Origin of the sequence: Mesorhizobium sp. WSM4989 (genome assembly GCF_029625795.1) — a bacterium.
Classification (GTDB): Bacteria; Pseudomonadota; Alphaproteobacteria; order Rhizobiales; family Rhizobiaceae; genus Mesorhizobium.
Window position 1 is genome coordinate 898541 of the sequence record NZ_JARTVN010000001.1, and the last position, 57671, is coordinate 956211.

At 62.4% G+C, this 57671-nt stretch carries 44 protein-coding genes and 1 pseudogene (2 of these 45 running past the window's edge); 11 read left to right on the forward strand and 34 right to left on the reverse strand.

The window, feature by feature from the left end; all coding sequences use genetic code 11:
• A protein-coding gene (locus P9217_RS04565; protein WP_278056167.1) for a peptide ABC transporter substrate-binding protein crosses the window boundary here: on the reverse strand, window positions 1-594 show its beginning. The gene continues 999 nt to the left of window position 1, outside the view; 594 of the gene's 1593 nt are visible here — the first part of the coding sequence; the start codon lies at window positions 592-594; the stop codon falls past the left edge of the window.
• A 292-nt stretch (window positions 595-886) separates the two neighbouring features.
• On the opposite strand from P9217_RS04565, the gene P9217_RS04570 reads away from it, so the two are divergent.
• Window positions 887-1333 (forward strand): TadE/TadG family type IV pilus assembly protein, encoded by a 447-nt coding sequence (locus P9217_RS04570; RefSeq protein WP_082980554.1) that lies wholly within the window; start codon window positions 887-889, stop codon window positions 1331-1333.
• 23 nt (window positions 1334-1356) lie between these two features.
• Window positions 1357-3150, forward strand: coding sequence for a pilus assembly protein TadG-related protein (locus P9217_RS04575; protein ID WP_278086536.1), 1794 nt, complete (start codon window positions 1357-1359; stop codon window positions 3148-3150).
• A 6-nt stretch (window positions 3151-3156) separates the two neighbouring features.
• On the opposite strand, the gene P9217_RS04580 is transcribed toward P9217_RS04575, so the two are convergent.
• The 10 genes from P9217_RS04580 to P9217_RS04625 all read right to left on the reverse strand — a co-directional run bounded on the left by P9217_RS04580 (window position 3157) and on the right by P9217_RS04625 (window position 19429).
• On the reverse strand, window positions 3157-4800 hold the full coding sequence (locus P9217_RS04580; protein WP_278086535.1) for an alpha-glucosidase family protein: 1644 nt from the start codon (window positions 4798-4800) through the stop codon (window positions 3157-3159).
• Window positions 4800-6800: a glycogen debranching protein GlgX gene (gene glgX, locus P9217_RS04585; protein ID WP_278086534.1), complete on the reverse strand. Its 2001-nt coding sequence runs from the start codon at window positions 6798-6800 to the stop codon at window positions 4800-4802. Before glgX ends, P9217_RS04580 begins: the two co-directional genes overlap by 1 nt.
• 196 nt (window positions 6801-6996) lie before the next feature.
• Window positions 6997-8625: an alpha-D-glucose phosphate-specific phosphoglucomutase gene (locus P9217_RS04590; protein ID WP_278086533.1), complete on the reverse strand. Its 1629-nt coding sequence runs from the start codon at window positions 8623-8625 to the stop codon at window positions 6997-6999.
• Between the two features lie 3 nt (window positions 8626-8628).
• Window positions 8629-10074: a glycogen synthase GlgA gene (gene glgA, locus P9217_RS04595; protein WP_127241980.1), complete on the reverse strand. Its 1446-nt coding sequence runs from the start codon at window positions 10072-10074 to the stop codon at window positions 8629-8631.
• Between the two features lie 67 nt (window positions 10075-10141).
• A complete protein-coding gene (gene glgC, locus P9217_RS04600) occupies window positions 10142-11407 on the reverse strand; it encodes a glucose-1-phosphate adenylyltransferase (RefSeq protein ID WP_066997781.1) in 1266 nt (421 codons plus the stop codon).
• A 14-nt stretch (window positions 11408-11421) separates the two neighbouring features.
• Window positions 11422-13656, reverse strand: coding sequence for a 1,4-alpha-glucan branching protein GlgB (gene glgB / locus P9217_RS04605; protein ID WP_278086532.1), 2235 nt, complete (start codon window positions 13654-13656; stop codon window positions 11422-11424).
• A 115-nt stretch (window positions 13657-13771) separates the two neighbouring features.
• Window positions 13772-16234: a glycogen/starch/alpha-glucan phosphorylase gene (locus P9217_RS04610; RefSeq protein WP_278086531.1), complete on the reverse strand. Its 2463-nt coding sequence runs from the start codon at window positions 16232-16234 to the stop codon at window positions 13772-13774.
• Between the two features lie 149 nt (window positions 16235-16383).
• Window positions 16384-17166 (reverse strand): ATP-binding cassette domain-containing protein, encoded by a 783-nt coding sequence (locus tag P9217_RS04615; protein WP_066997791.1) that lies wholly within the window; start codon window positions 17164-17166, stop codon window positions 16384-16386.
• A 2-nt stretch (window positions 17167-17168) separates the two neighbouring features.
• Complete coding sequence (locus tag P9217_RS04620) at window positions 17169-18233, reverse strand: ABC transporter permease (protein ID WP_278086530.1); 1065 nt, start codon at window positions 18231-18233, stop codon at window positions 17169-17171.
• A gap of 161 nt (window positions 18234-18394) precedes the next feature.
• Window positions 18395-19429, reverse strand: a complete 1035-nt coding sequence (locus P9217_RS04625; protein ID WP_278086529.1) for a sugar ABC transporter substrate-binding protein — start codon at window positions 19427-19429, stop codon at window positions 18395-18397.
• Between the two features lie 212 nt (window positions 19430-19641).
• On the opposite strand from P9217_RS04625, the gene P9217_RS04630 reads away from it, so the two are divergent.
• The 4 genes from P9217_RS04630 to P9217_RS04645 all read left to right on the forward strand — a co-directional run bounded on the left by P9217_RS04630 (window position 19642) and on the right by P9217_RS04645 (window position 23632).
• Window positions 19642-20868, forward strand: a complete 1227-nt coding sequence (locus tag P9217_RS04630) for an ROK family transcriptional regulator (RefSeq protein ID WP_095781659.1) — start codon at window positions 19642-19644, stop codon at window positions 20866-20868.
• A 2-nt stretch (window positions 20869-20870) separates the two neighbouring features.
• The gene (locus P9217_RS04635; protein WP_067327918.1) at window positions 20871-21317 is read left to right on the forward strand and encodes an RbsD/FucU domain-containing protein; all 447 of its coding nucleotides are present in this window, start codon (window positions 20871-20873) and stop codon (window positions 21315-21317) included.
• Complete coding sequence (locus P9217_RS04640) at window positions 21314-22237, forward strand: carbohydrate kinase (protein WP_278086528.1); 924 nt, start codon at window positions 21314-21316, stop codon at window positions 22235-22237. The genes P9217_RS04635 and P9217_RS04640 overlap by 4 nt, the downstream gene beginning before the upstream one ends.
• 252 nt (window positions 22238-22489) lie before the next feature.
• A complete protein-coding gene (locus tag P9217_RS04645) occupies window positions 22490-23632 on the forward strand; it encodes a DegT/DnrJ/EryC1/StrS aminotransferase family protein (RefSeq protein WP_095823761.1) in 1143 nt (380 codons plus the stop codon).
• Between the two features lie 21 nt (window positions 23633-23653).
• On the opposite strand, the gene cysQ is transcribed toward P9217_RS04645, so the two are convergent.
• Genes cysQ through cysD form a run of 3 tightly spaced genes read right to left on the reverse strand, consistent with a single transcriptional unit; the run spans window position 23654 to window position 27295 of the window.
• A complete protein-coding gene (gene cysQ / locus P9217_RS04650) occupies window positions 23654-24439 on the reverse strand; it encodes a 3'(2'),5'-bisphosphate nucleotidase CysQ (protein ID WP_164748290.1) in 786 nt (261 codons plus the stop codon).
• 10 nt (window positions 24440-24449) lie between these two features.
• Entirely contained in the window at window positions 24450-26387 is a 1938-nt protein-coding gene (gene cysN / locus P9217_RS04655) for a sulfate adenylyltransferase subunit CysN (protein WP_278086527.1), read from the reverse strand.
• Window positions 26388-26389: 2 nt separating this feature from the next.
• Window positions 26390-27295 carry a sulfate adenylyltransferase subunit CysD gene (gene cysD / locus P9217_RS04660; RefSeq protein WP_066997810.1) on the reverse strand — a complete coding sequence of 302 codons (906 nt, stop codon included), beginning with the start codon at window positions 27293-27295 and terminating at the stop codon, window positions 26390-26392.
• A gap of 454 nt (window positions 27296-27749) precedes the next feature.
• Here cysD and P9217_RS04665 point away from each other — a divergent pair, with 454 nt between their 5' ends.
• Together P9217_RS04665 and P9217_RS04670 are read left to right on the forward strand one after the other, a co-directional pair.
• Window positions 27750-29039: an O-antigen ligase gene (locus tag P9217_RS04665; RefSeq protein ID WP_278086526.1), complete on the forward strand. Its 1290-nt coding sequence runs from the start codon at window positions 27750-27752 to the stop codon at window positions 29037-29039.
• Window positions 29036-29971, forward strand: a complete 936-nt coding sequence (locus P9217_RS04670) for an NAD-dependent epimerase/dehydratase family protein (RefSeq protein ID WP_278086525.1) — start codon at window positions 29036-29038, stop codon at window positions 29969-29971. Before P9217_RS04665 ends, P9217_RS04670 begins: the two co-directional genes overlap by 4 nt.
• On the opposite strand, the gene P9217_RS04675 is transcribed toward P9217_RS04670, so the two are convergent.
• The 15 genes from P9217_RS04675 to P9217_RS04745 all read right to left on the reverse strand — a co-directional run bounded on the left by P9217_RS04675 (window position 29959) and on the right by P9217_RS04745 (window position 48314).
• Window positions 29959-30453, reverse strand: a complete 495-nt coding sequence (locus P9217_RS04675) for a sugar transferase (protein ID WP_278086953.1) — start codon at window positions 30451-30453, stop codon at window positions 29959-29961. The genes P9217_RS04670 and P9217_RS04675 overlap by 13 nt on opposite strands.
• Before the next feature lie 92 nt (window positions 30454-30545).
• Window positions 30546-31406, reverse strand: coding sequence for a glycosyltransferase family 2 protein (locus tag P9217_RS04680; protein WP_278086524.1), 861 nt, complete (start codon window positions 31404-31406; stop codon window positions 30546-30548).
• 86 nt (window positions 31407-31492) lie between these two features.
• Entirely contained in the window at window positions 31493-33529 is a 2037-nt protein-coding gene (locus tag P9217_RS04685) for a nucleoside-diphosphate sugar epimerase/dehydratase (RefSeq protein ID WP_278086523.1), read from the reverse strand.
• A gap of 245 nt (window positions 33530-33774) precedes the next feature.
• Window positions 33775-34893: a glycosyltransferase gene (locus P9217_RS04690; RefSeq protein ID WP_127243226.1), complete on the reverse strand. Its 1119-nt coding sequence runs from the start codon at window positions 34891-34893 to the stop codon at window positions 33775-33777.
• Complete coding sequence (locus tag P9217_RS04695) at window positions 34890-36014, reverse strand: glycosyltransferase family 1 protein (protein WP_278086522.1); 1125 nt, start codon at window positions 36012-36014, stop codon at window positions 34890-34892. The genes P9217_RS04690 and P9217_RS04695 overlap by 4 nt, the downstream gene beginning before the upstream one ends.
• Before the next feature lie 81 nt (window positions 36015-36095).
• Window positions 36096-37262: a glycosyltransferase gene (locus tag P9217_RS04700; RefSeq protein ID WP_278086521.1), complete on the reverse strand. Its 1167-nt coding sequence runs from the start codon at window positions 37260-37262 to the stop codon at window positions 36096-36098.
• A gap of 29 nt (window positions 37263-37291) precedes the next feature.
• Window positions 37292-38857 carry a glycosyltransferase gene (locus P9217_RS04705; protein WP_278088273.1) on the reverse strand — a complete coding sequence of 522 codons (1566 nt, stop codon included), beginning with the start codon at window positions 38855-38857 and terminating at the stop codon, window positions 37292-37294.
• A 108-nt stretch (window positions 38858-38965) separates the two neighbouring features.
• Complete coding sequence (locus P9217_RS04710; RefSeq protein WP_278086519.1) at window positions 38966-40375, reverse strand: hypothetical protein; 1410 nt, start codon at window positions 40373-40375, stop codon at window positions 38966-38968.
• On the reverse strand, window positions 40372-41607 hold the full coding sequence (locus P9217_RS04715; RefSeq protein ID WP_278086518.1) for an ABC transporter ATP-binding protein: 1236 nt from the start codon (window positions 41605-41607) through the stop codon (window positions 40372-40374). Before P9217_RS04715 ends, P9217_RS04710 begins: the two co-directional genes overlap by 4 nt.
• The gene (locus P9217_RS04720) at window positions 41607-42392 is read right to left on the reverse strand and encodes an ABC transporter permease (RefSeq protein WP_278086517.1); all 786 of its coding nucleotides are present in this window, start codon (window positions 42390-42392) and stop codon (window positions 41607-41609) included. Before P9217_RS04720 ends, P9217_RS04715 begins: the two co-directional genes overlap by 1 nt.
• Before the next feature lie 24 nt (window positions 42393-42416).
• Window positions 42417-43361, reverse strand: a complete 945-nt coding sequence (locus P9217_RS04725) for a GDP-mannose 4,6-dehydratase (protein WP_278086516.1) — start codon at window positions 43359-43361, stop codon at window positions 42417-42419.
• A 38-nt stretch (window positions 43362-43399) separates the two neighbouring features.
• Window positions 43400-44386, reverse strand: coding sequence for a GDP-mannose 4,6-dehydratase (gene gmd, locus P9217_RS04730; RefSeq protein WP_278086515.1), 987 nt, complete (start codon window positions 44384-44386; stop codon window positions 43400-43402).
• Between the two features lie 49 nt (window positions 44387-44435).
• Window positions 44436-45851 (reverse strand): mannose-1-phosphate guanylyltransferase/mannose-6-phosphate isomerase, encoded by a 1416-nt coding sequence (locus P9217_RS04735; protein WP_278086514.1) that lies wholly within the window; start codon window positions 45849-45851, stop codon window positions 44436-44438.
• 2 nt (window positions 45852-45853) lie between these two features.
• Window positions 45854-47281: a phosphomannomutase gene (locus tag P9217_RS04740; protein WP_127404006.1), complete on the reverse strand. Its 1428-nt coding sequence runs from the start codon at window positions 47279-47281 to the stop codon at window positions 45854-45856.
• A gap of 439 nt (window positions 47282-47720) precedes the next feature.
• Window positions 47721-48314, reverse strand: a complete 594-nt coding sequence (locus P9217_RS04745) for a biotin transporter BioY (protein WP_278086513.1) — start codon at window positions 48312-48314, stop codon at window positions 47721-47723.
• Between the two features lie 201 nt (window positions 48315-48515).
• Here P9217_RS04745 and P9217_RS04750 point away from each other — a divergent pair, with 201 nt between their 5' ends.
• The gene (locus P9217_RS04750) at window positions 48516-49424 is read left to right on the forward strand and encodes an MBL fold metallo-hydrolase (RefSeq protein ID WP_278086512.1); all 909 of its coding nucleotides are present in this window, start codon (window positions 48516-48518) and stop codon (window positions 49422-49424) included.
• A 1-nt stretch (window position 49425) separates the two neighbouring features.
• Here the strand turns inward: P9217_RS04750 and P9217_RS04755 are convergent, their stop codons facing one another.
• Both P9217_RS04755 and P9217_RS04760 read right to left on the reverse strand, forming a co-directional pair.
• Window positions 49426-50211: a DUF1499 domain-containing protein gene (locus P9217_RS04755; protein ID WP_278086511.1), complete on the reverse strand. Its 786-nt coding sequence runs from the start codon at window positions 50209-50211 to the stop codon at window positions 49426-49428.
• A 79-nt stretch (window positions 50212-50290) separates the two neighbouring features.
• Window positions 50291-51919, reverse strand: coding sequence for a fatty-acid--CoA ligase (locus P9217_RS04760; protein WP_067327903.1), 1629 nt, complete (start codon window positions 51917-51919; stop codon window positions 50291-50293).
• Window positions 51920-52115: 196 nt separating this feature from the next.
• On the opposite strand from P9217_RS04760, the gene P9217_RS04765 reads away from it, so the two are divergent.
• Both P9217_RS04765 and P9217_RS04770 read left to right on the forward strand, forming a co-directional pair.
• Window positions 52116-52472, forward strand: a complete 357-nt coding sequence (locus tag P9217_RS04765; RefSeq protein WP_067327902.1) for a hypothetical protein — start codon at window positions 52116-52118, stop codon at window positions 52470-52472.
• Window positions 52473-52631: 159 nt separating this feature from the next.
• Window positions 52632-53022 (forward strand): annotated as a pseudogene (locus P9217_RS04770) (DUF427 domain-containing protein).
• Between the two features lie 77 nt (window positions 53023-53099).
• Here the strand turns inward: P9217_RS04770 and P9217_RS04775 are convergent.
• From P9217_RS04775 to ppdK, 3 genes are all read right to left on the reverse strand, one after another.
• On the reverse strand, window positions 53100-53846 hold the full coding sequence (locus P9217_RS04775) for a polysaccharide deacetylase family protein (protein WP_206519879.1): 747 nt from the start codon (window positions 53844-53846) through the stop codon (window positions 53100-53102).
• Between the two features lie 152 nt (window positions 53847-53998).
• A complete protein-coding gene (locus tag P9217_RS04780; RefSeq protein ID WP_127243565.1) occupies window positions 53999-55102 on the reverse strand; it encodes a glycosyltransferase family 9 protein in 1104 nt (367 codons plus the stop codon).
• 121 nt (window positions 55103-55223) lie between these two features.
• Window positions 55224-57671, reverse strand: the 3' portion of a protein-coding gene (gene ppdK, locus P9217_RS04785) for a pyruvate, phosphate dikinase (RefSeq protein ID WP_278086509.1). Its footprint extends 237 nt past the window's final position; the window shows 2448 of its 2685 coding nt (coding positions 238-2685); the start codon falls outside the window, past its right edge; its stop codon occupies window positions 55224-55226.

Sequence of the window (57671 nt, forward strand, 5' to 3'; positions counted from 1 at the left end):
CGGTTTGATCCAGTCCGCGCCGAGCTTGTCGATCGAAGCCTTGTTGACCGGATAGGTCGCCTGGTGGGTCAGCATCTCCAGGAAGTAGGGCGTCGGAGCCTTCAGTGTGACTTGCAGGGTGTTGGCGTCGATCGCCTTCACGCCCATATCCTCGGCCTTGCCTTTCTTGGTATTGAAGTCCTCGGCGCCTTTCACCGGATACAGCATTGAGGCGTATTCTGCAGCGGTGGCCGGGTCTTCCAGCCGATGGAACGAATAGACGAAGTCGTCCGCCGTCACCGGGCTGCCATCCGACCAGAGGCCGTCCTTGCGCAGCTTGAAGGTGTAGACAGTGCCGTCGTCGGACACCGTCCAGCTTTCGGCGGCGCCCGGAATGAGGTTCGTCTTCGGGTCATGCATGACGAGGCCCTGGAACAGGTCGCGTATAATATCGGCCTCGTAGACCGTCGACGTCTTGTGCGGATCGACCGTCTCCGCCTCGGCAGCGGATCCGCGATTGTAGACGGTCTCGGCAAAGGCGGGCGTGTAGAAAGCACCGGTCGCCAAAACCATCGTGGTGGCGAACACGGTCGCCTTCAGCAGGTTTTTGAGCATGAAGTCTCTCCCTTGTTGGCGCGGCCCCTCAACCACGCCTTGAGTGTTGACGCCCCGGAACCGTCAACGGGTCCCTTTTGAGCGCGCCGCCGGTTCCCTTCCGGCGGCTGGTGGCGGGAGACTAGACAGAGGAATATCTTATTTCAACTGCCCGCTGCTTGACGTTGAGTGAGCAGCGTTTCGCTAAAACAGCGAACTCTAAAGCTTAGGCGTCCCCGTTCAACTGTGTGCACCTTTCGGTTGTTCCAGCCGTTTTCTGTTTTTGCAAGCAGGTTTTGGCATTCTCCGGCCCATGCTGAAGAACCGAAATTTCCTTGCTCCTTGGTTCCGTTTCCGGGCTGACGCCGCGGGCACGTCGGCGGTCGAGTTCGCCATGCTGGCGCCGATCTTCATCCTGTTGTTGCTAGGAATGGTTGCATACGGAATCTATTTCGGCGCCAGCCATTCGGTCCAGCAGATCGCCGCGGACGCGGCGCGAACGGCGATCGCCGGCCTCAACCAGACGGAGCGCCAGGCGCTGGTCACCGATTTCATCAGCCATGACGTCGCGGGCTATGCTTTTGTCGACCCGAAAAAGCTGACGGTCGACGCCAAGGACAGTACCGTCGACGGCAGCCAGTTCATCGTCTCAGTCAGCTATGACGCGCGCGACCTGCCGATCTGGAGCCTGTTCCGGACGCTGCCGTTGCCGGGCACCACGATCCAGCGCCAGTCGACGATCCGGGTCGGAGGCATATGATGCGCTACTCCGCGGGGAGAGTGATGGACGCTGCGCGACGGCTGATCGCCGACCGGCGCGCCAATTTCGCGGTTATGACCGCGCTCTGCACGCCAGTGGCGCTGACGCTGACCGCGTTCGCGATCGATGAGGGCTCGCTCTATAACGAACGCCGCGCCGCGCAGTCGATCGTCGACCTCGCCGCGATCACCGCCGCCGCCAACATCAACAAAGCCCAGCAAGCCGTGCTGACGACGCTGAGGGACAACGGAATCACGTCCGTCGCCGTGCAGCAGCAGGGCACCAAAATCGAGCCGACCGGCAGCAAGGCGGTCGTCGAGGTCGTGCCCGGACGCTATTCGGGGGTCAGTTCCATCGCGGCCGGCAGCCGCTTCGAAGCGGGCAAGCTGCCCTACAATGCCGTCCAGGTGTCGATGAAGAAGCTCGGCACGCTCTATTTCGCCGCTTCGGTGATGGCTCCGCCGGTGATCGGCACGACAGCCACCGCAAGCGCCCAGCCCGCAGCAGCATTCTCGGTCGGATCGCGCCTCGCCAGCGTCAATGGCGGCGTCCTCAACGCGCTGCTCGGCGCGCTTCTGGGCGGCAACCTCTCGCTCAGCGTGATGGACTACAATTCGCTGATCTCGGCCGATGTCGACGTGCTCTCCTTCACCGATGCGCTGGCGACGCAGCTGCGTCTGACCGGTGTTACCTATTCGGACGTGCTCGGCTCGAAGGCAACGGTCGGCCAGATCGCCACCGCGATGGCCAACGTGCCCGGGCTCGACCGCACCGCCAAGCTCGCGCTGCAGACTATGGCCTCGAGCGCCACCAACTCGGTCAAGGTCCCGCTTGGCCATCTCGTCGACCTCGGCTCGGTAGGCAGTCTGGCGCTCGGACAGAAGCCCGCCGGGCTTTCGGTCAGCGCCAGCGCCATGAGCATGCTGAGCGCAGCCGCGGGGCTCGCCAACGGCACGAACAAGGTTACGGTCGACCTCGGGGCGACGATACCGGGACTGACATCGACGACGCTCCAGGTCGCCGTCGGCGAACCCATGCAATCGTCGCCATGGCTGGCGGTGGGAGAATTGGGCACGGTGGTGCGCACGGCGCAGACGCGCATCAAGCTCAATGCCAGCGTCGGGATTGGGAACGGGAACAACGGCAATGGCTTTGGCAACGGCACCGGAAATGGCACAGCCGGAATGAATTTGGGGGGCGGCGTCAAGCTGCTTGCCGTCAACCTGCCGCTCAATATCGAGGTCGCCTATGCCGAAGCCAAGCTGACCGACATCAGCTGCCCGACAGGGCCCTCCAGCATCAAGGTCTCCATCGCCGCGCAGCCGGGCGTCGTCGCGGCCCATCTCGCCGACAGCAACGCCAGCGGCTTCGCGGATTTCGGCAAGCCGCAATCCTTCAGCGACGCCGACATCGCCGACGTCAGCCTCAAGATGCTGCTGGTCAACGTCAATCTGCTGCAGATCAAGGGATCGTCGGGCTTCTCGGTCACCAGCATGGCGCCGACGAACCTGACCTTCAGCGCCACCGAGATCGCCAACAAGGCGATCAAGACAGTGTCGACCAAGAACCTGACGCAGTCGCTCACCACCTCGCTGGTGAACAACCTGTCGCTGACGGTCAACGCGCTCGGCCTCGGTCTCGACGCGACCACCCTGCTCGGCACGGTGAAGCTGGCAGTGACGACGCTGCTCAACGGCGTCACCGCGCCGGTCGACAACCTCGTCTACAATGTGCTTGCGGTGCTTGGCGTGCATGTCGGCGAGGCCGATGTGCGGGTCACCGGCGCGACTTGCGGACGCTCGGTGCTGGTGCAGTAGCGACCGTCAGCCAATTCTCCCGACGAAGCACCCTACAGGCGGCAGCGCCAGCGCAATTTCTCCGAGAGCACCGCCAAGCACGCCGGCGACGTCTACGGCAAGAACCGTTATCTCGACATCGCTGATCTCGGCCGGCAGCGTCCAGTTCGCCGGCTCACCAGCGAAGTTGAAGACGCATAGCAAGTTCTCGTTTTCGTGCTGACGGATGAAAGCAAGCACATCGCCCTCAGCCTCTAGGAACCGGATCGAGCCGGCGATCAGCGCCGGATGGCGCTTGCGCAAGGCCAGCATCGAGCGATAGGCGGCAAGGACAGAACCGTCCTCGCCCTCCTGCACATCGACCGCGCGGGCGCGATGCGACGGCGGTACCGGCAGCCAGGGCTTGGCCGCGGAGAAGCCACCATTTTCGGCCCCGGCCTCCCAAACCATCGGAGTGCGGCAGCCGTCCCTGCCCTTCACGCCCGGCCAAAAACGGACGCCCAGCGGATCGCGCAGGTCCTCATAGGCAAGCTCGGCTTCCTCCAGCCCAAGCTCCTCGCCCTGGTAGAGGCAGATCGAGCCGCGCAGGCAGGACAGCAGCGCGATCGCGAATTTCGCTACCGCATCAGGATTTTCGCCCGGCTGCGTCCAGCGGCTGACATGGCGCATGACGTCGTGGTTGGAGAAGGCCCAGCAGACCCAGCCGTCGGCAACCGCGTTCTCGAACGCCTCGACGCAGCCGCGCACATGGGCGGCCGAGAATTGCGGGCCGAGCAGGTCGAAGGTGTAGCACATCTGCAATTTGTCGCCGCCGGAGGTGTAGGCGGCGAGCGTCTGCAGCGAGCGCTCCTCATCGCCCACTTCGCCGACGGCGGCACGGTCCGGATATTCGTCGAGCAACGCGCGGAAGCGCTTCAGGAAATCGAGATTCTCGGGGCGCGTCTTGTCGAAGAGATGCTCCTGGAAGGCGTAGGTGGTGGTGGCGACGTTGGTGCCGGCGACGCTTGAAGCCAGCGGCGGGTTGTCGCGCAGCCAGCGGTCGTGGACATAGTAGTTCACGGTATCCAGCCGGAACCCGTCAACGCCGCGCTCCAGCCAGAAGCGCAGGGTGTCAAGCACCGCATCCTGCACCTCCGGATTGTGGAAATTCAGATCCGGCTGCGCGGCCAGAAAATTGTGCATGTAGTATTGCCGGCGGGTGGCGTCCCACTCCCAGGCCGGCCCGCCGAACAGCGACTGCCAGTTGTTGGGCGCACTGCCATCCGGCTTGGCGTCGGCCCAGACATACCAGTCCGCCTTGGCGTTGTCACGGCTGGCGCGGCTCTCGACAAACCATTCGTGCTTGTCGGACGAATGCGAGATCACCTGGTCGATGATGAGCTTGAGGCCGAGCCGGTGCGCCTCGGCGACCAGCGCGTCGAAATCCTCCAGTGTGCCGAACATCGGATCGACATCGCGATAGTCCGACACGTCATAGCCCATGTCGGCCATCGGCGACTTGAAGAAGGGCGAGAGCCAGACGGCGTCGACGCCGAGCGAAGCGACATGGGCAAGACGCGACGTTACCCCCTTGAGATCGCCGCTGCCGTCGCCGTTCGTATCCTGGAAGGAGCGCGGATAGATCTGGTAGACCACGCAGCCGCGCCACCATTCGGCATTCCCACCAGCCATTACGAACCCTTCCCGGCGTGGGCGTTTCCGGCCGCCCTGCGCTCGATCATAAAATTGATGGTGCGGCCGGGCAGCGGCTGCGCAAGGTCGATCGCCTGCGTCTCGATCGCCGAACGCCACTCGTAGCCATCTCGCGGCGGCAAGGTGAAGACGCATTGGCGGCGGTCGCCATTGACCATGACGGCAAGGCGACCGCGCTGGCTATCGCCGAGGATCATGACGAGGCGGTGACGGCCGGGATCGTTCCAGTCGGCCTCGCCGAGCGGTGCGCCGGTTTCGGTCAACCACTCGACGTCCGGGATTTCCATTCCGTCTGCAGCTTTGCCGGTCAGGAAATTCGTGTCGGATAACGGCGGAAAGGCACGGCGCAGTTGCGCAAGCGCTGCTGTGTACCGCTCCAGCGCCCGGTCGCGGCCGGCCCAGTCGAGCCAGGTGATGGCGTTGTCCTGCGCATAGGCGTTGTTGTTGCCCTTCTGTGTGCGGCCGAACTCGTCGCCGGCGGTCAGCATGATGGTGCCGCGCGAGGCAAAGAGCGTCGCAAGCAGCGCGCGCTGGTCACCGAAGCGGGCCTTGGCGATTTCGGCGTCATCGGTCTCGCCCTCGACACCGTTGTTCCACGACAGATTGTCATTGTGGCCGTCGCGATTGTGCTCGCCATTGGCCGCATTGTGCTTCTTCTCATAGGCAACGATGTCGGCCAGCGTCATGCCGTCATGCGCGGCGATGAAATTGACGCTGCGGCTCACCGGCTGGCCCGCCCTGCCGAAGACATCGGAGGAGCCGGCAAGCCGCGTGGCTAAAGCGCCGATCGCGCCCGTGTCGCCGCGCCAAAAACGCCGGACGTCATCGCGATAGCGGTCGTTCCATTCAAGGTATGGCGGCCGGAAATTGCCGAGCTGGTAGCCGGTCGCGCCAATATCCCATGGCTCGGCGATCAGCACGCGGTCGGCGAGCACGGGGTCGCCGGCGATGGCTTCGAGAAGCGGCGCCTCCGGATCGAACGTGCCGTCAACGCGGCCGAGCACCGGCGCCAGATCGAAGCGGAAGCCGTCGACGCCGGCATGGCGGACGAAATGGCGCAGCGTGTCGAGCACCATCCTCTGCACGACCGGGTGGTCGCAGGCGACGGTGTTGCCGGTGCCGGTGTCATTGGCCAGTCGGCCGTCCGGCATGTGCCGGTAATAGGTCCGGGCGTCGAGGCCGCGCAGCGACAGTGTCGGCCCGAGCCGGTCGCTTTCGCCGGTGTGGTTGAAGACGAGGTCGAGGATCGTGCCGATACCCGCTTCACTCAGCGCCGCGACGGTATCGCGCAATTCGCTCAGGCCGCCCGGTGCCAGGCGGGGATCGAGCGCCATGAAGGTGACGGGGTTGTAGCCCCAGGCATTGTTCAGCCCCAGCGGCGGCAAATGGCGCTCGTCGATCGAGGCCGTGATCGGCATCAACTCGACGGCGGAAACGCCGAGACGCTTCAGATGCTCGACGACAGCCGGATGGGCAAGCGCCGCGATGGTGCCGCGCTGCACGTCAGGGACGTCCGGATGCAGCCTGGTGAAGGAGCGGACGTTGAGTTCGTAAATCAGGCCGCCGGGCCGGAACAGCGGCGGCTGGGGCGGCTGCGGTTTGGGCAGGGAATGAGCAATTGCCTTCGGCATGAGCGGCGCAGTGTCGGCGCCTTCATTGCGTTTGGCGGCCAGCCTCCAGTGATATTGGTATGGACGATCGACCTCGACGGCATACGGATCGATGAGAAGCTTGTTCGGATCGAACCAGAGGCCGCGCTCCGGCGCATAGTCGCCGTCGGCGCGAAAACCGTAACGCGTGCCGTTCCCAAGGCCGGGGACAAGGAGTGCATGCACGCCCTCGCCTTCCGGGTTGAGTTCCAGCCGGTCGATCTCGCGCGCGCCGCTGTCGTCGAAGAGCGAGACCCAAAGACGTCTGGCCGATGAGGAGCAAACGGCAAAGCGGATGCCTTCGGGAGTGATGCTGGCGCCGAGGGTCATGCGGGCCTCTCCCCTTCTCCCCTTGTGGGAGAAGGTGGATCGGCGCGCAGCGCCGAGACGGATGAGGGGCGTTGGAAGGAATGAGGCGTCGATGTTCTGGACACGGGTTTGCGCCAAGCTGGAGCACCCCTCAACCGTCTGAACTTCGCTCGGCCACCTTCTCCCACAAGGGGAGAAGGGGAAATCCTCACCACTTTCAAGTAATCACGCTCGGCTTGTTGCGACCGGTGTGGCTCTTGATGCCGGCGATGTCGTCGGCGGCGGCGATGAGGTCGGCGAGCGCTTCCTGCGTGTCGAGGTCATGCCTCGCCTTGTCGGGCTCGTAACGCTCGATATAGACGCGCAGCGTGGCGCCGGAAGTGCCGGTGCCGGAGAGCCGGAACACGACGCGCGAGCCGCCCTCGAACAGGATCCTGATGCCCTGGTTTTTGCTCACCGAGCCGTCGACCGGGTCGTGATAGGCGAAGTCGTCGGCGCTGGCGATCTTCATGCCGCGCACGCTGGTGCCGGGCAGCGAGCCGAGCTTGGCGCGCAATACGTCGACCAGTGCGTTGGCGCGGTCTGTCTCGACCTCCTCATAGTCGTGGCGCGAATAATAGTTGCGGCCGTAGCTTTCCCAGTGCTTGGTGACGATGTCCTTGCAGCTCTCGCCCCGCACAGCGAGGATGTTGAGCCACAGAAGCACGGCCCACAGCCCGTCCTTCTCGCGCACATGGTTGGAACCGGTGCCGGCGCTTTCCTCGCCGCAGATCGTCGCCATGCCGGCGTCGAGCAGATTGCCGAAAAACTTCCAGCCGGTCGGCGTCTCGTAGATGCCGACGCCGAGCTTCTCGGCGACGCGATCGGCCGCTCCGCTGGTCGGCATCGAGCGGGCGATGCCCTTCAGGCCTTCCTTGTAGCCGGGCGCCAGATGCGCATTGGCGGCCAGCATCGCCAGAGAATCCGAGGGCGTTACGAAGATGCCCTTGCCGATGATCAGGTTGCGGTCGCCGTCACCGTCGGAAGCGGCGCCGAAATCCGGCGCGTCCGGCCCCATCATCTCGTCATAGAGATGTTTGGCATGGACCAGGTTCGGATCGGGGTGATGGCCGCCGAAATCGGGCAGCGGCTTGAAATTGCGGCAGGTCCCGGCCGGGGCGCCGAGCCTACGCTCGAGGATCTCCTTGGCATAGGGGCCGGTCACCGCGTGCATGGCGTCGAAGCGCATGCGGAAGCCATATTTGAAATTCGCGCGGATGGCGTCGAAGTCGAACAGGCTCTCCATCAGCTCGGCATAGTCCTTGACCGGGTCGAACACCTCGACCGTCATGCCGCCGGCTTGGAAGGTGCCGATCGTGTCGATGTCGACGGTGCCGATGTCGGCGATCTTGAAGCTCGAGATCGTCTTGGACTTTTCGAAGATCGCGTCGGTGATCTTCTCCGGCGCAGGGCCGCCGTTGCCGGCATTGTATTTGATGCCGAAGTCCTCGTGCGGGCCACCCGGATTGTGGCTGGCCGACAGGATGATGCCGCCAAAGGTCTTGTATTTGCGGATGATGTTGGACGCGGCCGGCGTCGACAGGATGCCGCCCTGCCCGACCATCACCTTGCCGAAGCCGTTCGCAGCGGCCATGGCGATGGCCGTCTGGATGACCTCGCGGTTGTAGAAACGGCCGTCGCCGCCGATCACCAGCGTCTTGCCCTGAAAACCTTCCAGCGCGTCGAAGATCGACTGGATGAAGTTCTCGGCATAGTGCTCCTGCTGGAAGACGGGCACCTTCTTGCGCAGGCCGGAGGTGCCGGGCTTCTGGTCGGTATAGGGTTTGGTAGGGACGGTTTTGATCATGCCTCAGGCAGCCCTTTTTGAAAGCAGCAAGCGATAGAGTTCGACATATTTCTCGGCGCTCTTGTCCCAGGAAACGTCGGCCTTCATGCCCTGGCGCTGGATCGAGGCCCAGGCGGCGGGTCTGGCATGCGCTTCGACCAGGCGGCGGATGGCGTGCAGGAGGGCGCCGCCATTGTTCGGCGCGAATTGGAAACCGGTGGCGACGCCTGCCGAAAGCGCCGCCTCGTTGGCGTCGATGATGGTGTCGGCGAGGCCGCCGGTGCGGGCGACGACCGGCACGCAGCCATAGCGCAATCCATAGAGCTGGGTCAGCCCGCAAGGCTCGAAGCGTGAAGGGATGACGATCGCGTCGCAACCGCCCTGCATGATGTGGGAGAGCGCCTCATCATAGCCGATGACGACGCCGACGCGGCCGCGATGCCGCGCGGCCCCGGCAAGCAGCGAGCCTTCGAGGCCGGCATCGCCCGAGCCCAGAACCGCCAGTCGTGCTCCGCGCTGAACGACGCCGTCGACCACGGCAGCCAAAATGTCCATGCCCTTCTGCCAGGTTAGACGGCTGACCACGCAGACGATCGGGCTGTCGTCAGGCTCGAGGCTGAAGCGGTCCTCCACGGCCTTGCGGTTCAGGGCGCGCGCTTCCAGCGTCTCGGCCGAATAGTTGGCGACCAGGTGCTTGTCGGTCGCCGGGTTCCAGATGTCGACATCGATGCCGTTGACGATGCCGTAGAGGTCGACGGCGCGCATGTTGATCAGGCCGTCGAGGCCCATGCCGAATTCCGGCGAGCGGATTTCCTGCGCGTAGGTCGGGCTCACCGTGGTGATCGCCCAGGCGGCCTGCAGGCCGGCCTTGAGGAAGCCGACGCCGCCATAATATTCGACGCCATCGAGCTGCATCGCCACGCCCGGCAGGCCGAGCTCGCCGAAAATGCCGGAGCCGAACTGTCCCTGAAAAGCAAGGTTGTGCACGGTGATCAGCGACGGCACGCCGATCGCGTTGCCGTAGCGCATATAGGCGAGCGTCATTGCCGACTGCCAGTCATGGGCATGCACGAGGTCTGGCTGGTAGCCGGAGATCGCGCCGCCGGCGATGTCGCCGCCGACCTGGCTCAGCGCCGCGAAGCGCCGCCAGTTGTCGGGCCAGTCGGAGCCGGAGGCGGTACCATAGGGCCCGCCCTGGCGGTCGAAAAGATGCGGCGCGTCGAGCACGAAGAGCTCGAGCTCGCCGATCTTGACGGCGTGAACCGAAGCCTTGCCGCCCTGCAGCAGCGGGTACTGATAGACGGCCTTCTTTTTCTTGAAAGCGTCCATCACCACCGGGTAGCCGGGGATGAGCGTGCGCATCGCCACGCCCTTGCTGGCGAGCGCGATCGGCAGGGCACCGGTCACGTCGGCAAGCCCGCCGGTCTTGATCAGCGGGAAGATTTCGGGCGTGACGGACAGAACCTGCATGCGCCTAAGATCCACGGCTAAAGTGACAGCTTTGTTGATCAGACTGACAACTTGCCGATCAACCCTATCAGGTTGACAGCTTGTTGATCATATCCTGAGTGATCAGGCAGATGCCCTTTTCCGAAACGCGGAAGCGCTTGGCGTCGAGTGCCGCATCCTCGCCGACCACCAGCCCCTCCGGGATGTGGACGCCATGGTCGATGACGACGCGCTTGAGGCGCGCGTTGCGCCCAACCTGAACGTCGGGCAGCATCACCACTTCCTCGAGCTTCGAATAGGAATTGATGCGCGCGCCGGTGAAGATCAGGCTGCGGCGCAGCGATGCGCCGGAAACGATGCAGTCGCCGGACACCAGCGAGGAGATCGCCTCGCCGCGACGGCCGTCCTCGTCATGCACGAATTTGGCCGGCGGCTTCAATTCGGCATAGGTCCAGATCGGCCAATCCCGGTCGTAGAGATCGAGTTCGGGCGTGACATCGGTCAGGTCGATATTGGCTTCCCAATAGGCGTCCACCGTCCCGACGTCGCGCCAGTAAGGCTCCGACTCGTGCGAGGAGCGGACGCAGGATTTGGCGAAGCGGTGGGCGATCGCCTTACCGTGCTGGACGATGTAGGGGATGATGTCCTTGCCGAAGTCGCGGCTGGATCCTGGCTCGGCCGCGTCGCGGCGCAACTGCTCCATCAGGAACTTGGTCTTGAAGACATAGATGCCCATCGAGGCCAGCGCATGGTCCGGCTTGTCCGGTATGCCGGGCGGGTCGGCGGGTTTCTCGATGAAGGAGATGATGGTGTCCTTCTTGTCGACATGCATGACGCCGAAGCCGGTCGCCTCCATGCGCGGCACTTCGAGGCAGCCGACGGTGACATCGGCGCCGGCATCGACGTGCTGGCGCAGCATCAGCTCGTAATCCATCTTGTAGATGTGGTCGCCGGCTAAGATGACCATGTATTCGGGGCCATAGGCCTCGATGATATCGATGTTCTGGTAGACCGCATCCGCCGTGCCCTCGTACCACTGCGTTTCCGAGACGCGCTGCGAGGCGGGCAGGATGTCGAAGCTCTCGTTTCGTTCGGGGCGCAGGAAGTTCCAGCCACGCTGCAGGTGGCGGATCAGCGAGTGCGCCTTGTATTGGGTGGCGACGCCGAGACGGCGAATGCCGGAGTTGAGCGCATTGGACAGCGCAAAATCGATGATGCGCGTCTTGCCGCCGAAATAGACGGCGGGCTTGGCGCGCCGGTCGGTCAGCTCCTTGAGGCGGCTGCCGCGGCCGCCGGCCAGCACATAGGCCATGGCATCGCGCGCCAGCGGCTGGGTTCTCTTGATCTCTGCCATCGTTTGCCTCCCTCCTAAGCTGTCCGGACCTTTGCTTCGTCCGCGACGAATTCCAGCATGATCGTCGACAGCGGCGGCAAGAGCATCGTCGCCGACGTGCCGCCCCCTTCCCCGCTCGCCACGATCATGCCGCCATTGCCCATGCCGGAGCCGCCATACTCGGCGGCGTCAGTGTTGATGATCTCGCGCCACTCGCCCGCCTTCGGCAGCGGCACGCGATAGTTCTCGCGCGGCACCGGCGTGAAGTTGGAAATGACGGCTATCGGGTTGCCGTCCGGCGCGCTGCGCAGCCAGGCAAAGACCGAATTGTCGCGATCGTCGACGATCAGCCAGGAGAAGCCTTCCGGCTCGCAGTCGCGCGCATGCAGCGCCGGGCGCGAACGATAGAGGTAGTTCAAGTCCCGCACCGCCTGCCGGACGCCGCGGTGCGGGGCGTGCTCCAGCAGATTCCAGTCGAGCGCGCGTTCCTCGCTCCACTCGCGGCGCTGGGCGAATTCCTGGCCCATGAACAGGAGCTTCTTGCCGGGATAACCCCACATGAAGGCGTAGTAAGCGCGCAGCGTGGCGAATTTCTGCCAGTCGTCGCCTGCCATCTTGTGGAGCAGCGTGCCCTTGCCGTGCACGACCTCGTCATGAGAGAGCGGCAGCACGAAATTCTCGGAAAAAGCGTAGACCAGGCCGAAGGTGATGTCGTTGTGATGGTGCTTGCGGTAGATCGGCTCCTTGGAGAAATACTCCAGCGTGTCGTGCATGAAGCCCATGTTCCATTTGAAGCCGAAGCCGAGCCCGCCTTCATGCACCGGCTGCGATACCTTCGGCCATGAGGTCGATTCTTCGGCGATCGTCATCACCCCGGGATGATGGCCGTAAAGCTCCTTGTTCATCTTCTGCAGGAAGCTGACCGCCTGCAAATTCTCGCGCCCGCCTTTCTCGTTGGGGATCCACTCGCCTGACCTGCGCGAATAATCGAGGTAGAGCATCGAGGCGACAGCGTCGACGCGCAAACCGTCGACATGGTATTTTTCGGCCCAGAACAGCGCGTTGTTGACGAGGAACGACACCACCTCGCGGCGGCCGAAATTGTAGATGGCGGTATTCCAGTCGGGGTGAAAACCCTGGCGCGGGTCGGCATGCTCGTAGAGCGCGGTGCCGTCGAACTTCACCAGCCCATGCTCGTCGACGGGGAAATGCGCCGGCACCCAGTCGAGGATGACGCCGACGCCGGCACGATGCGCACCGTCGACGAAGCGGGCGAAGCCATCGGGATCGCCGAAGCGCGCGGTCGGCGCATAAAGGCCGGTCGTCTGGTAGCCCCAGGACGGATCGTAGGGGTGCTCCGAGATCGGAAGGAACTCGATATGGGTGAAGCCGGTTTCGACCACGTAGGGGATCAGCTGCGCGGCGAGCTCGTCCCAGGTGAGGAAGGTGCCGTCATCGCGGCGCTGCCACGAGCCGGCATGGACCTCGTAGATCGAGATCGCCTCGCGCCGCGGATCGGCCTTCTGCCAGAAGCTGCGATGGGCCTCGTCGCCCCATTGATGCGCGATCGGCGGCGCCGTCACCGAAGCGGTCGCCGGGCGCAGCTCGGACTCGAAGGCGAACGGATCGGCCTTGAGGGGCAGGCGCACGCCGTCGGGACCGATGATCTCGAACTTGTAAGGCTGGCCGGCGCCGAGGTCCGGAATGAACAGCTCCCAGATGCCGGTGTCCTTGCGGTCGCGCATGGTGTGCCGGCGGCCGTCCCAGTCGTTGAAGGCGCCAACCACCGAGACGCGCCGGGCGTTGGGCGCCCATACCGCGAAATGCACGCCGGTGGCGCTTTCATGCTCGATGATATGGGCGCCGAGCTTGTCGAAGAGCCTCAGGTGCGAGCCCTCCGCCATGTAGTAGTCGTCCATCGGGCCTAGCACCGGGCCGAAGGAATAAGGGTCGGTCAGCCACCAGTCGCCGCCGGCATTCCTCGCGTGATAGCGCAACGGCTGACGCTTGCGGATCGAAAGCTTGCCCTCGAAGAAGCCGGCATCGTTGCTGCGCACGAGTTCCCCGGCTTCCTTGCCGGTGAGCGTATAGGCGGTGACGCATTCGGCATTGGGTACGAAGCAGCGGGCGACAAAGCCCTTGCCGGCCGCGTGCACACCCAGAATTGCAAAGGGATCGCCATGCGTTCCGGCGACAATGGCCGCGACATCGCCGGCTGGCGCCAGTCCGTCCGGCCCGCTTGTTGCAGCGGTCGCGCGCGGCTTCCTCATCAGGCGGCATCCCTCCCTGGGAACTATTCTGGTTTGTGCATATGTTGGGCCCAAACGGCTAGGCACTTTTGGGCGACATGCACGTCCACGTTGTCGGCGGCCTCATGCAATCACATCAGACAGGTACGTTCCAGATTTCTTTCGCGTATTGGCGAATGGTGCGATCGGACGAGAACCAGCCGACGCGGGCGACATTGCGGATGGCGCGCGCGTACCAGTCGGGACTGTTGCGCCAGACATCGTCGACCTCGCGCTGGCAGGCGGCGTAGGAGTCGAAATCGGCCGCCACCATGAACCAGTCGCTCTGATAAAGGCCGTTCATGAGGTCGCGGTAGCGGTTGGGATCGTCAGGCGAGAAGACGCCGGAGGAGATCGCCGACACCGCCTGCGACAACTCCGGCGAGGACGCGATCACGCCGCGCGGATTGTAGCCGTTGTCGCGGCGTTCGGCGACCTCGGCGGTGGTGAGGCCGAAGATGAAGATGTTGTCGTCGCCGACGCGCTCCTTGATCTCGACATTGGCGCCGTCGAGCGTGCCGATGGTCAAGGCGCCGTTGAGGGCAAACTTCATGTTGCCGGTGCCGGAAGCCTCCATGCCGGCGGTCGAGATCTGCTCGGAAAGATCGGCCGCCGGCATCATCACCTCGGCGAGGCTGACATTGTAGTTCGGGACAAACACAGCCTTGAGCAGGCCGCGCGTCGAGGGATCGCCGTTGATCACCCGGGCGACGTCGTTGGCCAGTTTGATGATGAGCTTGGCGTTGTGGTAGCTCGGCGCCGCCTTGCCGCCGAAGAATTTAACCCGCGGCATCCAGTCCCGCTCGGGATGCGAGCGGATCTGGTCGTAGAGCGCGATCGCCTCCAGAATGTTGAGCAATTGGCGCTTGTATTCGTGGATGCGCTTGACCTGGATGTCGAACAGCGCTGAAGGATCGAGCCTGATGCCGAGCCGGTCGGCGACTAGGTTTGCAAGCCTCACCTTGTTCTGGCGCTTCACGGCGGCAAACTTCTCGCGGAAAGCGGAGTCGCCGGCAAGAGGATCGAGGTCCTTGATGGCTTCGATGTCGTCCATGAAGCGGTTCCCGATCGCTTCGCGGGCAAGCGCGGTCAGGCCCGGATTGCACTGGATCAGCCAGCGCCTGGGCGTGATGCCGTTGGTCTTGTTGTTGATGCGGTCGGGATAGAGCTTGTGGAGATCGGCAAACACCGTCTCCTTCATCAGATCGGTGTGCAGCGCCGAGACGCCGTTGATCGAATGCGAGCCGACGAAAGCGAGATTGCCCATGCGCACGCGGCGGTCGCCATTTTCCTGGATCAGCGAGATGCGGGCGATCTGCTCGCCCGAGAACTTTCCGGTGGCCCGCGCCTCCAGGAGAACCTGGGCATTGATGGCGTAGACGATCTGCATGTGGCGCGGCAACAGACGCTCGAACAGCGGCACCGGCCAGCTTTCCAACGCCTCCGGCAGCAACGTGTGGTTGGTGTAGGCGAAGGTACGCTTGGTGATGTCCCAGGCAAGGTCGAAATCCATGCCGTGAACGTCCATCAGAAGCCGCATCAGCTCCGGCACGGCGACGGCCGGATGGGTGTCGTTCAGGTGGATCGCGGCCTTGTCGGGCAGCGACTTCAGGTCGCCGTACTGGCTGAGGTGGCGCTGGACGATGTCCTGCAGCGAAGCAGTCGAGAAGAAATATTCCTGGCGCAGCCGGAGCTCCTGCCCGGCCATGTGCGAGTCGGCCGGATAGAGAACGCGCGACAGCGCGTCGGCCTTGTTGCTTTCGGCGAGCGCGCCGATGTGGTCGCCGGCATTGAACTTGTCGAGCAGAATCGGGTCGATCGGCATGCCGGACCACAGCCGCAGCGTGTTGACGCGCTTGGCGCGCCAGCCCGCGACCGGCGTGTCATAAGCGACCGCCAGCACATGCTCGTTGGGCCTCCAGACATGGCGCTCCAGGCGGCCGTCCTTTGAGGTGATCGATTCCACCGAACCGCCGAAGCCGACCTCGAAGGAACGTTCGCGCCGCTCGAACTCCCATGGGTTGCCATGGTCGAGCCAGGTTTCCGGCAACTCGACCTGCCAGCCGTCATGAATCTCCTGCCGGAACATGCCGTTGGCGTAGCGGATGCCGTAGCCGTGGGCGGGGATATCGACCGTGGCCATGCTTTCCATGAAGCAGGCGGCCAGCCGGCCGAGACCGCCATTGCCGAGGGCTGCGTCCGGTTCAAGGCCGGCGATCAAGTCGAGATCCACGCCGAGCGATGCCAGCGCCTCGCGCATGTTCTCCATCAGGCCGAGATTGGAGAAGGCGTCGCGCATCAGGCGCCCGATCAGGAATTCGAGCGAGAGATAGTAGACGCGCTTTTCCTGCTGGTCGTAGGCTTCCTTGGTCGCCTGGATCCAGTGATCGACGACGCGGTCGCGCACCACCTTGATCGAGGCGGTCAGCCAGTCATAGGGCGTTGCGACGGTGGTGTCCTTGCCGACCCGGTACTTGAGCGACATCAGGACTTCCTCGGCGAGCGTCCTGGGATCGGGGTGGTCGAGAGCGGGGGCTTCGATCGTCATGGCGGGTTTCATATCGCCTCTCGTTCGGTTGGCCTGATCATAGCGGCTTTCACCGTTTCTCCTACCCCAGTTTGCCGCGCTGCAGCATATAATGTTAAATCGATTTAGGACGGAGTGTCCATCCGATGCACCTGCGGCCAATTACCATGGTGGGGCGGAGATCAGGCCGCCAGCGCGTCCTCCGGCGGCTTCTTGGCGCCGGTCATGAGCGCGACGGCATCCGACATCGAAATCTGCTTCGGATCGACGACGCATAGACGCCGTCCAAGCCGGTGGATGTGGATGCGATCGGCGACCTCGAAGACATGCGGCATGTTGTGCGAGATGAGCACGATCGGCAGGCCGCGCTTCTTGACGTCGAGGATCAGCTCGAGGACGCGGCGACTTTCCTTGACACCGAGCGCCGCCGTCGGTTCGTCCATGATCACCACCTTCGATCCGAAGGCGGCGGCGCGAGCCACGGCGACGCCTTGGCGCTGGCCGCCCGAAAGCGTCTCCACCGCCTGGCTGATGTTCTGGATGGTCATCAGGCCGAGTTCGGTCAGCTTGTCGCGGGCGCGCTTTTCCATCGCCGGACGATCCAGCATGCGGAACCAGCTGCCGAGCGGACCCGGTTTGCGGATCTCGCGGCCGAGAAACATGTTGTCGGCGATCGACAGCGCCGGCGACAATGCCAGGTTCTGGTAGACGGTCTCGATCCCCGCCTCGCGGGCCTCGATGGGCGATTTGAACTGGACCTGCTTGCCGTCCAGCTCAATCACCCCTTCATCGGGATGCACGGCGCCGGAGATCGCCTTGATGAGCGTCGACTTGCCGGCGCCGTTGTCGCCGATCACGGCCAGGATTTCACCCGGGTAGAGATCGAAGTCGCAGTTGTTGAGCGCGGTCACGCGGCCGTAGCGCTTGGTTAGACCGCGCGCGGTGAGAACAGCCTGCTGGGTCATGGTTACACCGAAACCTTTCTGATCCACTGGTCGATCGCCACGGCGCCGATAATCAGGACACCGGTGAGCAGCACTTTCCATTGCGGGTCAGCGCCCAGCATGTTGAGGCCCATCGAGACGACGCCGACGATCATGGCGCCGAACAGCGTGCCGAGGATGGAGCCGCGGCCGCCAAAGAGCGAGATGCCCCCGATCACGGTCGCGGTGATCGCTTGCAGATTGTAGTCGGTGACGGCGGCGGACGGCGAGATCGAGCCGTTGCGGCCGATCGACACCCAGGCAGCGAAGGCGGCGATCAGACCGGCAAGCGTATAGACGGCCATCAGCACAGACTTGGTCTGGATACCGGAGAGTTTCGCCGCTTCCGGGTCGTCGCCGACGGCATAGACATGGCGGCCCCACGCCGTGTGGTTGAGCACATACCACAAGAGCAGCACCAACAGGACCATGGCGATGACGCCGGCCGTCAGCACGGCGGAGCCGATCCTGAAGCTCAGCGCGAAGAGATGCAGCAGCGGCGCCTGAGCGTCGACATCGGCGTCGCGGATCGTCTCATTGGCCGAGTAGATGAAATTGGTGGCCATGACGATGTTCCAGGTGCCCAGTGTCACGATGAAGGGCGGCAATTTCATATAGGCGACCAACAAGCCGTTGAGCATGCCGCAAACCGCGCCTGCGCCAAGCCCAAGCACCACGGCCAGGATTGTCGGCATGCCATAGGTGATGGCGCAGTTGCCCATGACCACCGCCGAGATGACCATCACCACGCCGATCGAAAGATCGATGCCGGCGGTCAGGATGACCAGCGTCTGGGCAGCGCCCAGGATGCCGACGATGGCGATCTGCTGCAGGATCAGCGTCAGCGTGTAGGACGAAAAGAAGCGGCCGCCGATGGCAACGCCAAAGATGATGACCGACAGCACCAGCACGATCAGCGGCACCGCCGCCGGCGTGGAGTGCAGGAAATGCTGGGCGCGCTTGACGAACGACTTGCCGTGCTCGTCGAAGGCCGCGACGCTGCTGTCGCTGCCCGAAAGTACCTTCTCGAATTCCTGAATCTGAGACATGTATCCTCCCGTATGCGCACAGCCTTCTCATTGCTGCGCGCGCCGTCGACGCCTCTTCCGGTCTGTCGCCAGGATTGTCCGCGCTTGACGAAGGCGCATCGTCCACCCGATGCGGCCGGGGATCAAGCCCCCAGCCGCAAGCTTTGTGAACCGTCAGAGCGTCAGCCCCAGCACTTGGCGAGGCCTTCCTTGGTGTCGATCGACTTGACGCCGTTGGCCGGCTTGTCGGTGACGAGATTGACGCCGGTGTCGAAGAAGTTCTTCCCTTCGGTCGGCTTCGGCTTCGTTCCGTCCCTGGCAAATTTGGCGATCGCCTCGATGCCGAGCGCCGCCATCTGCAGCGGGTACTGCTGCGAGGTGGCGCCGATAACGCCCTCGGCAACCGACTTGACGCCCGGGCAGCCGCCGTCGACCGAAACGATCAGCACCTGCTTTTCCAGACCGACGGCCTTGAGCGCCTGGTAGGCACCGACTGCGGCCGGCTCGTTGATGGTGTGGATGACGTTGATGGTGTTGTCCTTTTGCAGGAGGTTCTCCATCGCCTTGCGGCCGCCTTCCTCGTTGCCGTTGGTCACGTCGTGGCCGACGATGCGCGGATCGTCTTCGTCGCCGATCTTGTTGGGATCCTTCACGTCGATGCCGTAGCCCATCATGAAGCCCTGGTCGCGCAGAACGTCGACGGTCGGCTGGGAGGGAGTGAGGTCGAGGAAGCCGATCTTGGCGTCCTTGGCCTTGTCGCCGAGCGTGGCGGCGGCCCAGGCGCCGATCAGCTTGCCGGCCTCCAGATTGTCGGTGGCGAAGGTCGCATCGGCAGCGTCGATCGGATCGAGCGGCGTGTCGAGGGCGATCACCAGCAGGCCGGCGTCACGCGCCTTCTTCACCGTCGGCACGATGCCCTTGGTGTCAGAGGCGGTGATCAGGATGCCCTTGGCGCCGTCGGCAATGCAGCTCTCGATCGCCGCGACCTGGCTCTCGCTGTCGCCGTCGATCTTGCCGGCATAGGTCTTCAGGTCGACGCCGAGTTCCTTGGCCTTGGCGGTGGCGCCTTCCTTCATCTTCACGAAGAAGGGATTGGTGTCGGTCTTGGTGATCAGGCAGGCGCCGACGCCCGCAGCCGATGCGGACGAGGCGAATGCGAGCAGGCCCAGCCCGGCCGCCGCGAATACGGTGGACTTCAGCAGCGATTTCTTGGTCACGATTTCCTCCCAATGGAACCATTCCGGACGCCGGCCAACCCGGCGCCTCGAGCGCATCCAACCATTTTTCCCAGCGTGGACGCCACCCCAAAAGACACCAGTCCGCATCATCTGTCAATAATTAAATCACTCTTATTTATTATTGACAGACTTGCGCTGTTCACTCATTCTGAACGAAAAGCCAGTGTGGGGAAACCGACGGGAGGAACAGGGTGGAGACCGGCATTGCGAGGCACGGTTCGCCCGAGGCTCTGGAGAGCCGGCTGCATCGCGGCACGAACCAGAGCGGCATGCGCGACCACAATGAAAGGCTGGTGCTGTCACTGGTGCGCCAGCATGGCAGCCTCGCCAAATCCGACATCGCGCGCATGACCGGGCTGTCGGCCCAGACGGTATCCGTCATCATGCGGGAGCTGGAAGAGGACAAGCTGCTCGTGCGCCAGGCGCCGCTGCGCGGCAAGATCGGCCAGCCGTCGATCCCGATGGCGCTCAATCCGGAAGGAGCTTTCTTCATCGGTCTCAAGATCGGCCGCCGCAGCGCCGAGCTGGTGCTGATCGACTTCCTCGGCAATGTGCGATCGATGCTGCAGAATTCCTATCGTTATCCGGCGCCGCGCGAGACGGTGGAGTTCGTCGGCGCTGGGATCAAACAAATGCGCGGCGAGCTGACACCGGCGCAGGACAAGCGCATCGCCGGGCTCGGGATCGCCATGCCGTTCGAGCTTTGGAGCTGGGCCGACACAGCCGGCGCGCCGCGCGAGATCATGGATGAATGGCGCCATCGCGACATCCGCGCCGACATCCAGTCCCAATGCGACTTTCCGGTCTATCTGCAGAACGATGCCACGTCCGCTTGCGGGGCAGAGCTCGTCTTCGGCCAGGCAGGCGCGGCGCGCGACTTCGTCTATTTCTATATCGGTGCCTTTGCCGGCGGCGGCATCGTGCTCAACGGCCGCCTGTTCGGCGGGCCGACCGGCAATGCCGGCGCCCTGGGTTCGATGCCGGTGCCCGGGCCGGACGGCAAGCCGACACAGCTTATCGATGTCGCCTCGATCGCCATGCTGGAAAAGGCGCTGAGCGCCAAGGGCATCGACGGCTCCTATCTGTGGACCTCGCCGCAGGAATGGGGCGAGATCGGCGCCGAGCTCGACGACTGGATCGCAAGTGCTGCACAAGCGCTGGCCTATGCGATCGTTGCCGCCTCGTCGGTCATCGATTTCGAGGCCGCGGTGATCGACGGCTGGATGCCCCTCGACGTGCGGCGGAGGCTTGTCGATGCGGTGACGGACGCGATCACCGGTATCGACGCCGAGGGGCTGAAGCTGCCGGTCGTACGCGAAGGAACGGTCGGCATCCATGCGCGGGCGCTTGGCGGCGCCAGCCTGCCGCTTTCCGAACGCTTCCTGATCGGACCGACGACGATTTCCAGGAGCGCCTGACCATGCTGATCGGCATTCCGTCGCTGCTCGGCCCGCAGCTTCTGGCGACGCTCAGGGCCATGGGCCATGGCGACGAGATCGCCATCGTCGACGGCAATTATCCGGCCGAGGAACAGGCGCGCAGGCTGATCCGCGCCGACGGCCATGCCGTCATTCCGGTGCTGGACGCCGTTTTGAGCGTGCTGCCGGTGGATGCGGCGGTGCCGGAGGCCCTGTTCCGCGCCTCGGTCAAAGGCGATCCGGCGCTCGCCGATCCCGTGCATCACGAGATGGAAGCGGTCTGCGCCAAACGCGCGCCGGGGCACAAGGTGATTGCGCTGGCGGGGGCCGACTTCTATGCACGCGTCAAGGCCGCGCATGCGATCGTCGCGACCAGCGAACCCAGGCTTTATGCCAACATCATCATCCGTAAGGGCGTGATCCATCCGCCGGAGACCGAGACACAATGATCCTCTGCTGTGGCGAAGCCCTGATCGACATGCTGCCGCGCACGACAGCGGAAGGCGAAGCGGCCTTCGCGCCTTATGTCGGCGGAGCGGTGTTCAACACGGCGGTCGCGCTCGGACGGCTGGGCGCTCCGGCAGGCTTCTTCTCAGGTCTCTCCTCCGACCTGTTCGGCGGCCAGCTCCGCGAGGCGCTGGGAGCCAGCAAGGTGAGCTCGACCTATGCGCACACCTCGCCCAAGCCGACCACGCTCGCCTTCGTGCGGCTCACCGATGGCCAGGCGAGCTATACGTTCTACGACGAGAACACCGCCGGGCGCATGCTCGCCATCGAGGACCTGCCGAAGCTCGGCGCCGAGATCGAGGCGATGCTGTTCGGCGCGATCAGCCTGATCTCGGAACCGGCGGGATCGGCCTATGAGGAGTTCATGCGGCGCGAGCACAACAGCCGGGTGATGATGCTCGACCCCAACATCCGGCCGAACTTCATTCCGGACAAGGCCAAGCATCTGAGGCGCATCCGCGAGATGATGGCGATGGCCGACATCGTCAAACTGTCGGACGAAGACCTCAACTGGTTCGACGAAGCGGGCTCGCACGAGGAGGTCGTGCGCAACTGGCTTGACCGCGGTCCCAGCCTGATCGTCGTCACCCATGGCAGCGAAGGCGCCGTCGGCTACAGCAGGGAGCACAAGGTCACGGTGGTGCCGCGGAAAGTGAAGGTGGTCGACACCGTCGGCGCGGGCGACACCTTCAATGCCGGCATCCTTGCCTCGCTGCACGAGCAGGGTCTGCTCACCAAAGCAGCGATCGGCGGCCTCTCGGAGGAAGCCATCCGCAGCGCGCTGGAGCTTGGCGCCAAGGCGGCCGCCGTGACGGTATCTCGGGCCGGCGCCAACCCGCCATGGCGGCACGAAATCGCCTGATCGGCTGACCGGTCCCGCCGGCGATCCGTGCCCGAGCGATCACTTTATGTTTCGAAGGGCCGGAACAGCGCGACAAGAGCCGCTTCGAATACGCTTGGAAGCCCGGATTTCCGGCTTCTTCTGGCAATGCGCAGGCAAAAAACGGTAACAGGCTGCGACACTTGCGCAATTCGCCCTGGCCATGGGCGGCTTTTTCAGCCGTGGCAAGTCTGGTACCAGCGGGCCGGTTTACTGGCAGCTTCTGAGGCCGACATGCAGTTCATCGATCTTGGCGCGCAGCGCGAACGAATCCGCGACCGGCTGAAGGCCGCGATCGACACGGTGGTCGAAGACGGCCGTTACATCCTCGGCCCGCAAGTCGCAGAATTCGAGAACAAGCTCGCGGCTTACATCGGCGTCAAGCATGTGGTGGCCTGCGCCAACGGCACCGATGCGCTGCTTCTGCCGCTGTTTGCGGCCGGCATCGGTCCGGGCGATGCCGTGTTCGTGCCAAGCTTCACCTTCGCCGCGACGGCCGAAGTGGTGGCGCTCGCCAAGGCCGAGCCTGTCTTCGTCGACGTCGATCCCGACACCTACAACATCGATATCGCCAGCCTCGAGGCGGCGATCGACATGATCAAGAAGCAAGGAAGGCTGAAGCCGAAGGCGATCATCCCGGTCGACCTGTTCGGACTTGCCGCCGACTACGAGGCGATCATGGCGATCGCAAAGCGCGAGAGCCTGCTGGTGATCGAGGACGCCGCCCAGTCGATGGGCGGCTCGGCCGACGGCACGATGTGCGGCGCCTTCGGCCATGTCGGCTCGACCAGCTTCTATCCGGCCAAGCCGCTCGGCTGCTACGGCGATGGCGGCGCGATGTTCACCAACGATGCTGCGCTCGCCGACAAGCTGCGCTCCTTCGCCTTCCACGGCAAGGGCGAGACGCAGTACGACAACATCCGCGTCGGCATCAATTCCCGCCTCGACACGCTGCAGGCGGCGATCCTGATCGAGAAGCTCGCCATCCTCGAGGAGGAGATGGTGGCCCGCCAGGCGGTCGCCGACCGTTACGCCAATGGGCTTGGCGACATCGTCAAGGCATCACGCAATCTCGGCCACGGCCGCTCGGCCTGGGCGCAATATGCCATCGAGACGCCGAAACGCGACGGGTTGAAGGCCCATCTCGGCGAACAAGGCATCCCGTCGGTCATCTATTACGTGAAGCCGCTGCACGAACAAATCGCCTACCGCGATTATCCGCGTACGCCGACCGGTCTTGCGGTTTCGGAGAAGCTGCCGAAGCAGATCCTCTGTCTGCCGATGCACGCCTATCTCAGCGAAGCCGACCAAGACAAGATCGTCGAGACGATCCGCAATTATATCGGCTCCAACTCGGCGCAGGTCGCGGCTGCCTAATCTCGGCCCTTGAGCGGGAGATTAAACCTCCACGCCCTTCCCCGTCGCAATGAAATACGGGTTGGCGAAATCCGTGTCAGTGGCCTGGTTGCGTTTGCCGTAGACGAGCGGCTGGCCGTCCAGCGTGCGGGTCATGCCGCCGGCGGCGCGCAGCACCGCATCGCCAGCGGCCGTGTCCCACTCCATGGTGCGGCCGAAGCGCGGATAAACGTCAGCCTCGGCGGCGGCGAGCAGGCAGAATTTCAGCGACGAGCCTATCGAGACGATTTCGGTGGCGCCGAGATCGCGGATGAAGGCTTCGGTTTCCGGCGTGTTGTGCGAGCGGCTGGCGACGACGGCGAGCGGCGTGCCGCCTGCCCGCACGGTGATTGGCCGACGGCCGGCGATACGATAGTCGCCGTCAACGTCGATCGCTTCCGCCGTCCCCGCCCGACCGGAGAAGAAACGTCCTGTGCAAGGCGCGAACACGACGCCGACTTCCGGCACGCCGTGGCGCACCAGCGCAATGTTGACGGTGAAATCGGTGCGGCGGTTGACGAATTCCTTGGTGCCGTCGAGCGGATCGACGAGGAAGAAGGCACAGTCGAGGTCGGGCGTGGCAATACCCGCCGCAACCTCCTCCTCGGCGACGCAAGGGATGTCCGGATAAGCGGCGCGCAGGCCGGCCAGGATAATCTTTTCGCTTTCGCGATCGGCTTCCGTCACCGGCGAAGAGTCGGACTTGCTGTCGACGGCGCAGCCTTCGTGGAAAACGCGCATCACCGCGCGGCCGGCATCGAGCGCGAGGCGCTCGAACACGCCAAGCATTGCCGCGTCGTCAGATGCCGCCGCCATCGTCATACTGCTCTTCGGCAACGTCGCGCTCCGTCAGCCAGTGTTCCAGGGCTTCCGCCATCTCCTCGGGCGTCCTGCCGAGAGTCTCGAGGTGGATCTCGGGGTTCTCCGGCGTCTCGTAGGGAGAATCGACGCCGGTGAAGTTCTTGATTTCGCCGCTCAAGGCGCGGGCGTAAAGGCCCTTCGGGTCGCGGCGGGCGCATTCCTCGAACGGCGTGTCGACGAACACCTCTACGAATTCCCCCTCGCCCATCAGCTCGCGCGCCATGCGCCGCTCGGCGCTGAAGGGCGAGATGAACGAGACGATGACGATCAGGCCCGCATCGGCCATCAGCTTGGCCACTTCGGCGACGCGGCGGATGTTTTCGACCCGATCCGCGTCGGTGAAGCCGAGATCGCGGTTGAGGCCGTGGCGGACATTGTCGCCGTCGAGGATGTAGGTGTGGCGGCCGGACGCGAACAGCTTCCTCTCGAAAAGATTTGCGATGGTCGACTTGCCGGAACCGGACAGACCGGTGAACCAGAACACCGCCGGGCGCTGGTTCTTGAGGTCAGAGCGGCCGCGCTTGCCGACGTCGAGCGATTGCCAATGGATGTTCTCGGCGCGGCGCAGCGAATGCAGGATCATCCCGGCGCCGACGGTGGCGTTGCTGATGCGGTCGATCAGGATGAAGGCGCCGGTCGTGCGGTTCTCGGCGAAGGGATCGAAGGCGATCGGCGCCCGGGTCGACAGGTTGCACACCCCGACCTCGTTGAGGTCGAGGGACTTCGCCGCTTCATGCGCGAAATCGTTGACGTTGACGCGGTATTTCAGATCGGTGACGGTCGCGCTCACCTGATCGGTTTCGGTGCGCAGGATATAGGACCGGCCGGGCAGCAGGGCCTGCTCGTCGAACCAGACCAGATTGGCGGCGAACTGGTCGGCGACCTGCGGACGTGCGGCCGGCGATACCAGCATGTTGCCGCGCGAAACCTCGACCTCGTCCTCGAGGACGAGCGTGATGGCCTGGCCGGCAACAGCCTGCTCAAGGTCGCCGCCATGCGCGACGATGCGCTTGACCCGGGAGGCCCTGCCCGATTTGGCGACCACGACCTCGTCGCCTTTGGAAACGGAACCGGATGCAATGGTTCCGGCAAAGCCGCGAAAATCGAGATTGGGACGGTTCACATACTGGACGGGGAAGCGGAACGGCAATTCGATCGCCGCCTCGTCGACAGACACGGTTTCCAGATGCTCGATAAGCGACGGCCCGGAATACCAGGGCGTTCGCTCCGAGCGGCTGGTGACATTGTCGCCGAAGCGCGCCGACATCGGAATCGGCACGATACTGTTGAAGCCCAGGCTTTGCGCGAATTCGCCGTAGTCGGCGACGATCCGGTCGAACACGGTCTTGTCGAAGCCGACGAGGTCGATCTTGTTGACGGCAAGAACGATGTGGCGGATGCCGAGCAGCGAGGCGATGACCGAATGGCGCCGGGTCTGGCGCAGCACGCCCTGGCGCGCATCGATCAGCACGATGGCGACGTCGGCGGTCGAAGCGCCCGTCGCCATGTTGCGCGTGTATTGCTCATGGCCGGGCGTGTCGGCGACGATGAACTTGCGCTTTGGGGTGGCGAAGAAGCGGTAGGCGACGTCGATTGTGATGCCCTGCTCGCGCTCGGCCTCCAGCCCGTCGACGAGCAGCGCGAAGTCGATGTCGTCGCCGGTGGTGCCGTGCTTGCGAGAATCGTTCTCCAACGCGGCGAGCTGGTCCTCGAAAATCTGCTTGGTATCGGACAGCAGCCGGCCGATCAGCGTCGACTTGCCGTCGTCGACCGAGCCGCAGGTGAGAAAGCGCAGCAGCGATTTCTTCTCCTGCGCGGCCATGTAGTCGCGGATCGAATCGGTCGGGGCGAGGCTCTTGGCCAGGATGTGGCGCATGCTCAGAAATACCCCTCGCGCTTCTTCTTTTCCATGGAACCTGCCTCGTCGCGGTCGATGAGGCGGCCCTGGCGCTCGGAGGTGCGGGCGGTCAGCATCTCGCCGACGATGGCTTCGAGCGTGTCGGCATCAGATTCTATGGCGCCCGTCAGCGGATAGCAGCCCAGCGTGCGGAAGCGCACGAGACGGTTCTCGATTTTCTCGCCGGGGCGCAGTTGCATGCGGTCATCGTCCTTCATGATGAGCATGCCGTCGCGTTCGACGACCGGCCGCTCCTTGGCGAAATAGAGCGGCACGATGGGGATGTTCTCCTGCAAGATATACTGCCAGATGTCGAGCTCGGTCCAATTGGACAGGGGAAAGACGCGGATCGATTCACCCGGCGCGATCCGGGTGTTGAAGATCTTCCACATTTCCGGCCGCTGGTTCTTGGGGTCCCAAGCATGCTGGGCATTGCGGAAGGAAAAGATGCGCTCCTTGGCGCGCGACTTCTCCTCGTCGCGACGGGCGCCGCCGAAGGCCGCGTCGAAGCCGTATTTGTCGAGCGCCTGGCGCAGCGCCACCGTCTTCATGACATGGGTGTGGGTGTTCGAGCCGTGATCGAAGGGGTTGATGCCGTCGCGCACGCCGTCTTCGTTGACATGGACAAGCAGGTCGAAGCCGAGCTTCTGCGCCATCTGATCGCGAAAGGCGATCATCTCACGGAATTTCCAGGTCGTGTCGACATGCAGGAAGGGAAATGGCGGCTTGGCGGGATAGAAGGCCTTCATCGCCAAATGCATCAGCACCGAGGAATCCTTGCCGACCGAATAGAGCATCACCGGCTTGGCGAAAGAGGCCGCAACCTCACGGAAGATGTGGATGGATTCGGCCTCTAGCCGCTGCAAATGGGTAAGCGCGATATTCATAAGCTATTGAGCGTTCTTTCGTGCCGGCCAGGCCTTGCAGCAGGCGATTGGCGCGGTTTGCTAAAACAGCCCGTCAAGCCCTGGACACTTGTCGCGGGCGTTCTAGCAGATCGCCATCGCCCATAACAATGCAAGACCCGCGCCGGGCACAGCGCTTTGGGAATGAATTTTCCAAGTGAGCTTGATAAGTCGGAAAATTCTCCCAGACAAGCCGAGCAATTGAAAGGGGCCGAACAAACCTATTTGCTTCGATCGGCTAGGTTGACTTCCAAGAGCTTTCGTCCACGCCGCCGATTTTTGGCTGGACATCCTTCGGTCGCCCTATCGGAGATCGGAGCCAGCCGCTATACCGGCGCGGGAGCGGGCGAGGCGCGGCAGAACGGGATCGGTCAGGGCCAATTGTTCGGTACCCCGGCGGGTCTGCGCACAACCTGGAAGATTGCGAAGCAAGGCATTGAACCCGTTTACATCGCTTCGGCGGCATCTCACGCCGACACAGATCAACATCTACTTCTCGATCGTCTGCTTCTTCTCGCCGCCGGTGCTGGGATCGGTGGTCAGCTTCGTTTTCAACGGTGGCGCGCTTTGGTCCGTGTTCCTGCTCGCCATCAAACGGCGGCAGTTCAACATCGACCGGCCGATGCTGGCCATGACGGTGGCGATCTGTGCCTATTGCGCGGCCATCGTCCTTGCTTCGATCGTCAACGGCACGCTGGCGGCGGATCTGCGGTTGTTCCTGCCGCTGATCACTTTCCTCTTCTTTCCGATCTCCTATTCGACCTGGAGCATCACGGAAAAGACCGTGCTTGTGCGCATCGTCGTGCTGGCGAGCGCCGCGGCATGTTTCGGCGCGCTGCTGCTCGCCGTGGTTCAGTATTACTGGCTCGGCACCAGGGCCGAAGGCGGTGCCGGGAATGCCATCGTATTCGCGACGGTGACCTGCCTGGCCGCGGCGATGAGCCTCGCAGGCGCGCTGTCGGGGATCGAGAAGCGCTGGAAGCTGCTGACTCTCGCTGCGCTGTCGGGCAGCTTGGCGGTGCTTTATTCGGGCTCCCGCATCATCTGGCTGGCGCTGCTGCTTGCGGGCATCGCCGTGCTCTCGATCAACCGGCGCCGGCTCAGCGGGTTGAAACTCGCGCGCATTGCGCTGATTGCCGGCGGCGCCTGCCTGCTGCTCGCCGCGATCGCGTTTCCCGTCATTGCCAATCGCGCTGACTTCCTTTTCAGCGACTTGGATGCGCTGACCACCAAGAACGACCATACGACGGCGCTTGGGCTGCGGGTGGCGATGTGGGAGATCGGCACGAAGGCGTTTCACGAGGCTCCGATTTTCGGACATGGCATCACAGGCAGCCGGGCGCTGATGAAACAGGGTTTTCACGATCAATTCGGCATGGACGCAGGCTACAACCATTACCACAACGGTTTTCTGACCGCGGCGGTGCAGGCCGGTTTGTTAGGGGCGTTCGCCTTGGCGGCGATCTTCGTCGTCGCGGCCTGGAACGCGGCAAGGGCGCTGCGCCGCAGCGCCGGCCCAGCGGAACGGTTCGGCGCAACGATGATCATCGTCACGGTCGTCACCTATCTCATAGGCGGGCTGACCGGTATCCTAGTCGGCCAGGACCTTCTCGATTCGACGCTGATGGTGTTCCTGGTTTCGGGAACCTATCTGGCTTGCGGACGAACGGTGCCGCCGACCGGCAAGAGCGCAGCCATTCCTTCGGCCGCCGGCCGGCGAACATGAAGGTCCTGGTCACCGGGGCGACGGGGCTGATCGGGCGCCAGGTGACCGGCCGGCTGCGTCAGGCCGGCTTCGACATACGCATTGCGTCCCGCCGGCCAGAACGACTGCAGGCTGCGGGCGATGTCTTTGCGCTGCCCGGCGCCGATGCGCCGGACGACGCCTTCCTGGCGCTGATGCGCGAGGTGAGCCATGTCGTCCACTGCGCGGCGCTGAACAACGATCGGACCTTCAGCGACGCCGACCACCAGGCCGCCAATGCGACACTGACCGCGCGGCTGGCCAAGGCCGCGGCTGCAGGTTGCGGCGGGCGCTTCATCTATCTTTCCTCGATCCGGGCCGTGGCGGGTCCCGGCTTCAGCGGCACGATCAACGAGGCGATGGCCCCTGCCCCGCAATGCGCCTATGGCCGCTCCAAACGCGAAGGCGAGATCAGGCTGATCGGGGTTTACGCCGGGCGCCCGGATGCCACGGCACTGCGCCTGCCGCCCGTCTATGGCGAGGGCATGAGGGGCAACATGGCATTGATGATGCGGCTTGCCGACACCGCCCTGCCGCTGCCGGCCGGCGTGCTGGCAGGTGTGCGTTCGCTGATCGCGTCCGACACGGCGGCGGGCGCGGTGCTGCACCTTGTCAGCCGTCCGGGACCGCTCCACCCGGCCTATGTCGCGGGCAACGCAGCTCCGCTGGCGATGTCCGAAATCATTGCCGCGTTCCGGCGTGGTTTCGGCCGTCCGCCGCGGCTTGCTCCCATGCCTGCGATGGCGCTGCGGCTGGCGGCAAGGCTGCTCGGCAGGCAGGCATCATGGCAAGCCTTGACCGCGACCCAGATCTGCGATCCGTCGCTGCTGGTCGCGGAAGGTTGGATACCGGAAGCCGATACGCTCGGCCGGCTTGAGGAACTGGCGCGAAAGCAGGCCGCTCAGGCCCGGTAGAATGTCCCCAGCAATATTCTGAGGTCGAGGCCGATCGAAGCGGCCTTCAGATAGGCAGCGTCGGTCTCGGCGCAGAGTTTCGGATCGGACATGTCGATGTCCTTGATCTGCGCCAGCCCGGTGATGCCCGGAAGCGCCGATAGCACGCCCAGCCGCTGCCGGTAGCCGATCAGCTCCGTTTGCGTCGGCAGGCATGGACGGGGACCGACAAGGCTCATCTCGCCCTTGAGCACGTTCCAGAGCTGCGGCAGTTCATCGATCTTGGTCGAGCGCAGCACCCTGCCCACCGCGGTGACCGACCCAGCAGGCGCCTCGTGCGTGGGCAAGGACGGGGTGTTGCGATGCATGGTGCGCAGCTTGTGGCAGGCAAAGACAGCGCCGCCGCGCCCGACGCGCGGCTGCGAAAAGATGGCCGGTCCGGATGACGTCGCCCTGACCGCCAGCATGGCGATCAGCACAACGGGAGACGTAACCGCCAGCATGACGGCCGCGATAGTCAGGTCGAAAGCCCGCTTAGCCGTCACGGCTCAGATCCTCCGCCAAAGAAAGGCAAGGTAGAGGCCGAGCGTGCCCATCAGGGTCTGCCGGTAGACGCCGCTTTTGCCGAGCAGGCGGAAGCGCCTGAGAGCATTGCCCTTGCGCGCCCTGATGAAGAGGCGAAGGCAACGTGCTGCATCGCGTGTACGAGGTCGCGGTTGACGGCAAGGCCTCTGAGATTGCTGTCCGTCCAGGCGGCGAACTGGCCCTGGAACAGCCGCCCGAGCCTCGAAAGCCTCGCCTTCCAGGAGACGTTGGCGCCGACCAGGTTCGCCCCGTGCTGCCGGTATCTGACCAGCGGCCGCGGCTCGTAGCGGACCTTGCCGGCGGCGGTGACGACGAGATAGGCCCACCAGTCATGGCTGACGAATTCGGTTCTTGCCGAGGCCTTCGCCAGAAGGTCACGCGCCGCGCGGTTGAAGAGCATGGTGTTGCCGCCGGCGATGCTCTGCACAAGGGCGTTGCGAAAGGATGGCGGGCGGTGGAACAGCGGCGAATGGCCGGCCGGGACGCCGGTCCCCGAAATGGTCGCCGTACGCGAGCAGAACAGGAGCGGCATTGCCATATCCTGTGTCTCCATCCAGCGAATGGCGCTCTCCAGCCGGTCCGGCTCCCAGACATCGTCCTGGTCGCAAAAGGCGTAGTAATCGGCATCGACGCGCGGCTCGATGATCATCGAGCGGAAGTTGGCTGCGAAGCCGTTTCGCGGGCCCTGCACCACGGTAAGGGAGCCCTTGTTCCAGCGGGACCGCCACGCCTCGAGGATCGCGAGCGTGGCGTCCGTCGAGCCGTCGTCGGAAACCCAGAGATCGACATGGGGCCATGATTGGGCGAGCAAGGATTGCAACTGCTCGCCGATATAGGCGGCGCCATCCCTCGTGCCCATGAGAACGGCCACGCGCTGATCTTTTCCGGTCACTGCTTCAGAACCCGCAGGGCATTCGAACAGGCTTCAATAGCCAATTGCGGGAGGGCGGCACAGGCCTAACCGATCTGTCCAGCCGCTTTCGGCACCGCCCGCTCGGGCGCGCCGCCAATGCCTTGCCCTGCCCGGTGGAGCCCGGCCAGGATCGCGAGCGCCGCGGCCTTGTCCTGCTCCCGTATCGCGGCCACCAGCGCCGGCAGCGCGGCCTCGATCCTCGGCCACTCGACGACGTCGGTCCTGAGGCCGAAGATCTTGGCGATGTCGAGCTTGACGACCTCCTCGCTTTCGCCATGCAGCGCCTCGTGCAGCTTCTCGCCGGGCCTGATGCCGGTGAAGCGGATCGGAATGTCGGTATAGGGGCTTTTGCCGGCCATGCGGATCATGGTTTCGGCGACTTCGAGGATCGGCACGGGCTTGCCCATGTCGAGCATGTAGATGGCGTAGTCGTCCCTGCCCTGGCGCCGCTCGGCATCGGCGGCCGACATGATGACGAGATCGACGGCCTCGGCCACCGTCATGAAATAGCGCGTCATGCGCCGGTCGGTGATGGTGACAGGCCCGCCGGCCTCGATCTGCGCCTGGAAGATGGTCGCCACCGAGCCGTTGGAGCCGAAGACATTGCCGAAGCGCACGGCGATGAATTTGGTGCCGGGACGACGCACAGTTGGGGTGCCGGCATGGTGGCCGTTCAGCCCGCCGGCAGGGAAAGGCGACGGCGCGGCGTGGGTTTCATGCAGCGAGGAGACGATCTGCTCGGCCGCGCGCTTGGTGACGCCAAGCACCGAGCTCGGGTCGACGGCCTTGTCGCTGGAAATCAGCAGGAACTGCGGCACCCCGCATTCGGCCGCGACCTCGGCGCAGGCGAGCGTGCCGAAGACATTGGTCTCGATCGCCGCTTCCCAGTTCTCTTCCAGCAGCGGCACGTGCTTGAGAGCTGCGGCGTGAAAGATGATGGCGGGTTTGAACTCGCTGACGAGGCGCATCATGTGCGGCCGGTCGGTGACATCGACGATGCGGCTTGCCAGCCGGTCGCGGTCTTTCTCGTCGATGATCTGATCGAGCTGGAAGATGCCGAACTCGGAATTGTCGGCCACCAGCACCGCCTCGGCGCCGAGCTCCAGCGCGCGCTTGACCAGCACACGGCCGATGGAGCCGGCTCCGCCGGTGACCAGCACGCGCTTGCCGCCGACGAAGGCGCCGATGCGCGCGATGTCGGTGGCGACCGCCGAACGGCGCATGATGGTTTCCATCTCGACGGCATCGAGAACCAGCTTGCCGCCCTGCCCCAGCTCCGAAAGACCGGAGAACTGGACGACGGCGATGCCGCTATGGCGGGCGACGCGCACCAGCTCGGCATAGTCCTCGATCTCGCGCTCGACCCCCTTGCCGAAGATCAGGAGGTCGAGGTTTTCCGTGCCCTTGACATATTCTTCCAGCACCTCGACCAGACGCGGCCGCAGCGCCACGACCGGAACGCCCTGGATCTGCGTGCCGAGCGGCGCGCCGGCCTCCGTGGCCATGATGCCGGCAATGGCATATTCGGCCGGCACCGCCGTGCGGGTGAAGCGGACGATCACGTCGGCCTCGCTCAGCCGGCCGATGAACAGCGCCTGCTTGATCGACGCATCGCCGGCGGCGCGGCGCAGGATGCGCCAGGACGCGCCGTCGCGCAGGAAGCGATAGTAGAGCCTGGGTGCCGAAATGATGGTGAAGGAGACCAGGAAGAAGACGATGAACTGGCGCTCGTTGAGGCCGGCGACCGGCTGGAAAAAGGAGCGGTAGGCAATCGAAGCCAGATAGAGAACCACCGTCAGGCTGCCGCAGCCCTTCAGGATGTTGAAAAAGTCGGGCGTCGAGGCAAAGCGCCAGACGGTGCTGTAGAGGCCGCAGGTGCGAAACAGGAGATGGGCAAGGAGCACGATCAGCGCCCAGCAGGCCAGCCCGCCGGAGGAGAACGCATCGAAGGAAAGCCGCGACTGCGAGAGCGTGAGGCTGAGCGCCACCGCGATCAGGACCATGACGAGGTCCTGGACCATGATGATGGCGCGCCGCATCTTCGGTCGCAGGCCCGATACGGCTTCTACATAGGCGGTCATTGGGTAGTACTGAACTCCAGGCGCGGGAATACTATCAGAGCGGCGCGGGACAGAACACCGTCCACCGCTACTCCAGATTGCAAATCCCCAACCCCGTCACCCTGTTATCGCATTAGCGCGGACTTGGGGGGAGAGCTAGGGTTTTTTTGGGCGAGCACCGATCCGCCAAGTGTCATGAACTCAGCGGTAAGTAAAATGACAGACTCTTCATTGAAACCGAACAGGATGGTGCACGGCCTTGTTGTTCAGCCTTTGCGGCCACCGAGCTCGCGGTAGAGCTCGGCATAGGATTTCCCCATCCTCTCCGCCGTGAACAGGCGAACGTAGCGATCGCGCGCGGCTCGTCCCCAGCTTGCGGCCTCGGTCGGCCCATCGACCAGCCGGTTGATGGCCTCGGCGAGGCGTATCGGGTCCGATGGCGGAACAACGAGCCCGGTCCGGCCGGCTTCATTAACATAGCTTGTGCCCGTTCCGATTTCGCAAGAAATCAACGGTTTGCCGCACATGGCTGCCTCGGCGAGTGAAAGACCGTAAGCTTCGGACCTCTGATTCGACGGGAAAACGAAGCCGAGGCAGGTGCGTAGCAGAGCCATCTTGCGGGGTTCGGCTACCTCGCCAAGGAAAATCACATTATCGCGGCCCAGCGTCTCGGCCTGTTGCCTGAGCTCGCGCTCGACCGGTCCCGAGCCGGCGATGACAATCTTGCACCGCGCCTGGCCGGCGGCATGGATCAGGACATCCAGCCCCTTATAGTAGCGCAGAACGCCGACGAACAGTACGAAAGGCTCCGCGACCGTCGATCGGCACCAGACGTCGTCGGCCGCGCTTGGCGTTGGATAGGCGCCTTCGTCGATGCCGATGGGGATGATCTTCGATTTGGCCCTGAATGTTCTGAGAACAGGACTCGAGTCGAGATAGTTCGGCGATGTCGCCACGATAGCGTCGACAGCCCCGAGGAATCGCATCATCAAGGGCCGGTAAAAAGGCAGGATAAGCCTCTGTTTGACGATGTCGGAATGATAGGTGACAACAGCCGGCTTGCCGTGGCGGGAGTGAAAATGCACGACGTCCATGAACGGCCATGGAAAGTGGTAGTGGACCAGATCGGCTTGTCTGGCGAGCGTACCGAACTTGCGAAAGGCCTCGCGCGAAAATCCGGTGGACGCAAGCTCGAAATCCAGCCTGGCTTTGCGGGCAACATGGCCGTCAAGACGTTGCGTGTTTTCTTCCGGCGTGCGGCTCAACGAGAGCACCTGTGTTTCGACGCCGTGCCGAGCCGTGCTCTCGGCGATGGCATGGATGGTCCGCTCCACCCCGCCGAAGGTATCGGGCCAGTATGTCTTGAAGAAATGCAGGACTTTCACGCGAGGGTCTTCCGTCTTTGCCGGACGGCCTGCTCGAAGATCCGTAGCATGTCCCTGGCGTGATTCTCCCAGGTGAATCGCCCGGCATTGTCGCGCGCGCCGGCGGCAATCCGGCTGCGAAACTCAGCATCCATCGAGAGCCGGCCGAATGCCGCGGCGATCGCCGCCGGGTCGTTCGGGTCGACAAGGACGGCATTGTCTCCGGCGACTTCAGGCATCGACGATGTGTTCGACGTCAGCACCGGCTTGCCGAAGGAGTGGGCCTCGACGATCGGCAAGCCGAATCCCTCATAGAGGGAGGGCATCGCCAGGAACAGGCAATTCGCATATAGCGTGGCGAGCACACTGTCGTCGACGAAACCAGTAAACCTGATATTTGTCTCGAGCCCGCTGCTGCGCACGAGATCGGCCAGCCCCGTCTGTTTCCATCCCTTGCCACCGACGATGACTAGGTCGCAGCCCGCGCGGGTGCCGGCTGGCAGCAGGCCATAGGCCTTGATCAGATTGGCGAGGTTCTTGCGAGGCTCGAGCGTGCCGACAAAAAGCGCGTAGGGCCAAGTGATGCCGAGCGGCCCGAGGCTCGAAACATCGCCGGGGGCCGGCAGCGTGGCGGTACCCGGAAAAATTGTCCTGACCGGCGATTTCAGCCAGGGGAATGCGCTTGTCAACGCGCTCGTCGTGGCGCTCGAATCCGTGACGACGACATCGGCAGTCTTCAAAGCGGGCTTCATCAGCAGGCGCTCGCCAATGAAGGTCCGGGCACGCATGGTCTCCGGCGCGTGCAGCCAGACGAGGTCGTGGATGGTGATCACGCGCGCCATGCCGCTGTCCAGAACGAGCGGCAGGCGATGCGCGGGCCCCCAGAAAACCTCCGCGCGGCGGCGCCGCGCCAGGGAGGGCAGAACGGTCTGGCCCCAGATGGTTCGGGCGAGAGCCCCCCTGAAGCCGGAGGCATGAAGGGAAACGCCCGGCGGAATGTCGTAATCCACGCTTATCTCGTCCGGCGCATAGACAACCACATCGGCGCCAAGCGCGGCCAGAGCCTTGATCGCATTGTGAACGAACCGACCGATGCCATCGGTCCCCGATAAGAGGTTCCTGCCGTCGATCCCGATTTTCAATGGTTTCCTCGGAAATGCATTGGAATTGAGGATTCCAGACATTTGCACAGAGGATAGAGGCGTTCGAACCGCAATTCACCCTCACGCAGAGATGAGATTACTTATTGCGGATGGATATTCGGAGAGAATTTTCCCCCAGGTCAAATTGCGGACCTCGTCGAACGATCTTGTACTATTCGTCCCGAATAAAAGTATATCCCTAATTCGCTTTTTGAATTCGGTTGGGTCATCGGCAATATTAACGCCGGGAAGGGTAGTGTATTCGTCGAAACCATCAAAACTCTTGGACGTACCCACAATTGGTTTTAAGGAGAGGAGAGCTTCAGCCGTTTTCAGGTTAGACCCACCGCCGGACGTTACCGGCAACACCACAACTTCAGCCAACCCAAACAGCGCGTTCAGCGCATCTTCCTCTTGACGTCCAATTAGCATCGTTGTTTCGGCAAATATGGAACGATTCGCAGAATACAAGGGCGAAGACATGATGAGGTCACAAACCCCGCCGACGATGACGAGCTTAGCGTCCGGAGGTATACATCCCGGGGCGGGAAGGAACATCCGAAAAAATCCTTCAGCGTTGGGCGGATGGGCGCTTCCGGTAAAGATCGCAATTTTCTGGTACCGGAGTTCATGCCGCCAAGCGCGTAATAAACTCTCGGATGCGTTGCGAGGAATGTGACCATTGCCAAATACGCGAACCTTCCGGGCGCCCCATTTGGCATAGACGTCGGCATCGCGCCGTGTGCACGCGACTACCAAATCCGCCGCTTCCACCAAATCTCGCTCCAGTTTCTCGGTCGTCTTTCGATCGAGCAGAGACGGCATAAGTTCCGACTCGACATTCTGGCTCGAGTAAACAATCTTCACGCCATCCAGGCCGCTTCGGCGAAGGTCGGACAGCAAGGCCGAATGCCACGGTTGTTCGAAGACTATTATCTTAGGCGAGCATCGCCTGATCCTCGCCAAGAGGCTGCGCCTGTACGATGGTTCTGCATCAAAAATCGAGTTCGCATGAAGATCTAGCTTTCTTCCGTCAGAAAAAAGCGCCGTATGAATTTCCCTACCAAAGGCAAATTCCCCTTCAGCCCTGTCATACTCGGGGTAAGAGACCCCCGAAAAAATCGGTATGTAATCTACCTGGAGCCCGCTATCGACGAGCGCGTCGACAAGTGCTCTGACCCTTCTCTGCCCTCCATGATATGGCTTGCTGATGGGATATATACCGATGTATGAAACATCATAGGGCATTTCGGAACTTCCCAACAGTAATGATCTATTCATGCCTCGTTGGCTAACTGAATCCCGCCAGCCGCAAGAATGTGACCTATGATCGGCGCTGTGAAATTTTTCCAGGTGTATTGTTTGTAGTTTTCCAAAATAAAACTCGATCGCTTTCGTAAACAATCCTCATCAAACATGTATTCTTCGATCTTCCTAATCCACCCCACGCCATCGAGTGTATCCAGATGATCGGCAAGTCCTTGACCTGCTTCTTCTACAGACGACCCCGTCGAAGCTACGCAGGGCTTTCCAAAGGCCAAACTTTCCGCCACTGTCATGCCGAAACCCTCGTAGTGAGACGGAAATATTGTAAAAGCGCAATTGGCATACAGCCAACGCAGTTGAACATCGCTAACGTTATCCAAGTGGACGATATGGTGCCCCCCGATGACGGGATCGTGAGAGATTCTCCTCATGAGACTCTCGGTGTCCCAGCCTTGTTTGCCGGCCAAAACCAACGGGAACAGATTGGCACCGTGCTTCAACGCAAGGCGCCGCCACAGAAGGTAAGCGAAGTCGTGATTTTTTCGCGACTCTATAGTACTTACAAAAAGCACAAACTTCCCTGGAGCAATCGCGTCCATGCCGGGAATGCGAATGTGCTCCCCTGACTCACCGCTATCAAGGACAAACCGTGCGGGGCCAAGCTTGCAAATTTGCGTTTTACTCTCTGGGATCGAAGGGTAACCGCATGCCTCAGCATAGCGTCGGAGATCGAACGCAGTGCTGGAAGAGATGCAGAAAAAATGATCACACGACCACAACAGATAATGGAGACACGCGGCAAAATTTTGAGCAGCCCCGGACTCGGAGAATTGTCTGACTACAATAGGCACTATGTCAAACAATAGTAGGCTTACATGAATTTTGCTTTGCGATTTTATTTTCCAGATCCATTTTGCCTTGTTTCCTTCCCAGAAGACGCCTGGCAAGAGTATTGCAGAGATGGTATGCATCGGCACTGGGGCTGAGTCTGGCGGCGGGGCGCTGTGGACCAAGGTCATGCGAAGTCCGCCAAGTGACGCCTTCAAGTCAACATCTCGGCTGACCGACCAAAATCTGGCAAACCTACCGAGCGTATCGAAATCGATCGCGTCGAAGTGATTAGCCACAAACTGCTTTGCACGTGTTGCAACCTTTAGGCGCCACGCGTTAGACGCTGAGGCTCGTGCGATTATATAGTTGGCAAACAAAAGCCCAGCGACAAAGGTCTTTACATAGGAGGTTTTAGAAACAGGGGTCAGAACCTGTCGTTCAACAGGAGAGCGTTTGCCAAACCCGGATGCGCTGCCGGCAGAAACCGAGTTTGTGATCATCTCAATGACGGCGTCTCTCGAAATCTCGCTGTATCCCTCTGCCTCATCAGAATAAACGCCGAAAATCACGTTCTCTGAAGATGCCGCCAGGAAATGTCTAGCTACCTCGTGCTCGCATCGAATTATGCCAACGGGAGGAGAAGACCGATGACGCCAGCTGGTGCTTAGGTCAACGAGTACACGACCTCCTACCGGCTGAGCGAAATAGGTATTCTCTTTTGAAGAAGATCGATCAGTTTCTGACATTATAGTTGTCACTAAAAATCACGGATAGCATCAGGTCGGTCTGCGGTGAGTTACAAACATCCACGGCTTGGTCATGAACATTGTGCCTTCATGCGTTGGCATTCACAGCTAGGACAAAAACTTGTTGCGGATTTGGAACCATCTCCAACGGGCTTTATTGCCCGCAAATCGCAGCGGTTTTGTGATCCACCAAGAGATTGAGGCATAGGTTTGGGCAAGACGGGCCTCTAGTTGCAGCCTTGCCTCTCGCTCTGCAGCAAGGCGATTTTCCAAGTCGACCCGTGCGCTTCGTTCTTCGGCAAGTTGAGCCTCCTGAGCACCTTTTGCCTCTCGCTCTTCGGCAAGGCTAGCTTCCAGTTGTCCCCGGACGCGTTCGGCGTCCTTGTTTTCCTGGTCGAGACTAATGAGCTTCGATTGCTGAGCAGCAACCCTTCCGCCCAGATCGCGAAGCGCAGCCGCCTCTCTGTTTTCCGTCCGGATTAGCACATCCCGAAGACGCCTAATCTCAACCGAAGAACGCTTGATTTTCGACCGACCTGCCAATGAAGGCGCACTCTCTTCACGAAGCCGCTGTGCGTGAGCAATTTGCTCGGGTTCGTTGCCTGTTTCCTCGAACCATTTCAGTACGCGCCGCTCAAGTGGTTCGAAAAACGCCGCATCTCCATTATCGTAGGGGGCCTGGGCCACACTACAATCAGAAAAGTCGACTCCCTGTATTCGGCAAGCTTCAAGTTTATCCAGAATCTCAGCGCGATAGTCGCAGCTCGACGAAAGTTTATCAATATTTATCAGGAAATCGGCTGTTCGTCCTGCTTCCAGCATTGCAAGCATGTATAGTGTGAAGTGCACAAGATAACTCGCTTCTGCCGAAGGCCGCCGCAACCCATAAAATGACAGTTGGGCACCGACGCTTGATTCTGCACAGGCTTCAAAGCCGATGTATTCTTTTAAAATGGAAACTACTTGAGGACATCCTGGGGCATTTAAAATGAGTTGGTGTGCGGTGTCGAAGTAGTCGGTGGTCTTAAGTGACCACCATTGATCCCAAGGGTTGCGCCAGAGGAAAACATGAGAGCCACCAAGCTGCCTTTTCAAGAGAGCCATCCGCAGCGGTGTTCGGCATTCCTGGATGACCGGCCGGTTTGGAGCGGCTTCGATGATCGCCCTGAGATACGATGACGTTGCGTTTACTGCGGCGCCACCAAAATAACCAGAGTATACTATTTCGGAGGATATAACGTCTTTCCAGGCGGAATGGATATCGTAAAGCTCCTGGAAGTAAGGTTTTTCAAGCTTGGGGTGGCGTACAGCCTGCTGAAACGAACCCGAACCTTCAATGGTTAGGAGAATATCGGGATTATAGCGCGCATCAACAGCCAATTCATGTATAGGTTCTTGAAAGCATGTATAGCGCGGCGTGCCGTCACGTGTCACACGCCTCAACACATTAAACAGATAAGTGCTTCCGCTTCTGTGGAGCGAATGAATAAAAAATGGATCGCGTCCTGGCTCGCTCATGAGACGAGATCCAGCTCAAAAGAGGCGTTCAGATGTGTGGTTCCCATAAAAAAGGGATAATCTGTATTGATCACATCGAAAACAATTTTGTTGTCGACCTTATGATAAACTTCGGCAATGTGTGTATCATCCCGGTGAAGGCCAAAGGAAACGGCGTACGAGCCCGGACCAAGCGCACAATTGAAGTGAAGGGTGGAAAGTAAAACCTGTCCGGCACGGGGTCTATCAATGATCTGTTTTGTGTGCCAGGTATTACTTCCCCAAATGAGATGACCGCCTCGATCCGTGATACGGTGGCCAATGACCAGGCGGTCAAGATCGCATTTTATGACAATACGGGCTCGAACCTCCAATTCCTCACTTGTACGTGCCACCTTTATCGGTCTCTCATCATTTGGATGATAAAGGTCGATTGCCTCAACTTTGGCCAGGTCATTGCCAAATTCCGTATAGGACCACCCATCCTTGCTTCGTTTCTGTTCGATCGAGAGTTTCGCGTTTTCCCGCTCTGCAATCATCGCATTGTAATAGTCGACCACCTCGTCCGGCTTGCCGTCCTTGAGGATCGTGCCTTTGTCGAGCAGGATCACCCTGTCGCTCAGCGCTCGAACGTCGCCCATGCCGTGAGTGACCAGGATGATGGAAGCACCTTGCGCCTTGAACTGCCTTATCCGGTCGAAGCTCTTGTGCTGGAAATAACTGTCGCCAACGGAAAGAACCTCGTCGACGATCAGGATATCGGGGCGTTTCGCAGTAGCGAGCGCAAAAGCGAGGCGCGCTTGCATACCGCTCGAATAGATTCTGGTGGGTTCATCAAAGAATTCGCCGATTTCGGCAAACTCCTCGATCCCGGGCATCAGCGCCGTCAGTTCCTGCTGCGAAAAGCCCATCAGTCCGCCCGCCTGGTATATGTTTTGGCGCCCGGTAAACTCGGGGTTGAAACCGAGGCCCAGTTCGAGGATGGCGCTGATCCTGCCGGTCACTGTGGTTGAGCCGACTGTTGGGCGAACGGTGCCTGTGATCATCTTGAGCAGCGTGCTTTTGCCGGCGCCGTTTTGGCCGATCAGAGCAACAGCTTCACCCTGCTTGACCTGGAAGGAGACGTCCCGGTTTGCCCAAAATTCGCTTTGCGGCGCAATCGACGCGCCGAACCAGTTCGCAAACCTTTGCAGATTGCTCCGATACGTGGCGTAGGACTTGCCCACATGGGAAACATCAAGAACTACCGACATCAGAGGGCGTCCACCAACTCAGGGCTTGCGCGGCGAAACACGGTAAAGGAGAGCAATACTGCAAGGCCTCCGACCAGAAGCGTAGGCAACAGACTTGTCCATTGCGGTCCTTGATTGAGCAGAAGAGCGTCTTGATAAAGCCCGACCAGCGGCGTCATCGGATTGAGCGCAAGCAGCCACTGGAATTGTTGAGGCACCACGTTTCTCAAGTAAACGATGGGCGTGAACCAGAACCAAAGCTGCATGAAAACGCTCATAAACTGAGCTACGTCGCGCACGAATACATTCAGCACTCCCAGGAAAACGCCGATGCCGAATGCCATCGCAGAGATTAGCAGCATTCCAGGAACGAGATACAGCCATGCCAAGCCAGGCAAATGGCCGAAAAACAGGAATATGATCATGATCGCGGTAAGCAGAAGGACGTGATTGATGATCGCGCTTCCCAGGATGATGACCGGAAGGCAGAGGCGCGGAAAAGCTATCTTCTTCATCGCTGAAGCCTGCTCGATGAAGATGCCAATGCTCCTGTTCAATATCTCGCTGAAAAGGCCCCACGCTGCCATGCCCGAAAGGAGATAGATCGGATAGGCAGCCGTACTGTCGCTGTTGGGCATGCGGGCGCGCATGACTTCCGCAAGAACGATCGAAAAAATCAGAGATTGGGCGAGCGGATGAAGGATGAACCAAAGCGCTCCCAGGCGCGAGCGCGCAAAACGGCCGCGCAGTTCGCCCCTGATGGAGGAAAAAATGAAATGGCGATATTGCCAAAGGCTTCGGAACATAGGTTTGACCTTTGCGCGCGGTCGTCAGCGGGGGCTACATGCCCGACGCCAATACCCCAAAACGTCGGCCAATGTTTGCTCAAACGGCACCAGAGGCGTCCAGTTCAGCCCTGCGCGTGCCTTTGATGCATCACCATAAGAGATAGGGATTTCGTTCGGTCGAAGCTTTGCCGGGTCTTCGCGCACTTCGATGTCGATGCCCGACTGTACAATAAGCGCGTCTAGGATATCCCGAATTCTGCGGGGTCGTCCCGACGCGATGTTGTAGACGTGGTCAGGCCCGGTCTCGGAGACCCGGATCGCGGCGGTCGCGTAGGCGCGCACGACATCGCGAACGTCGAGGAAATCGCGCTCGGCTTCGAGATTTCCGACATGAATGACCGGCTCGCGCTTGCCCGACAGGATTTCGGCGACTTGGCGTGCGAAATCGGAGACCACATAGGTGTCGGACTGGCCAGGGCCGGTGTGATTGAATGGGCGAAAGCGAATGGCGCGGAGCCCGTCATAAGACATCTGCCCGATCATCAGGTCGGCGGCCGCTTTGGTCGCACCGTAGATGCTAACCGGCCGGAGCGGTGCGTTTTCCGTTAGGGGACCAGCCGGGTTCTGGAAAGAGGCTCCGTAGGCTTCCGAGCTACCAACGTACACGATCCTGGCCTCCGGAGCATGGCGCATCACGGATTCCGCCAAGTTCATCGTTCCCGTCACGTTGACATCCCAGGCATGTCGTGGAGCGTTACGTGCATCCGAGGGCGCGGCCACCGCCGCCAAATGGACCAGTGCGGTGGGCTGGATTTCGCGGACGGCGCCGTCGACGGCATCCCGGTCTCGCAGGTCGATCAGGTTTCGCTGCCCTTCGCCATGACCGAACGCGAACACCTTGCAGCCGGCGTGCTCCTGCTCCAGCAACTGCAACAGTGCCGTGCCGACAAACCCGCTGGCTCCGGTTACAAGGATGCGATGCGTCAACGTACCGACCACTCTCGCGAAAAAGTCTTTGCGATCACTCAGCGCCTCGGCGGGTTGGAATGACGTTCCAGATCCGCATCCACCATCTCGCAGATCATCTCTTCCAGCGAGATCGTAGCTTCCCACCCCAGCTTCTGCTTAGCCTTTGCCGGGTTGCCGAGCAGGATCTCGACTTCCGCGGGCCTGAACAGATCCGGATCGATCACAAGGTGGTCGTCCATCTTCAGCCCAACATGCTCAAAGGCGATGCGGCACATGTCACGGACGGTCGTCGTCCTGCCCGTGGCCACCACATAGTCGTCCGGCTGATCCTGTTGCAGCATCAGCCACATGGCGCGGACATAGTCCTTCGAATGGCCCCAGTCGCGCTTGGCGTCGATGTTGCCGAGCCGCAATTCGTTGGCCATGCCTTTCTTGATCCGCGCCACCGCGTCCGTAACTTTGCGGGTCACGAATTCAATGCCGCGAAGCGGCGATTCGTGATTGAAGAGGATGCCGCTGGAGGCGTGGATGCCAAAGCTTTCACGATAGTTGACGGCGATCCAGTGCCCGTACAGCTTCGCGACCGCATAGGGAGAGCGGGGGTAGAAAGGCGTAGTTTCCGACTGCATCGGCTCCTGAATGAGGCCGTACATTTCCGATGACGAGGCCTGGTAGAAGCGTGCCTCGGGGATTTCAAGGCGGAGCGCCTCGAGCACATTGGTAACACCCATGCCCGTAACGTTGCCCGTCAGAATCGGCTGCTGCCAAGATGATTTGACGAAGGATTGCGCTGCAAGATTGTAGACTTCGTCCGGTCTGATTTCGCGCATCGTCCGGGCCAGACCGGACAGATCCGTCAGATTTCCGTCCACGATCCGAATGTCTTTCTCGATGCCAAGCCATTTCAGGCGCGTAGTATTAACGTCGGCTGTGCTTGAGCGCCGGGCAAGTCCATGAACTTCGTAACCCTTCGCAAGCAAGAGTTCCGCCAGATAGGCACCGTCTTGCCCGGTGATGCCGGTTATCAAGGCTGTCTTTGTCATCAATGCTCTCGATACTATCTAATGATCCGCTCTGCCAGCCGATGAACCCTCAGGCCCGACCATAAACGTCGTCGAACCGCACGATATCGTCTTCACCAAGATACTCCCCGCTTTGCACTTCGATCATCACAAGGGGAAGGACGCCCGGATTTTCCAGACGATGCTTGTGGCCACAGGGAATATAGGTGGACTGGTTGATCGTGAGCAGGATTTCGCTCTCGCCATTAACGACCCTGGCAGTTCCGCTCACCACCACCCAGTGCTCGGAGCGATGGTGGTGCGCCTGGAGGCTCAGGCGGGCGCCTGGCTTCACTTCAATGCGCTTGATCTTGAAGCGGTGCCCTTCCTCCAGCACGGTATAGGTGCCCCACGGGCGATGCACCGTGCGGTGCAGTGTTGCCGTCTCGTGCCCCTCCGCCTTGAGGCGGTTATAGAGGTCCTTCACTTCCTGTGCTTTGTCCTTGCGCGCGACCAGAAGCGCGTCTGGCGTGTCCACGATCAAGAGGTCTGAAACGCCGACAAGACCGACCAGCCGATCTTCGCTATGCACGTAGCAGTTCGCCGCGTCGTGCAGAATTGTTTCGCCGGTGGCGCGGTTGCCCCTGTCGTCGGCCGAAACAAGTTCCGACAGCACGGACCATGAGCCGATGTCCGACCAATCGAAACCGCAGGGCACGAAACCCACGTTCCTTGCCTTCTCCATCACGGCGTAGTCGATAGAAACAGCGGGAACAGCCGCGAAGCTGTCCCTATCCACCTCGACGGTGAGCCGGTCCGTGCCATCCGCTGTCCTGCCTTTCTCGAGGGCTGTGCGCGCACTGGCCAAGATGTCCGGGCACAGGTCCCGCATGGCTTCCAGCATCGAGCGGGCCGTGAAACAGAACATCCCTGAGTTCCAGAAGAAACGGCCGGTAGCGATAAATTGGGCCGCGGTGGCCGCATTCGGTTTTTCCACGAACCGAAGAACTCTATCCCCCTCGGCCTCGACGTAGCCAAAGCCCGTTTCGGGGCGGTCGGGCTTCACGCCGAATGTGACAATCTGACCTGAGGCCGCAAGCGCCGCCGCTCTCGCGACACTCGCGCGGAAGCCGGCCTGATCCAGTATCAGATGATCAGCAGGGAGCACGACTAGGACGGCGTCCGGGTTCTCGTGCGCGACGTGCACTGCCGCGAGCGCAACTGCGGCCGCCGTGTCGCGGCCGAACGGCTCCAGCAGGAATGTGTTCTTCACGCCTGGAGCCGCCACCTCCGCATATTCATCGGCGGTAAGAAACAGCAGGTCGCGGTTGGTGACCGTCACGACATGATCGATGCCTTCGAGCTCCACGGCGCGCGCGTAGGTCTTTCGAATCAACGTCCCGCCCTCCGGCAGCGGGATGAAGGGCTTCGGATGCATTGCGCGGGAAATCGGCCAGAGCCGAGAACCGACGCCGCCGCTTATGATGACAGGGACGATATTGGTCAACGTCAACTCTCTAAGATCTGAGCCCCGGCCAGAGCGAGACTCCAACCGAGCAATTCGTCTGCGCGGGATTCCGCTTTTGCCTCGACGTAGCAGCGCAATTCGGGCGCGTTACCTGACGCACGGAAGTGCACAACTTCTCCGTTAGGGACGGTGATACGCACGCCGTCATGGTTGTCAATATTCCCGATGCCCCCGAGATCCGCGAAGATGTTGTCGGCATAGGCTGCGTCAGCCGCCAACTTGCCAAGAAAGGAGGCGCTATTCTCGCTCGGCACCCCCTCGAGCCGACCGCTTGCGGCGGCAAGAAAGCGAAAGTCGGCCGCTATCTCGGCGAGAGGGCGAACATTCTTTGCGATTACTGCCAGCGTGCAGACAATTGGCAATACCGAATCCCGCGTCTGCAAAGCCGGGAGGCTGCGCCCACCTCGCTCGACGGACGAACCCAGGAGAACCCCGCCATTCGCCTCGAAGCCCACGACACATCTTGCGCCCTGGGCGAGAGCGGTGCCGATACCTTCGACGACATAGGGCGAGCCCACACGTGTGCGGACGACCCTTGCGAAATGACCGCAGCGCTCCAGACCGGAATTGGAACTGACCGGTGTGACAACACAGTCGGCACCCAAGACATTCGCGGTGATTGCACCTACCAGATCGCCGCGCACGAAAGTACCGCTGGCGTCCGCAACGAGCGGCCTATCGCCATCGCCATCGGTGGACACGATCGCGTCGAACGGTTCCGCTGCCGCCCAATCCTTGAGAAGCGCTACATCTTCCTGCCTGAGCGCCTCTGTATCGACCGGAATGAAATGTTCGGCCCTGCCCAGAGGTACCGTTTCAGCCCCCAGTCCGCGAAGAATATCGACGACGACGTCTCTTGCCACGGATGAATGCTGGTAGACGCCGACGCGCAGGCCAGAAAGGCTGCCTTGTTCAAAGAAATCCAGGAAGCGGTCCATGTAGCACTGGAACGGCTCGGCGCCCACCCGCACAGGATCAACTCGCGACAGGAGCGGAACGGGATCCCCGATGGCTGCGTGGATTTCGACGATGTCGCGTTCATCGCGCTTATCGATCTCCCCGTCCGCCCGGTAAAATTTGAGCCCATTTCTGTCGTCGGGAATGTGACTGCCAGTGACCATTATTGCTGGAGCGTTCTCGCCGGTAGCGTAAAGCGCAAGCGCGGGCGTGGGTAATGCTCCACAATCGACCGGCACAAGTCCGGACGCGGCGATCGCTGAATGAACAAGTTGCGCGATCTGGGGACTGGAGGCGCGTAGGTCACGTCCGACAAAAACCTCCGAGCCTTCGTTCAACAAGTTCCGATTCTGGAGCATGCGCAGGAAAGCGACGGTGTAGCTAAATGCCGGCGTACCTCGAAGCTCGCTGACTAGGCCGCGCAGTCCACTGGTACCAAACTTCACAGTCACCCTTTGCGACCCTTTCCGAAGAAATTTGGCTTGGTGCAAGTTAGGCAAACTGACATCGTTTTCGCGCGGGCCGGCCGAGCATTACGGCAGATGCGGAGCATCAGATAACGCATCTCTACAGATCAGGTCACCTGAGCGGCCTTCCGTATATTTCCATTTAATATTAGATACTTCTAACATTATTGGACAGAGGAACGCTCTTCTGCCTTCTGCAAGGATAGCGCCTTTCAAGAAGGTCTCCTTGAATTGCCGAGCCCCCCGGCCCCGCAAGCTGCTCGTGCTTATGTTTCGCGAAGTGGCTTGTCAATCTCTGGCTGAACCTACACACAGCGGGCTTCGCCATTTACACCAGATGCCAGAGAGCGAAGCCTCAACACCGTCGAAATAAAAAGCCGGCGCGTGAGCGCCGGCTTATGGTTGATCTGTTGGAACGGAATTTTCAGGACTGCTTCGGCAGCAGCGCCCAGACCGCCGGCACGAGGCTCGCGGCCAGCGCCACCTTGATCAGGTCGCCGGCGATGAACGGCGCGACGCCGAACTGCCAGGACTTTTCCGGTCCGATGAGCGCCGCCAGCCAGGCAAAGCCCATCGCCATCATGACGATCTCGGCGGCAAGCATGGCGCCGAACAGCTTTAAGGGGTGGCGGTCCCAGCCGCGGTCGGCGGCCCAGCCGGCGATCGCCGCCATCACCACGAAGCCGGCAAGGTAGCCGCCGGTGGAGCCCAGCATATAAGCGATGCCGAGGCCCTTTTCCGGCGTGCCCTGGAACACCGGCAAACCAAAAGCGCCCTCGGCGAGGTAGAGAAGGAGCGTCGCGACGGCAAGACGCATGCCGAAGGCCGAGGCGATCAGCAGCACCGCAAGCGTCTGCAGCGAGATGTCGACCGGACCCAACACCACTTTCGTCTTCGCCGACAGGGTGAGCAGGAGGGTTCCTGCAAGCGCCAGAAAGAGCTGGCTGGCAAGCCGGGCCGCGCCCTGGTCGGGCAGAGCGAGAGAAACGAGCGGGCGCATCGTGGTTGCAGTTGCCATGGTCTTCCCCATCGTGGCTGATTTGCTGTGTTTGAGGCGCGTCGCGGAGAAACGAGTTCAGGCGGCGCGCTTCAAGATTTCGTCCTGATGCGTGTCGTTCTCCCAAGACTGCTGCGCAGTTTTGGGCGACATGCATTGATTTTCCTATATTGGCTTCGGCAGGATGCGGCAATCATTTTGCCGCGAGCAGCAGGACCCGGCATGACACTTGAATTCGACGCACGCTTCGATCCTGCCTATGGTCAGGCGGTCACGGTCGCTCCGGACGTCCAGCGCGTCACGGCCAGGAACCCGAGCCCGTTCACCTTCCACGGCACCAACAGCTACCTCGTCGGCCGCGACACGCTGGCAGTGATCGATCCAGGTCCGGACGACGATGAGCATCTCGGAACGCTGCTCACGGCAATAGGCGGCAGGCCGGTCAGCCATATCTTCGTCAGCCATACCCACCGCGATCATTCGCGGCTCGCGGCGCGGCTGAAAGAACGCACGGGCGCTCCCGTGCTCGCCGAGGGCCCGCATCGGCCGGCGCGGCGGCTGCGCATCGGCGAGATCAATCCGCTGGATGCCAGTGCCGATTTGGGCTTCGTGCCCGACATTGCGCTGGCGGACGGCAGCCTTACCCATGGCGACGGCTGGGCGATCCGCACCGTGCTGACGCCAGGGCATACCGCCAACCACGCGGCCTTTGCGCTGGAGGGGACAGGCATCCTGTTTTCGGCCGACCATGTCATGGCCTGGGCCACATCCATCGTGGCGCCGCCCGACGGGGCGATGGCCGACTATATGAAATCGCTCGACCGGCTGATCGAGCGCGACGACCGCCTGCTGTTGCCCGGCCATGGCGGACCGGTGACCGCGCCGCGCAGCTTCATGCGCGGGCTGAAGACTCATCGCAAGATACGCGAGCAGGCGATCCTGGAACGCATCCTGAGCGGCGACCGAACCATCAAGGAGATGGTCGCGGCGATCTATCGCGGCACCGACCCGCGGCTGCATGGCGCAGCCGGCCTTTCGGTTCTCGCGCATCTCGAGGACCTGGTGGCCCGCGGTCTCGTCGCCAGCGAAGGCGACCCGGCGATCGACGGGATTTTCAGGCCTGCCGGTTGACTCACTCGGCCGGCGCCGCGCCGACCTGGCCGGCGACCTCCTGATCGAGCTCGGCGAGGAAATCGGTGATACGGGCGGCATTGTCGCCCAAGTCATGACGCCCGTAGCGCGAGGCCGAACGCATGTCCACGACGACCGAATCGCCGTCGTCGGCGACGCGGATGGCCACATCTGCCGGCAGGCCGAGCACCAAGCCCCTGGCGACCGCGGTGATCGTCGCCTCGCTCTGGCCGTTGATGTCGGGATAGGGCGCGGTCAGCTGCCAGTCCCGCCGGTCGAGCACGGTCTCGACAGCATCGACCACGGTTTCGAAGGGCAGGTTGTAGCTCCGCCCGCTAACCAGCGGATATGCTTCCGCCTGCAGGCTCTGCTCGCCGGGCGTCGGCGGTGACAGCGCGTTCATGTCGCTTGTCCGGTCGCTGGTGTCGAGCGCCGGCGGGTCGTCGACGTCGGTCGAAATGTCGCGCAGCGGCGGATAGATGGTCGCCCAGTAGGCGGCGACACCGAAAGGCGCAAGCACCAGCACTGCCAGCAGGGCGCCGACGCTGAGATCGCGGCCGCCGCGGTCGCCGAAATTCCACAGCCTCGACAGTGCAAGCCCGGCGAGCAGCAGCGCGAGCGCCGCAAGCAGCGCAACGAGCGCCAGCACCCACAGGAAAGGCGGGGTGTCGACAAGGTCGAGGCGGTAGCCGGCAACGACGGTCAGCAAAAGGACGAGCGAGAATGCCCCCATCCGCCGCGACCAGCCGGCCGCCCTCGACGTCTGCCGTTCAGGAATTGTAGCCATCGTCTGCCGCATTACCCCAGTCCGCATCGAGACTTAGAGCTTTTTGCGCCAGCCTTGAAGCCGAAAGATTTAACAATCCTCAATCCGTCGGCAGCCGATACTCCTTGAATTGCTGGCGCAAGGTGGTCTTCTGGATCTTGCCCGTCGCCGTGTGGGGAATCTCGCCGACGAAGGCGACGTCGTCGGGCATCCACCACTTGGCCACCTTTCCGCTCATGAAGGTCAGGATATCGCTCTTGCTCGGCTCCTTGCCCGGCTTGCACACGACCACCAGCAGAGGGCGCTCGCCCCATTTGGAGTGCGGCACGCCGATGGCCGCCGCCTCCGCCACATCGGAATGCCCGACGGCCAGGTTCTCCAGATCAATGGTGGAGATCCACTCGCCGCCCGATTTGATGACATCCTTGGCGCGGTCGGTGATCTGCATATAGCCGCTGGCGTCGATATGGGCGACGTCGCCGGTGTCGAACCAGCCGTCGGCGTCGAACTGCTCGGCGCCGACGCCGCCGTAATAGGCGCGCGCGACCGCCGGGCCGCGAACTTTCAGTCGCCCGAAGGTCTTGCCGTCCCAGGGCAGCGCGTTGTTCTCGTCGTCTGTCACCTTCATTTCAACGCCGAAGGGCGGGTGGCCCTGCTTGCCCTGGATATCGAGCCTGGCATCGCCGGTCAGCCCTTCATATTCCGGCTTCATGGTGCACAACGTGCCGAGTGGCGACATTTCGGTCATGCCCCAGGCATGCACCACCTCAACCGCGTATTTGTCCTGGAACTTGGCGGTGATGGCGCGCGGGCAGGAGGAACCGCCGATGACGACCTTGTTGAGATAAGGCAGCTTTTTGCCGGTCTCCTCGAGATATTGCAGCAGCATCATCCATACCGTCGGCACAGCGGCGCTGAAAGTTACCTTCTCGGTGTCGAGCAATTCGTAGATCGAGGCGCCATCCATCTTGCAGCCTGGCATCACCAGCTTGGCCCCGATCATCGGCGCGGCCTGACCGAGTCCCCAGGCATTGGCATGGAACATCGGCACCACGGGCAGGACGACGTCGCGCGTCGAAACGCCCATGGCGTCGGGCATGGCGGCCATCATGGCGTGCAGCACGTTCGAGCGATGGCTGTAGACGACGCCCTTCGGATCGCCGGTCGTGCCCGACGTGTAGCACATCCCAGCAGCCGTGTTCTCGTCGAATGTCTTCCAGGCGAAGGCGCCGTCGGCCTCGGCAAGCCATTCCTCATAGGCGACAGCGTTCGGCAACGAGGTTTGCGGCATATGGGCCTGGTCGGTCAGCACGATCACCTGCCTGAGCGACCTGATCTGGCTGGCGATCTTTTCCAGCAGCGGCACGAAGGTCAGGTCGACGAAGATCGCCTTGTCCTCGGCGTCGTTCATGATCCAAGCGATCTGTTCGGGAAACAGGCGCGGATTGAGCGTGTGGTAGATCGCGCCGATCCCCATGATGCCGTACCAGGCCTCGATGTGGCGGGCGGTGTTCCAGGCAAGCGTTGCGATGCGGTCGCCGAGCCCGAAGCCGTCAAGCTCCAACCGCTGCGCCGCTTTGAGCGCCCGATGACGGATGTCGGCAAAGGTGGTGCGCACGATCGGGCCTTCGATCGAACGCGACACGATCTCGCGCCCGCCGTGCTGGCGTTCGGCGTGATCGATCAGCTTATGGCAGAGCAGCGGCCATTCCTGCATCAGTCCGAGCATCTCGGCTCCTCCCCTTTTTTTCGCGCTTCCGCGTCATGTTTCACGCATTGTGGAATGATCCGGCGGATTGTCCAGCCACCATAAGTCCAAGGCGGTCGGATGGGCGGAGGACCCCTGAAACCCGCCATAATCCGGCCATCGTCGCCGTTAAGATTCATTAATGGGCTGGGTGAGATTGGCGAATGGAGAGATTCGCATGGACGTGCAGCTCGATGAAAAAGCCCTCGAAAGCACGCTTGCCGAAAGTCTGGACGATCTGACGCCGGACTCCAAAACCGTTTCCGACGATGAATTTGCCGAAGTCGTCGGCGGCGCGCTGGAGGCCGTCGGCGGAACGCTGCTGTTCAAGATGTGCGTCGAGAATGATGGAGAAGGCCAGTATGTCGCCGCCGCAAGCGTCGGCGACGGCGGTAACCGCCAGTTCCTGCTGCTCACGCTGCCGACCGCCGGCGGCGCGCTGAAGGTCGAGACAGCGGCGAGAAGCAGCAATCCGGTCGCCGGCATCGCTGCCGCCTATGCCGGCCTCATGGACGCATTCCAGGCCGCCGCCTGACTGTCGGCGCCGGTTAGAACATTATTTCGCCTGCACGCTATTTTGCGTCATCGCGCCGCCTTGCGCGAGGCGTCGGGCCGATCCACCTTTGACGGACGAGAGCGGTTCCGAACGGAAAAACCGCCACGCACCTTCCTCAAACTGCCGAGGAGACCCGTCTTGGACAAGCGTGCCAACCCCGCCCCCGGCTTTCAGCGCAATCCCGACAAGGTGATAACGATCGAGCCTTATCGCGGCACCGTCACGGTCAGCGCCGGCGACGTCGTCATCGCCCGGTCTACCCGGGCCAGGCTCTTGTCGGAACCGCCCTACCCGGCGGTTTTCTATATTCCCTTCGACGATATCGATCTCAGCAAGCTCGCCAGGACCGAGCATTCGACGCATTGTCCCTACAAGGGCAACGCGAGCTATTGGAGCGTGCTGCCGGCCGGCGACAGCGGCAGGGACGCGATGTGGGCCTATGAGCAGGCCTTTCGACGAAGTGGTCGAGATCCGCGATCACGGCGCGTTCTATACGGGCAAGGTGACGGTCGAGACTAAGCCGGAGTGATAGACTGCGGCGGAAAGCATCGCGGATCTCCGAGGTCGCTGAGCCTCCCAGCCGTCGTCATCAACCTCCGCCACGGATTAATCCGTGGTGCCGTCGTTGCCGACGTCGTCGGCGTCGTCCAGCCGAACGAAGGTCAGGCCCTTCTGCTTCAGGGCGAGCAGGCCCTGGACGACACCCTCGCCCGCGGCATGGGTCGGCTGGTTGATGTGAGCGATGATGACGTCGCCATCCTTGGCAGCGGCGATGCGCCGGGCGGTTTCCCTGGCGCCGAGCAGTGAGCCGCCGTCGCCATTGACGGAAAAGCCCGCGACCTTGAAGCCCAGCTTGCGGATCATGGCGATCGCCGACGGGCTGTATTCGGCGGTGGCGCCGCGAAACCATTTCGGCGGCGGGCCGCCAGCGCTCGCAAGCGCCGCGGCACCCGACTCGACCTCGGCCTGAACGGCATCTGGACTGCCGGCACTGCTGATGCCGTAGATCTTGCGGGGCGTGTCGACCGCCGGGATATGGCGGCCACCGTGGTTTTCCAGTTCGAACAGATCAGGATGCGCGCGCATGATCCCGACAGCGGCGGCGTTGCGCTTCAGCCAGATGCCGGTGACGAAGATAGTCGCGGGAATTTTGTTTTCGACCAGGGCCGAAAGAATGCGCGTATCGGTCTTCCCGCCGCAGGCGTCCAGCGTGAGCGCGACACGGCCACCGCCGCCTTGCGGCGTCAGATGCAACGTCGGTTCGACCAGCGTCCCGGCATTGCCAGCCGAGACCACGACAAGCGATAGCGCGATCGCGCAAAGAGATTTTTGAAGCAAACCCGTCATTCCCATGCCCGGCCCGTCAAGCCGCTCAACCGCAAGATGGCCTCAACAAGACGCGCATCTAGGCGAAAATCGGAACGGTTCGCATCCGAAAAGCCACCGCGCGACAATTTGCATGGAGAGTAGCTGCAAAAGCTCAACACGCCTTTAGCAGACTTGAGCTAGACCGCCTGCTCAAGCGCCACGTCGGTACGCGCCAAAAGTTCGCGCACCGCCTCGACCACGGAATCCACTTCAAGGCGCCAGACACAGCATGCCTTGCTCGAATCGGTCCGACGGCACAGGTCGCCGCCGACGCAATCGCAGGGCATGGAGGGGCGCAACGAGATGCTGGGGACGCCGACCGGGCCCCATCGAACCGGATTGGTCCGGCCGAACAGACCGACGACCGGAGTGCCGGCTGCGGCCGCCATATGCATCGGGCCGCTCTCATTGCCGAGGAATAATCTGGCCTCCTTGAGCAGCGCCAGCAACGTTTCGAGCGAGAGCGTGCCGACCAGATTGACGACCGGCGTTTTCGCTGCCGCCATGATCTTGTCCGCCGCCTCGTGCTCATCAGGGCCGCCGATCAGCACAGCGTCCAGGCCAGTTTCGGACGATATCCGTTCGATCGCGGCCGCAAAGCGCTCCGGCTGCCAGCGACGCCCGATGAAGCTCGCCCCCGCATGCACCGCCACGAAGGCATTTGGCCGCAAATGATGCTTGCTCAGCAAGGCGAGCGCTTGCGTCGTTTCGAAGGGCAGCGGGCGGATAGCCGGTGCCCTGACGCGCAGGTCGACGCCGAGCACCTCGAGCGGCGACAAATAGCGGAAGAGATAATGTTTTTCGCCGAATCCGTACGGCTTCATCCTGACATTGGCAGGCTGGCGCTCAAGCCAGCGCAGAGGTCGCTCCGTCGGATAGTGGCCGACACGAATCGGGGCACGGACCAATCCGGACACCAGCCGCGAAGTCTTGGAATCGGTGATGTCGATGACCATGTCGAAGCGGTGCCGCCGCAAAGTTCGCACAACCCGGACAAGCTCGCGCCCGCGCTGGAGCGGCGTGCCGCGCATGCCGGCACGGCTGAACGAAACGACCTCCGCTGCGATGCCATGCGCTGTTAGAAATCCAGCAAACCTGGCATCGCACAGGAACACGACCTTCACACCTGGATATCCGAGCTGAAGGTTCTTCGCCAAGGCAGAGGCAAGCACGATGTCGCCTATGAACTTGGTCTGCATGATCAGGATCGATCGGAAAGAGGTGGGGGAAATCTGCAACATCTGTTTCACGCCCCGAGTAATTCGGAACCAGAAACTGCCCAGGAACGATGTCGAGATTGAGAACCAGCGCGCGCACGTTCGCGTGAGTTTCCATACGAAATCGTAAGATGGAGCGCGCCGTTCAGGCGCGCTTGGCTCTTCCCTTCGCGGCCTCCACGGCCGCCTGGGCCGCAGCCAGCCGGGCAATCGGTACACGGTAAGGCGAGCATGACACATAGTCGAGGCCGACCTCTTCGCAGAAGCGGATCGAGGCCGGGTCGCCGCCATGCTCGCCGCAAATGCCGAGCTTGATGTCGGGTCGTGTTCCCTTGCCCTTTTCCGCCGCAATCCGCACCAGTTCGCCGACACCGTCGATGTCCAGCGAAACGAACGGATCCTGTTCGATGATACCTTTCTGCCGGTAGGTTTCAAGGAAGGAGGCCGCATCGTCGCGCGAGATGCCGAAAGTCGTCTGGGTCAGATCGTTGGTGCCGAAGGAGAAGAACTCGGCCGCTTCGGCAATGACATGGGCGCGGATGGCTGCGCGCGGCAGCTCGATCATGGTGCCGGTAAGATAGTCGATCTTGGTGCCGGTCTCCTGCATGACGCTTTGCGCGACGGCATCGATGCGCGCCTTGACGTATTGCAGCTCCTTCACGAGGCCGACCAGCGGCACCATGATTTCGGGCACCACCAGCGCGCCGGCCTTGTGGCCGGCCTGAACCGCCGCCTCGAAAATGGCGCGTGCCTGCATCTCGGCGATCTCGGGATAGGAGACCGCCAGACGGCAGCCGCGATGCCCGAGCATCGGATTGAACTCATGCAGCGCCTCGGTACGCTGCCTGAGCTTGTCCGCCGGCACATTCATGGCGGTCGCGACCTCGGCGAGCTCGGCGTCGGTCTTGGGCAGGAATTCGTGCAACGGCGGGTCCAGCAGGCGGATCGTCACCGGCAAGCCCGCCATGATCTCGAACAGCTCGAGGAAATCCGAACGCTGCATCGGCAGAAGCTTGTCGAGCGCCGAGCGCCTGTCCTTCTCGGTGTCGGCCAGGATCATCTCGCGCATGGCGATAATGCGGTCACCTTCGAAGAACATGTGCTCGGTGCGGCAAAGGCCAATGCCTTCGGCGCCGAAGGAGCGCGCCATGCGCGCGTCGAGCGGCGTCTCGGCATTGGTGCGCACCTTCATGCGGCGCGCGGCATCGGCCCATTCCATGATGGCGGCGAAGTCACCGGACAGCTCCGGCTGCAGCATGGCGACGGCGCCCTTCAGCACCTGGCCGTTGCCGCCGTCGATGGTGATGATGTCACCCTTGCGGAAGGTCTGGCCCATCGAGATCAGCGTGCCGGCCTTGTAGTCGACTCGCAGCGAGCCGGCACCCGACACACAGGGCTTGCCCATGCCGCGCGCCACCACGGCGGCATGACTGGTCATGCCGCCGCGCGTGGTGAGGATGCCTTCGGCGGCATGCATGCCGTGGATGTCCTCCGGGCTGGTCTCGACGCGCACGAGAATGACCTTGCGGCCTTGCGCCTTGGCATCCTCGGCCTCACCGGAGGAGAAGACGATCTCGCCGGTGGCCGCACCCGGCGAGGCCGGCAGGCCGACGCCGATGACGTCGCGCGCCGCCTTGGGATCGATGGTCGGATGCAGGAGCTGGTCGAGCGAGGCCGGATCGATGCGGGCGACCGCCTCCTCTTTCGTGATCAGCCCGTCTTTCGCCATCTCGACGGCAATCCTGAGCGCCGCCTTGGCGGTGCGCTTGCCGGAGCGGGTCTGCAGCATCCACAATTTGCCGCGCTCGATGGTGAATTCGAGGTCCTGCATGTCGCGGTAATGCTTCTCCAGCCGGTCGGAAATATCGACGAAGGCCTGGAAAGCTTCCGGCATCAGTTTCTGCAGCGAGGGCTTGTCGGAGCCCGCAGCGATGCGCGCGGCCTCGGTGATGTTCTGCGGCGTGCGGATGCCGGCCACCACGTCCTCGCCCTGCGCATTTGCCAGGAATTCGCCATAGAGCTGCTTTTCGCCGGTCGAGGGATTGCGGGTGAAGGCAACGCCGGTGGCGGAGGTGTCGCCCATATTGCCGAACACCATGGCCTGGACGTTGACCGCCGTGCCCCAGCTTTCCGGGATGTCGTGCAGGCGACGGTAGGTGATGGCGCGGTTGTTCATCCAGCTCGAAAACACGGCGCCGATGGCGCCCCAGAGCTGCTCGCGCGGGTCCTGCGGGAACGGCTTGCCGAGCTCCTCCTCGACCTTGGCCTTGTAGAGCGCGATCACACCCTGCCATTCGATGGCCGTCAGTTCGGTGTCGAGCTCATGGCCGAGGCTCGCCTTCTGGTCCTCGAGAATTTCCTCGAAAACCTCGTGATCGAGGCCCATGACGACGTCGGAATACATCTGGATGAAGCGGCGGTAACTGTCATAGGCAAAGCGGGCATCGCCGGAATCGGCGGCAAGCGCCTCCACCGTCTCGTCGTTGAGGCCGAGATTGAGCACGGTATCCATCATGCCTGGCATCGAAGCGCGGGCGCCGGAGCGCACCGAGACCAGAAGCAGCTTCGACGGATCGCCGAAATTGCGGCCGGT

What these genes read in the sequence shown, in the direction of transcription:
- P9217_RS04570 (WP_082980554.1), top strand. Translation starts at nt 887, where the DNA reads ATGCTGAAGAACCGAAATTTCCTTGCTCCTTGGTTCCGTTTCCGGGCT.
- P9217_RS04575 (WP_278086536.1), top strand. Translation starts at nt 1,357, where the DNA reads ATGGACGCTGCGCGACGGCTGATCGCCGACCGGCGCGCCAATTTCGCG.
- P9217_RS04580 (WP_278086535.1), bottom strand. Translation starts at nt 4,800, where the DNA reads ATGGCTGGTGGGAATGCCGAATGGTGGCGCGGCTGCGTGGTCTACCAG.
- glgX (WP_278086534.1), bottom strand. Translation starts at nt 6,800, where the DNA reads ATGACCCTCGGCGCCAGCATCACTCCCGAAGGCATCCGCTTTGCCGTT.
- P9217_RS04590 (WP_278086533.1), bottom strand. Translation starts at nt 8,625, where the DNA reads ATGATCAAAACCGTCCCTACCAAACCCTATACCGACCAGAAGCCCGGC.
- glgA (WP_127241980.1), bottom strand. Translation starts at nt 10,074, where the DNA reads ATGCAGGTTCTGTCCGTCACGCCCGAAATCTTCCCGCTGATCAAGACC.
- glgC (WP_066997781.1), bottom strand. Translation starts at nt 11,407, where the DNA reads ATGGCAGAGATCAAGAGAACCCAGCCGCTGGCGCGCGATGCCATGGCC.
- glgB (WP_278086532.1), bottom strand. Translation starts at nt 13,656, where the DNA reads ATGAGGAAGCCGCGCGCGACCGCTGCAACAAGCGGGCCGGACGGACTG.
- P9217_RS04610 (WP_278086531.1), bottom strand. Translation starts at nt 16,234, where the DNA reads ATGAAACCCGCCATGACGATCGAAGCCCCCGCTCTCGACCACCCCGAT.
- P9217_RS04615 (WP_066997791.1), bottom strand. Translation starts at nt 17,166, where the DNA reads ATGACCCAGCAGGCTGTTCTCACCGCGCGCGGTCTAACCAAGCGCTAC.
- P9217_RS04620 (WP_278086530.1), bottom strand. Translation starts at nt 18,233, where the DNA reads ATGTCTCAGATTCAGGAATTCGAGAAGGTACTTTCGGGCAGCGACAGC.
- P9217_RS04635 (WP_067327918.1), top strand. Translation starts at nt 20,871, where the DNA reads ATGCTGATCGGCATTCCGTCGCTGCTCGGCCCGCAGCTTCTGGCGACG.
- P9217_RS04640 (WP_278086528.1), top strand. Translation starts at nt 21,314, where the DNA reads ATGATCCTCTGCTGTGGCGAAGCCCTGATCGACATGCTGCCGCGCACG.
- P9217_RS04645 (WP_095823761.1), top strand. Translation starts at nt 22,490, where the DNA reads ATGCAGTTCATCGATCTTGGCGCGCAGCGCGAACGAATCCGCGACCGG.
- cysQ (WP_164748290.1), bottom strand. Translation starts at nt 24,439, where the DNA reads ATGCTTGGCGTGTTCGAGCGCCTCGCGCTCGATGCCGGCCGCGCGGTG.
- cysN (WP_278086527.1), bottom strand. Translation starts at nt 26,387, where the DNA reads ATGCGCCACATCCTGGCCAAGAGCCTCGCCCCGACCGATTCGATCCGC.
- cysD (WP_066997810.1), bottom strand. Translation starts at nt 27,295, where the DNA reads ATGAATATCGCGCTTACCCATTTGCAGCGGCTAGAGGCCGAATCCATC.
- P9217_RS04670 (WP_278086525.1), top strand. Translation starts at nt 29,036, where the DNA reads ATGAAGGTCCTGGTCACCGGGGCGACGGGGCTGATCGGGCGCCAGGTG.
- P9217_RS04675 (WP_278086953.1), bottom strand. Translation starts at nt 30,453, where the DNA reads ATGCTGGCGGTTACGTCTCCCGTTGTGCTGATCGCCATGCTGGCGGTC.
- P9217_RS04685 (WP_278086523.1), bottom strand. Translation starts at nt 33,529, where the DNA reads ATGACCGCCTATGTAGAAGCCGTATCGGGCCTGCGACCGAAGATGCGG.
- P9217_RS04700 (WP_278086521.1), bottom strand. Translation starts at nt 37,262, where the DNA reads ATGCCCTATGATGTTTCATACATCGGTATATATCCCATCAGCAAGCCA.
- P9217_RS04705 (WP_278088273.1), bottom strand. Translation starts at nt 38,857, where the DNA reads ATGTCAGAAACTGATCGATCTTCTTCAAAAGAGAATACCTATTTCGCT.
- P9217_RS04710 (WP_278086519.1), bottom strand. Translation starts at nt 40,375, where the DNA reads ATGAGCGAGCCAGGACGCGATCCATTTTTTATTCATTCGCTCCACAGA.
- P9217_RS04715 (WP_278086518.1), bottom strand. Translation starts at nt 41,607, where the DNA reads ATGTCGGTAGTTCTTGATGTTTCCCATGTGGGCAAGTCCTACGCCACG.
- P9217_RS04720 (WP_278086517.1), bottom strand. Translation starts at nt 42,392, where the DNA reads ATGTTCCGAAGCCTTTGGCAATATCGCCATTTCATTTTTTCCTCCATC.
- gmd (WP_278086515.1), bottom strand. Translation starts at nt 44,386, where the DNA reads ATGACAAAGACAGCCTTGATAACCGGCATCACCGGGCAAGACGGTGCC.
- P9217_RS04745 (WP_278086513.1), bottom strand. Translation starts at nt 48,314, where the DNA reads ATGGCAACTGCAACCACGATGCGCCCGCTCGTTTCTCTCGCTCTGCCC.
- P9217_RS04750 (WP_278086512.1), top strand. Translation starts at nt 48,516, where the DNA reads ATGACACTTGAATTCGACGCACGCTTCGATCCTGCCTATGGTCAGGCG.
- P9217_RS04755 (WP_278086511.1), bottom strand. Translation starts at nt 50,211, where the DNA reads ATGGCTACAATTCCTGAACGGCAGACGTCGAGGGCGGCCGGCTGGTCG.
- P9217_RS04760 (WP_067327903.1), bottom strand. Translation starts at nt 51,919, where the DNA reads ATGCTCGGACTGATGCAGGAATGGCCGCTGCTCTGCCATAAGCTGATC.
- P9217_RS04765 (WP_067327902.1), top strand. Translation starts at nt 52,116, where the DNA reads ATGGACGTGCAGCTCGATGAAAAAGCCCTCGAAAGCACGCTTGCCGAA.
- P9217_RS04775 (WP_206519879.1), bottom strand. Translation starts at nt 53,846, where the DNA reads ATGGGAATGACGGGTTTGCTTCAAAAATCTCTTTGCGCGATCGCGCTA.
- P9217_RS04780 (WP_127243565.1), bottom strand. Translation starts at nt 55,102, where the DNA reads ATGTTGCAGATTTCCCCCACCTCTTTCCGATCGATCCTGATCATGCAG.